The sequence below is a fragment of the Streptomyces sp. NPDC110618 genome (genome assembly GCF_055657065.1).
The window spans coordinates 230,686-280,103 of record NZ_JBVKBN010000009.1; the positions used below are offsets into that span (position 1 = coordinate 230,686).

The 49,418-nt window shown below is 72.1% G+C and carries 44 protein-coding genes and 1 pseudogene (1 of these 45 running past the window's edge); 23 read left to right on the plus strand and 22 right to left on the minus strand.

Annotation, left to right across the window (positions count from 1 at the left end; genetic code table 11):
* A protein-coding gene (locus tag ACZ7L7_RS18220; RefSeq protein WP_453605214.1) for an amidase crosses the window boundary here: on the minus strand, window positions 1-1,075 show its 5' portion. 359 nt of this gene lie to the left of the window's left edge; the window shows 1,075 of its 1,434 coding nt (coding positions 1-1,075); its start codon is at window positions 1,073-1,075; its stop codon lies off the left edge, out of view.
* Window positions 1,076-1,305: 230 nt separating this feature from the next.
* On the opposite strand from ACZ7L7_RS18220, the gene ACZ7L7_RS18225 reads away from it, so the two are divergent.
* Entirely contained in the window at window positions 1,306-2,676 is a 1,371-nt protein-coding gene (locus tag ACZ7L7_RS18225) for an AbfB domain-containing protein (protein ID WP_472076478.1), read from the plus strand.
* Here ACZ7L7_RS18225 and ACZ7L7_RS18230 read toward each other — a convergent pair.
* Together ACZ7L7_RS18230 and ACZ7L7_RS18235 are read right to left on the minus strand one after the other, a co-directional pair.
* Window positions 2,660-3,019 carry a hypothetical protein gene (locus ACZ7L7_RS18230; RefSeq protein WP_453605210.1) on the minus strand — a complete coding sequence of 120 codons (360 nt, stop codon included), beginning with the start codon at window positions 3,017-3,019 and terminating at the stop codon, window positions 2,660-2,662. The genes ACZ7L7_RS18225 and ACZ7L7_RS18230 overlap by 17 nt on opposite strands.
* A 142-nt stretch (window positions 3,020-3,161) precedes the next feature.
* Entirely contained in the window at window positions 3,162-4,118 is a 957-nt protein-coding gene (locus ACZ7L7_RS18235) for an AraC-like ligand-binding domain-containing protein (RefSeq protein ID WP_472076480.1), read from the minus strand.
* Between the two features lie 284 nt (window positions 4,119-4,402).
* Here ACZ7L7_RS18235 and ACZ7L7_RS18240 point away from each other — a divergent pair, with 284 nt between their 5' ends.
* The 5 genes from ACZ7L7_RS18240 to ACZ7L7_RS18260 are packed head-to-tail and all read left to right on the plus strand — an operon-like array spanning window position 4,403 to window position 8,435.
* Window positions 4,403-5,737 carry an ATP-binding protein gene (locus ACZ7L7_RS18240; RefSeq protein ID WP_285511886.1) on the plus strand — a complete coding sequence of 445 codons (1,335 nt, stop codon included), beginning with the start codon at window positions 4,403-4,405 and terminating at the stop codon, window positions 5,735-5,737.
* Window positions 5,734-6,147, plus strand: a complete 414-nt coding sequence (locus ACZ7L7_RS18245; protein ID WP_285430975.1) for a roadblock/LC7 domain-containing protein — start codon at window positions 5,734-5,736, stop codon at window positions 6,145-6,147. Before ACZ7L7_RS18240 ends, ACZ7L7_RS18245 begins: the two co-directional genes overlap by 4 nt.
* Complete coding sequence (locus ACZ7L7_RS18250; protein WP_285511887.1) at window positions 6,144-6,503, plus strand: DUF742 domain-containing protein; 360 nt, start codon at window positions 6,144-6,146, stop codon at window positions 6,501-6,503. The genes ACZ7L7_RS18245 and ACZ7L7_RS18250 overlap by 4 nt, the downstream gene beginning before the upstream one ends.
* On the plus strand, window positions 6,481-7,083 hold the full coding sequence (locus tag ACZ7L7_RS18255) for a GTP-binding protein (protein WP_285511888.1): 603 nt from the start codon (window positions 6,481-6,483) through the stop codon (window positions 7,081-7,083). The genes ACZ7L7_RS18250 and ACZ7L7_RS18255 overlap by 23 nt, the downstream gene beginning before the upstream one ends.
* Complete coding sequence (locus ACZ7L7_RS18260; protein WP_176711719.1) at window positions 7,080-8,435, plus strand: cytochrome P450; 1,356 nt, start codon at window positions 7,080-7,082, stop codon at window positions 8,433-8,435. Before ACZ7L7_RS18255 ends, ACZ7L7_RS18260 begins: the two co-directional genes overlap by 4 nt.
* Here the strand turns inward: ACZ7L7_RS18260 and ACZ7L7_RS18265 are convergent, their stop codons facing one another.
* Window positions 8,436-9,680, minus strand: a complete 1,245-nt coding sequence (locus tag ACZ7L7_RS18265; RefSeq protein WP_472076483.1) for a cytochrome P450 family protein — start codon at window positions 9,678-9,680, stop codon at window positions 8,436-8,438. It lies immediately after the preceding gene.
* 179 nt (window positions 9,681-9,859) lie between these two features.
* Here ACZ7L7_RS18265 and ACZ7L7_RS18270 point away from each other — a divergent pair, with 179 nt between their 5' ends.
* Window positions 9,860-10,258 carry a hypothetical protein gene (locus ACZ7L7_RS18270; protein WP_285511891.1) on the plus strand — a complete coding sequence of 133 codons (399 nt, stop codon included), beginning with the start codon at window positions 9,860-9,862 and terminating at the stop codon, window positions 10,256-10,258.
* A 69-nt stretch (window positions 10,259-10,327) separates the two neighbouring features.
* Here the strand turns inward: ACZ7L7_RS18270 and katG are convergent, their stop codons facing one another.
* From katG to ACZ7L7_RS18285, 3 genes are all read right to left on the minus strand, one after another.
* A complete protein-coding gene (gene katG / locus ACZ7L7_RS18275) occupies window positions 10,328-12,517 on the minus strand; it encodes a catalase/peroxidase HPI (RefSeq protein WP_472076485.1) in 2,190 nt (729 codons plus the stop codon).
* 125 nt (window positions 12,518-12,642) lie between these two features.
* Window positions 12,643-13,695, minus strand: a complete 1,053-nt coding sequence (locus tag ACZ7L7_RS18280) for an alcohol dehydrogenase catalytic domain-containing protein (protein WP_285511893.1) — start codon at window positions 13,693-13,695, stop codon at window positions 12,643-12,645.
* 25 nt (window positions 13,696-13,720) lie between these two features.
* Complete coding sequence (locus tag ACZ7L7_RS18285) at window positions 13,721-14,728, minus strand: NADP-dependent oxidoreductase (RefSeq protein WP_285511894.1); 1,008 nt, start codon at window positions 14,726-14,728, stop codon at window positions 13,721-13,723.
* Window positions 14,729-14,931: 203 nt separating this feature from the next.
* Here ACZ7L7_RS18285 and ACZ7L7_RS18290 point away from each other — a divergent pair, with 203 nt between their 5' ends.
* Window positions 14,932-15,522, plus strand: a complete 591-nt coding sequence (locus ACZ7L7_RS18290; RefSeq protein WP_285511895.1) for a TetR/AcrR family transcriptional regulator — start codon at window positions 14,932-14,934, stop codon at window positions 15,520-15,522.
* Here the strand turns inward: ACZ7L7_RS18290 and ACZ7L7_RS18295 are convergent.
* Window positions 15,512-16,138: an NAD(P)-dependent oxidoreductase gene (locus ACZ7L7_RS18295; RefSeq protein WP_285511896.1), complete on the minus strand. Its 627-nt coding sequence runs from the start codon at window positions 16,136-16,138 to the stop codon at window positions 15,512-15,514. The two genes, ACZ7L7_RS18290 and ACZ7L7_RS18295, sit on opposite strands and share 11 nt — an antisense overlap.
* Before the next feature lie 197 nt (window positions 16,139-16,335).
* Here ACZ7L7_RS18295 and ACZ7L7_RS18300 point away from each other — a divergent pair, with 197 nt between their 5' ends.
* A complete protein-coding gene (locus tag ACZ7L7_RS18300) occupies window positions 16,336-18,471 on the plus strand; it encodes a SpoIIE family protein phosphatase (protein WP_472076488.1) in 2,136 nt (711 codons plus the stop codon).
* A gap of 248 nt (window positions 18,472-18,719) precedes the next feature.
* Window positions 18,720-20,243 (plus strand): cellulase family glycosylhydrolase, encoded by a 1,524-nt coding sequence (locus ACZ7L7_RS18305; RefSeq protein ID WP_453605197.1) that lies wholly within the window; start codon window positions 18,720-18,722, stop codon window positions 20,241-20,243.
* A gap of 46 nt (window positions 20,244-20,289) precedes the next feature.
* Here ACZ7L7_RS18305 and ACZ7L7_RS18310 read toward each other — a convergent pair whose 3' ends face one another.
* The 5 genes from ACZ7L7_RS18310 to ACZ7L7_RS18330 form a co-directional block, all read right to left on the minus strand.
* The gene (locus ACZ7L7_RS18310; RefSeq protein WP_285511899.1) at window positions 20,290-20,544 is read right to left on the minus strand and encodes a hypothetical protein; all 255 of its coding nucleotides are present in this window, start codon (window positions 20,542-20,544) and stop codon (window positions 20,290-20,292) included.
* 122 nt (window positions 20,545-20,666) lie between these two features.
* Window positions 20,667-21,047 carry a hypothetical protein gene (locus ACZ7L7_RS18315; protein WP_285511900.1) on the minus strand — a complete coding sequence of 127 codons (381 nt, stop codon included), beginning with the start codon at window positions 21,045-21,047 and terminating at the stop codon, window positions 20,667-20,669.
* Window positions 21,048-21,217: 170 nt separating this feature from the next.
* Window positions 21,218-21,955 carry a VOC family protein gene (locus tag ACZ7L7_RS18320; RefSeq protein ID WP_472076491.1) on the minus strand — a complete coding sequence of 246 codons (738 nt, stop codon included), beginning with the start codon at window positions 21,953-21,955 and terminating at the stop codon, window positions 21,218-21,220.
* Window positions 21,956-21,965: 10 nt separating this feature from the next.
* Window positions 21,966-22,640: a response regulator gene (locus tag ACZ7L7_RS18325; protein ID WP_472076493.1), complete on the minus strand. Its 675-nt coding sequence runs from the start codon at window positions 22,638-22,640 to the stop codon at window positions 21,966-21,968.
* On the minus strand, window positions 22,637-23,764 hold the full coding sequence (locus tag ACZ7L7_RS18330; protein WP_471592181.1) for a sensor histidine kinase: 1,128 nt from the start codon (window positions 23,762-23,764) through the stop codon (window positions 22,637-22,639). The genes ACZ7L7_RS18325 and ACZ7L7_RS18330 overlap by 4 nt, the downstream gene beginning before the upstream one ends.
* 202 nt (window positions 23,765-23,966) lie before the next feature.
* Between ACZ7L7_RS18330 and ACZ7L7_RS18335 the strand changes: the two genes are divergently transcribed.
* The 4 genes from ACZ7L7_RS18335 (at window position 23,967) to ACZ7L7_RS18350 (ending at window position 27,852) form a co-directional block, all read left to right on the plus strand.
* Window positions 23,967-24,305: a DUF6223 family protein gene (locus ACZ7L7_RS18335; RefSeq protein ID WP_285511904.1), complete on the plus strand. Its 339-nt coding sequence runs from the start codon at window positions 23,967-23,969 to the stop codon at window positions 24,303-24,305.
* 10 nt (window positions 24,306-24,315) lie between these two features.
* Window positions 24,316-25,452: a hypothetical protein gene (locus ACZ7L7_RS18340; RefSeq protein WP_472076496.1), complete on the plus strand. Its 1,137-nt coding sequence runs from the start codon at window positions 24,316-24,318 to the stop codon at window positions 25,450-25,452.
* 44 nt (window positions 25,453-25,496) lie between these two features.
* Window positions 25,497-25,943 carry a DEAD/DEAH box helicase family protein gene (locus tag ACZ7L7_RS18345; RefSeq protein WP_472076498.1) on the plus strand — a complete coding sequence of 149 codons (447 nt, stop codon included), beginning with the start codon at window positions 25,497-25,499 and terminating at the stop codon, window positions 25,941-25,943.
* A 91-nt stretch (window positions 25,944-26,034) separates the two neighbouring features.
* A complete protein-coding gene (locus ACZ7L7_RS18350) occupies window positions 26,035-27,852 on the plus strand; it encodes a sigma-70 family RNA polymerase sigma factor (protein ID WP_285511907.1) in 1,818 nt (605 codons plus the stop codon).
* A gap of 22 nt (window positions 27,853-27,874) precedes the next feature.
* Here the strand turns inward: ACZ7L7_RS18350 and ACZ7L7_RS18355 are convergent, their stop codons facing one another.
* Both ACZ7L7_RS18355 and ACZ7L7_RS18360 read right to left on the minus strand, forming a co-directional pair.
* Complete coding sequence (locus ACZ7L7_RS18355) at window positions 27,875-28,282, minus strand: SseB family protein (RefSeq protein ID WP_285511908.1); 408 nt, start codon at window positions 28,280-28,282, stop codon at window positions 27,875-27,877.
* A 100-nt stretch (window positions 28,283-28,382) separates the two neighbouring features.
* Window positions 28,383-29,870, minus strand: coding sequence for a long-chain-fatty-acid--CoA ligase (locus tag ACZ7L7_RS18360; RefSeq protein ID WP_472076500.1), 1,488 nt, complete (start codon window positions 29,868-29,870; stop codon window positions 28,383-28,385).
* A 164-nt stretch (window positions 29,871-30,034) separates the two neighbouring features.
* Between ACZ7L7_RS18360 and ACZ7L7_RS18365 the strand changes: the two genes are divergently transcribed.
* Window positions 30,035-31,177 (plus strand): PucR family transcriptional regulator, encoded by a 1,143-nt coding sequence (locus ACZ7L7_RS18365; protein ID WP_285512091.1) that lies wholly within the window; start codon window positions 30,035-30,037, stop codon window positions 31,175-31,177.
* Window positions 31,178-31,181: 4 nt separating this feature from the next.
* Here ACZ7L7_RS18365 and urtE read toward each other — a convergent pair whose 3' ends face one another.
* Genes urtE through urtA form a run of 5 tightly spaced genes read right to left on the minus strand, consistent with a single transcriptional unit; the run spans window position 31,182 to window position 35,942 of the window.
* Entirely contained in the window at window positions 31,182-31,874 is a 693-nt protein-coding gene (gene urtE / locus ACZ7L7_RS18370; protein WP_285512092.1) for an urea ABC transporter ATP-binding subunit UrtE, read from the minus strand.
* A 5-nt stretch (window positions 31,875-31,879) separates the two neighbouring features.
* On the minus strand, window positions 31,880-32,668 hold the full coding sequence (urtD, locus tag ACZ7L7_RS18375) for an urea ABC transporter ATP-binding protein UrtD (RefSeq protein WP_453605183.1): 789 nt from the start codon (window positions 32,666-32,668) through the stop codon (window positions 31,880-31,882).
* The gene (urtC, locus tag ACZ7L7_RS18380) at window positions 32,665-33,759 is read right to left on the minus strand and encodes an urea ABC transporter permease subunit UrtC (protein WP_285511911.1); all 1,095 of its coding nucleotides are present in this window, start codon (window positions 33,757-33,759) and stop codon (window positions 32,665-32,667) included. The genes urtD and urtC overlap by 4 nt, the downstream gene beginning before the upstream one ends.
* Window positions 33,756-34,640, minus strand: a complete 885-nt coding sequence (urtB, locus tag ACZ7L7_RS18385; RefSeq protein WP_285511912.1) for an urea ABC transporter permease subunit UrtB — start codon at window positions 34,638-34,640, stop codon at window positions 33,756-33,758. Before urtB ends, urtC begins: the two co-directional genes overlap by 4 nt.
* A 48-nt stretch (window positions 34,641-34,688) precedes the next feature.
* The gene (gene urtA / locus ACZ7L7_RS18390; protein WP_285511913.1) at window positions 34,689-35,942 is read right to left on the minus strand and encodes an urea ABC transporter substrate-binding protein; all 1,254 of its coding nucleotides are present in this window, start codon (window positions 35,940-35,942) and stop codon (window positions 34,689-34,691) included.
* Between the two features lie 357 nt (window positions 35,943-36,299).
* Here urtA and ACZ7L7_RS18395 point away from each other — a divergent pair, with 357 nt between their 5' ends.
* Entirely contained in the window at window positions 36,300-36,740 is a 441-nt protein-coding gene (locus ACZ7L7_RS18395) for a MarR family winged helix-turn-helix transcriptional regulator (protein WP_285511914.1), read from the plus strand.
* Here the strand turns inward: ACZ7L7_RS18395 and ACZ7L7_RS18400 are convergent.
* On the minus strand, window positions 36,724-37,806 hold the full coding sequence (locus ACZ7L7_RS18400) for a substrate-binding domain-containing protein (protein ID WP_472076504.1): 1,083 nt from the start codon (window positions 37,804-37,806) through the stop codon (window positions 36,724-36,726). The genes ACZ7L7_RS18395 and ACZ7L7_RS18400 overlap by 17 nt on opposite strands.
* 213 nt (window positions 37,807-38,019) lie before the next feature.
* Between ACZ7L7_RS18400 and ACZ7L7_RS18405 the strand changes: the two genes are divergently transcribed.
* Both ACZ7L7_RS18405 and ACZ7L7_RS18410 read left to right on the plus strand, forming a co-directional pair.
* The gene (locus ACZ7L7_RS18405; protein WP_471592186.1) at window positions 38,020-39,102 is read left to right on the plus strand and encodes a hypothetical protein; all 1,083 of its coding nucleotides are present in this window, start codon (window positions 38,020-38,022) and stop codon (window positions 39,100-39,102) included.
* Window positions 39,103-39,308: 206 nt separating this feature from the next.
* Entirely contained in the window at window positions 39,309-42,683 is a 3,375-nt protein-coding gene (locus ACZ7L7_RS18410; RefSeq protein WP_285511917.1) for a pyruvate carboxylase, read from the plus strand.
* A gap of 6 nt (window positions 42,684-42,689) precedes the next feature.
* Here ACZ7L7_RS18410 and ACZ7L7_RS18415 read toward each other — a convergent pair whose 3' ends face one another.
* Window positions 42,690-43,355: a class I SAM-dependent methyltransferase gene (locus tag ACZ7L7_RS18415; protein ID WP_453605176.1), complete on the minus strand. Its 666-nt coding sequence runs from the start codon at window positions 43,353-43,355 to the stop codon at window positions 42,690-42,692.
* A 113-nt stretch (window positions 43,356-43,468) separates the two neighbouring features.
* On the opposite strand from ACZ7L7_RS18415, the gene pgm reads away from it, so the two are divergent.
* The 5 genes and pseudogenes from pgm to ACZ7L7_RS18440 all read left to right on the plus strand — a co-directional run bounded on the left by pgm (window position 43,469) and on the right by ACZ7L7_RS18440 (window position 49,036).
* Window positions 43,469-45,109: a phosphoglucomutase (alpha-D-glucose-1,6-bisphosphate-dependent) gene (gene pgm / locus ACZ7L7_RS18420; protein WP_471428892.1), complete on the plus strand. Its 1,641-nt coding sequence runs from the start codon at window positions 43,469-43,471 to the stop codon at window positions 45,107-45,109.
* Between the two features lies 1 nt (window position 45,110).
* Window positions 45,111-45,674: a hypothetical protein gene (locus ACZ7L7_RS18425; protein WP_453605172.1), complete on the plus strand. Its 564-nt coding sequence runs from the start codon at window positions 45,111-45,113 to the stop codon at window positions 45,672-45,674.
* Between the two features lie 61 nt (window positions 45,675-45,735).
* Window positions 45,736-46,032: pseudogene (locus ACZ7L7_RS18430) on the plus strand (STAS domain-containing protein); the annotation flags it as partial.
* 153 nt (window positions 46,033-46,185) lie between these two features.
* Complete coding sequence (locus ACZ7L7_RS18435) at window positions 46,186-46,572, plus strand: STAS domain-containing protein (protein ID WP_453605220.1); 387 nt, start codon at window positions 46,186-46,188, stop codon at window positions 46,570-46,572.
* Entirely contained in the window at window positions 46,565-49,036 is a 2,472-nt protein-coding gene (locus ACZ7L7_RS18440) for a hypothetical protein (protein ID WP_471592189.1), read from the plus strand. The genes ACZ7L7_RS18435 and ACZ7L7_RS18440 overlap by 8 nt, the downstream gene beginning before the upstream one ends.
* Window positions 49,037-49,418: the final 382 nt, after the last annotated feature.

The following is a 49,418-nucleotide window of genomic DNA, read 5'->3' on the forward strand; positions in this document are numbered from 1 at the left end:
GGACCGCCTCCGCGCGGCGCGCCGCCTTCAGTGGTGGCCCGCCGAGGAGCTTGCCGAGCCGGGCCGCGCTGTGGGTGCGGCGGTCGAGGAGGGCCGGGAAGGGCGCGTCGGCCACCCATTCCGCGATTCCGGCGGTCGCCCGGGGCACGAAGGTCAGCCCGATCTGCCCGTACGGCGGATCGGCCTCCTCGACGTGGTGTCCCAACGCGGCGAGTTTCTCGGCGAGTTCGACGACTTTGGCGCGCACCTGGGGCTGGAGCCGGGCGGGGACCGCGGTGAACGGGGGCTTCAGGGAGAGGGCGATGCGCAGCCGTCCGGGTTCCCGGCCCACGGCGACCGAGGCGTCGACGGCCGGCGGGCGGTGCGGGTCCCGCGCGTGGTTGCCGCTCGCCGCGTCCAGCAGCAGGGCGGCGTCGGCGACGGTACGGGCCAGGGTGCCGTTGACGGTGATGCCCTGGAAGGACTCGCCGCGCGGCCAGGTGGAGATCCGCCCGCGCTGCGGCTTGATGCCGACCAGGTTGGTCCAGGCGGCCGGGATCCGTACCGACCCGGCGCCGTCCGAACCGAGGGCGGCGGGCACCAGGCCGGCGGCGACCGCGGCGGCCGAACCCCCGGAGGAGCCGCCCGGCGTGTGCCCCTGGTGCCAGGGGTTGCGGGTCGCGCCGAAGGCGGGGCCCTCGGTGAACGGCCACTGACCCAGCTCGCAGGTGTTGGTCTTGCCGACGATCACGGCTCCGGCCGCGCGCAGCCGCCGTACCGCCTCGCCGTCCTCGGCGACCGGCGGGTACTCCCCGGGGCAGCCGAAGGCGGTGGGCTCACCGGCGACGTCCATGTCGTCCTTGACGGCCACCGGCACACCGAGCAGGGGCCGCCGGGCCCCGGTGGCGAGTTCCCTGTCCGCCGCGTCCGCCTCCGCGAGCGCCGCCTCGGCCCGGACGACCCGGAAGGCGTTGAGCGTGGGCTGCGTGGCCGCGATGCGCGCCAGCGCCTGCTCCACCAGCGTCCGGGACGAGACCTCCCCGTCGGCAAGGGCACGGGCGGTCTCCGCCAGGCCTGCGGAACGGTCGAACGTCATACGGACACCTCCGGGGACGGCCTTGTCTACTGAACAGTAACCTCTGCGGCGCCCCGACGGAACGACCCTGGAGGGGCCGGGACTTGGGTGTATTGGGCACGCGTGCGCGAACCATTGACGCACCCCCGCCCCACCTCTACCTTCTGACCGACTTGCCGAACTGAGTTCGAAATCACGAACACCCTGACGCCCTGTCTTGTACGTCTCGTACGTCAGAGGAAGAGCCGCCCATGACCCCCCACCCCGCTACGTCCCGCCGTACCCTGCTCCGCGCGATGGCCGCCGCCCCCGCCGCCTCGCTCCTGCTGACCGGGACCCCCGCCCTCGCCGCCGCCCCGCCCAGCGGCTCCGCCACCCGCTACACGATCGTCCCGTTCCTCAACAGCGACGACGGCACGGTGAACGTCTACCAGTCGGACGACGCCACCGACTTCCGCCTGCTGCGGGCCTCCGCGTACACCCCGCCCGCCGGCCGCATCCGCGACGCGAGCGTCATCAAGCACACCGACGGCTACTACTACGCCACCTACACGACGCACACCTGGCAGGACCCCAGCACCACCATCGGCTTCGCCCGCAGCGCGGACCGTCTCAACTGGACCTTCCTCTACGACCACCCGGTCCCGATCGCGGGCCTGTCCCGCGCCTGGGCCCCGGAGTTCTTCGTCGACAGCGACGGCAGCGTGCACATCATCGTGTCCTGCTCGACGACGAACGACGAGTGGATCTTCACGCCGTACGCGTTGCGCGCGACGAACTCCGCCCTGACGTCGTGGAGTTCCCCGGTGCCGCTCTCCGGCATCGGCGCGAACCACATCGACACCTACCTGGTGAAGCTCGGCTCGACGTACCACGCCTTCACCAAGAACGAGACGACGAAGTACATCGAGTACGGCACGGCGTCCGGCCTGACCGGCCCGTACACGCTCTCCCGCACCGGCGACTGGGCGGGCTGGGGCAGCTACCGCGAGGGCCCGGCCCTGATCCAGCTCGACAACGGGGCCTGGCGCCTGTTCTTCGACGCCTACGGCGAGGCCCGCTACTACTGCAGCGACAGCTACGACACCTTCGCGACGTGGACGGCACCGACGGCACTCCCGTCGATCTCGGGCATGGCCCGCCACTTCACGGTGGTGAAGGAGACGGTGACGGGCGGCCCGACGGTACCGCGCGACACCACCCGCTCCTTCCGGTCGGCCAACTACCCCACCCGCTACTGGCAACAGCAGTCGACGCTGCTGAACCTCCCGGTGGTGAGCGGAACCAGCACGACCACTGAAAAGCAGGCGTCGACCTTCACCATCGCCTCCGGCCTGGCCGACCCCACCGCGGTCTCCTTCCGCGACGCGTCCGGCAACTACCTGCGCCACTACGACTTCCGGGCCCGCTTCGACCCGAACAACGGCACGTCGACGTTCGCGTCGGACGCGACGTTCATCCCCCGCACCGGCACGGCATCCGGCTCCGTGCGCTTCGAGTCGTACAACTACCCCGGCCACTACCTGCGCCACTACGGCTACCAACTCCGCGTGGACCGGGCGGACGGAACGGAGCTGTTCCGCCAGGACAGTTCGTTCGTACCAGTCACGGCGTGGGGTTGAGCCCCGCTACCGGTCCATGGCCGCCCGCCCTCTCCAAGGCCCTACGGGCGGCCAGGTACCCTGCGATCCGGAACGCCAGTTCATGGGAGTCCAACGCATGCGCCCGGACGTGCCGCAGCACGACGCGGGTGGCGACGACGACGCGGTACCCGTGCTCGGGTGACGTGAGCTGCTCCTCGATGCCGCGGGCCGCGGCGGCGACGAAGTGGGACACGTCCCCGGCGGAGGGGGGTTCCACCGACAGCCCCCGCGCCACCTCGAAGACGAACCCCTCGGCGGCGGGTTCGAAATCCACCTCGATCTCCGCGAAATGCGGCGCGCAGTTCTGCTTCTGATGCCGCACCCGGACACCCCGGATGGGAAACGGCGGAAACCGAACCGGCCCTGAGGTCATGAGGGAACGCTACCCCGCTCACCCCTGCCTCACGACAGTCCACCCGGCCCCACGGTCGGACGAGGTACCCGCCCGAGCGGACGCGGCCCGCTCAGCGGTCCCTGCGCCGCATCTCCCTGGGGCTCACCCCGAAGCGGCGGTGGAAGGCCGTGCTCATGGCGCTGGCCGAGGAGAAGCCGGAGGCGTAGGCCAGGTCGGTGATGGTCAGATGGTCGCAGTCGGGGCAGCGGAGGCGGTCGCGGACCAGGCGGAGGCGTTCCTCGCGGATCAGGTCGCGGGGCGTGGTGCCGACCTGCTGGAGGGCGAGCTGGATCTGGCGCAGGGACCAGCCGAGGGCGCAGGCCATGGACGTACCCGACAGGGCGGGGTCGGCGGCGTGGGCGCGGACGTAGCGGCGGACCATCGCCTCGACCTCCGTCAGGTGGCCGGGGCCGGTGGGGCGGTCGTCGCCGACGGCGAGCATACGGAGCATCTCCACGACCCGGTCGCAGACGGCGTCGAACTGCGCGGCGGTCAGGTCGTCGCGCTCCTCGTGCAGGCTGCGCACGACGGTGTGCAGGACCCGGCCCAGGCCCTTGGTCAGGTCGAGGCCGGCGACCAGCGGGGCCTTGCTGTTCAGCGGGCCCTCGATCTCCTGGGCCGGTATCGACATCACGACACCGTGCAGGGAGTCGCCGTGCCTCAGCTCGAACGGCGTGCCCAGGGTGAACAGGCTGCCCGTGCCCGGACCCATGCGGACTTCCTCGTCGGCCTGGCGCAGCCGCATCTCGCCGGAGAGGGGGATCAGCAGCCGGTAGTCGGGGTCGGGGGTCTGCCGGATCAGGCCCGGAGTGCGGGCGTACTCGATCTCGCCGCTGTGCCAGGTGACGATCTGGTAGGTGGCGCTGTGCTGGCGGATCAGCTCGCCGCGGAACGACGCGGGGGAACCGAACCGGTAGTCCATCCGCGGGTGGTACGTGCCCACCCGCTCCGTCCATAACTCGGTCCGCTCACCCGCCTCGACCTCGGCGGTCCTCGTCGTCTCCACGACATAACTTCCCGCGGACACCGCTCATCCTCCGCTGCGACGTGCCCCGAACGGCGCTGCAGCCGCAGGCAACTCCCGTGTGCCCGAGGGCTGTTACTCACTGCACACTAGGCGTCGGCAATCGGTTTCCGAAACATTTCGCGCTCACATTTGGCCTCAGACCGAAGCGAATTCGGCGCGATCGTTGCCTTCCCGCACCCCGTATGCGCCCCACGGCAACTTCCCTGCGCGCCCGGGCAAGTCCCGTTTCCCGCACGGTACTACCGTCTTGCGCTCGTCGACCCACCACCTGCTGTGAGGACCTGATGACGGAACGGATACCGGAGGCCGTGCTCTGGTGCCTGGCCGTGGGCCTGATCGCCGTCGCCGTGCTGCTGCTGCGCGAACGCGGCATCAGCGCACGGCAGCGCGCCCGCACCACCGAACTGAGCGACGGCCTGCGGGCCCGTGACGAGGCGCTGCGGCACCTCGTGACGGTCCGCCTTCCCGCCGTGCAGGACACCGCCCAGCCGCGGGACACGGCCGCGCTCCCGCTCGACCACCGGCTGGCGGGCACGGAGTTCGCTGGGTGCCTGGACGCCGTCGTGGAACGCTTCACCGACACCGTCGAGCACGCCCGCGCCCGCGCCGACCAGTCCGCGAAGGCCGCCCTGAAGGCGTCCATGCGCTCCATCCAGGCCCTCGCCAACGAACAGCAGGTGTCCATCGCCGACATGCAGGACCGCCACGACAACCCCGACGTGCTGCGCGACCTGCTCGAAATCGACCACGCCAACGCCCAGTTCGGCCGCCGGGCGCAGGCCGTCGCCGTCCTGTGCGGCTCCTGGCCGGGCCGCCAGCGCGCCACCTCCGCGCTGACCGAGGTGGTACGCGGCGCCACCTCCCGCATCCGCGACTACCGTCGCGTCCGCATCAACGGCGAGGTCGATCTCGCCGTGCGCAGCCGGGCCGTGGAACCGGTCGTCCTCGCCGTCGCCGAACTCCTCGACAACGCGGCCCGCCACTCCCAGCCGGGCACCACGGTCGAGGTCACCGTGCAGAGCGTGCACAACGGCGCCTGCGTCGTGATCGACGACGCCGGCGTCGGCATGGACGGCAGGGCCGCCGAGCACGCCGCCGGACTCCTCACCGGCAGCCGCCCGGTGGACATCACCCGGCTCGGCGACCCGCCCCGCTTCGGCTTCGCCGTCATCGGGGTCCTCGCCGGGCGCTACGGGTTCAACGTCTCGGTGGACACGCTCTCGCCCTACGGTGGTGTACGCGCCGTGGTGTTCCTGCCCGCCGCGCTGCTCACCCACCGGGAAGCCGTACCCGCGCCCGAACCCGCCCCCGTACCGTCCGCGCGACCCACCACCGAACCCGACGCGCCGCCCGAGCCCGAGCCCGCCCCTGCCTCCGCCCCCGCCCCCGCCCGCGAGCCCGAACCCGAGCACGAACCCGTGGCGACCACCCCCGGCGGACTGCCCCGCCGCCGGCGCCGCTCCGCCCGTCCGGCGACCGCCGCGGCCCCACCGGCCGTCGAGGTCGGCGGACGCTCCGCGGACGAGAACGCCCGCCGCATGGCCGCCTTCGCCCGCGGCACCCGCTCCGGCCGCGGCGCCCGGAACCCACTTGACGACGAAGGGAACACCCAGGAATGACCGGGCCGACCGACAACACGCTGGGCTGGATGCTGGACGACGTACTGCAGGTCCCGCACGCGCGGCACGCCATCCTGCTCTCCGCCGACGGCATGCTCCGCGCCCACTCCGAGGACATCGGCCGCGACGACGCCGAACGGCTGGCCGCCGGCCTGTCCGGCGTCCAGTCGATCAGCCGGAGCACGGCCGAGTTCTGCGGCAGCCCGCACACCCCGTGGCGGCAGACCCTGATCGAGTTCGCGCACGGCTACGTCTTCCTGGTCGCCGCCGGGGAGGGCGCCTACCTCGCGGTCTCCACCGGTGAGGACGTCGACATGGAGGCCGTCACCTACCGCATGCACAAACTCGTCGACCGGCTGGGCAAGGAGCTGACCAGTCCCGCCCGGCGGGACGCCGGCAGCCCGGCATGACTCCCAAGCGCCGAGCATCCGACCGGCTGGTGCGGTCGTACGTCGTCACGGACGGCCGCGCCCACCCCACCCGCAACACGCTGGACCTGGTCACCCTGCTGATCGCGGTCGACGACCCGCCGCTCGCCGGCCTCAACCCGGAGAAGCGGCGGGTGGTGGAGGTGTGCCGGCCCGGCGCCCTGTCCCTCGCGGAGGTGGCCGGCCATCTGTCGCTGCCGGTCGCCGTGACCAAGGTGCTGGTCGCCGACCTCATGGACAGCGGCCACATCGTCACCCGCGCCCCGATCCCCGCCGCCCGCCCGGCCGACGCCCGCATCCTCCAGGAGGTGCTCGATGCACTCCGCGCCCGCCTCTGACGCCGTCTACCTCGGGCCCCATGTGCAAACGGCGGTCAAACTGCTCGTCGTCGGCCACTTCGCGGTCGGCAAGACCACGTTCGTCGGCACGCTCTCCGAGATCCGGCCGCTGCGCACCGAGGAGGTCATGACCGAGGCCGGCGCCCTCGTCGACGACCTCGCCGGCATCCGGGACAAGACCACCACCACCGTCGCCCTCGACTTCGGCAGGCTCACCCTCAACGAGCGTATGGTGCTCTACCTCTTCGGCACCCCCGGCCAACAGCGCTTCACCCCGCTGTGGCAGGACATGACCCGCGGTGCCCTCGGCGCGCTGGTCCTCGCCGACACCCGACGCCTCGGCCAGTCCTTCGAGGTGATGGGCGTGCTGGAGGAACACGGACTGCCCTACGCGGTCGCCGTCAACCAGTTCCCCGGCGCCGCCGCGCACCCCCTCGACGACGTACGCGAAGCCCTCGACCTGCTGCCCGAAACGCCCCTCGTCCGCTGCGACGCCCGCGACCCGGTCTCCTCCACGCGGGCCCTGATCAGCCTCGTCGAGTACCTCCTGAACCGCACCGGCCACCTGGAGCACGCGTGACCTCCGCAACCCCCGCACCGTCCGCCCCGCCGCCGGGCTGCCCGGCACACGAGTCCCTGCACGGACCGGAGTTCGCCGCCGACCCGGCCGCCGTCTACCGGCGGTTGCGCGCCGTTGGCCCGATAGCGCCGGTCGAACTGGCGCCCGGCGTGCCCGCCTCGCTGGTCGTCGGCTACGACGCCGCCCTGCACGTGCTGCGCGGCACCGAGACCTTCTCCAAGGACCCACGCCGCTGGAAGGACCTCGCCGACGGCACCGTCCCCATGGACAGCCCCGTCGTGCCGATGATGATGTACCGGCCGAACGCGCTGTGGAGCGACGGCGCCGAGCACCGCAGACTGCGCGGCGCGATCACCGACAGCCTGGCGCGGGTCGACGCGGCCACCCTGCGCGGCTATGTCGAGGCGAGCGCGGACACCCTCATCGACCGCATCGCCCCGGCCGGACAGGCCGATCTGCTCGGCGAGTACGCCCAGGTCCTGCCGCTGCTGGTGTTCAACCGCCTGTTCGGCTGCCCCGCCGACTACGGGGAGCGGCTGGTGCGCGGCATGTCCGGGATCTTCGACGGCGTGGACGCCGAACAGGCCAATGAACTGCTCGCCACGACCCTGCTCGACCTCGTCGCGCTCAAGCGCCGCAGGCCCGGAGCGGACGTGACCTCCTGGCTGATGGCCCACTCCGCAGAGCTGACCGACGAGGAGATGGTGCACACCCTGGTGCTGCTCATGGGCGCGGGCACCGAACCGCAGCAGAACCTGATCGCCAACAGCCTGCGCCTGCTGCTCTCCGACGACCGGTTCGCGGGCGACCTGTCCGGCGGCAGCCTGCCCGTGGAGGACGCCCTCGACGAGGTGCTGTGGACGGACCCGCCCATCGCCAACTACGCCGTGCACTACCCGGTGCACGACGTCGTGTACGAGGGAGTCCTGCTGCGGGCCGGGCATCCGCTCGTGGTCAGTCTCGCCGCCGCCAACACCGACCCGGCCCTGACGACCGATCAACGCGCTGGTAACCGGGCCCACTTGGCGTGGAGCGCGGGCCCGCACAACTGCCCGGCGCAGAGCCCGGCCCGGCTGATCGCGGCGGTCGCCGTGGAGAAGCTGCTCGACCGGCTGCCGGAGGTCGAACTCTCGGTACCGGTCGAGGAGTTGACCTGGCGGCCCGGTCCGTTCCACCGTGCGCTGGCGGAGCTGCCGGTGACCTTCCCGTCGGCCGCCGTCACCCCGCGCGGCGAGGGCGCGGCGCCCGTGACGGACACCGCGCCGACACCCCCGCCGTCCGGGGAGACCGGGACGGACCGCGTACGGCGGGGCTGGGGCGGCCGGCTGCTGGCCTGGTGGCGCGGGGAGTGATCAGGACACGTGGACCGGGAGGGAGCGGTGGCCGTTGGAGATGAAGGACTCCACCGGCTCCAACTCCCCCTCGGACACGGCCAGTCGCAGGTGCGGGAAGCGACCGAAGAGCGCCCGGAGCGCGATGTTCGCCTCCAGCCTGCCCAGCGGGGCGCCCAGACAGAAGTGCACCCCGTGACCGAAGGCGAGGTGCTCCTTGTCGACGCGGGTGACATCGAAGCGGTCGGCGTCCGCACCGTACTTGTCCGGGTGGCGCCCGGCGGCGGCGTACGCGGCGAGGATCGCCTCGCCCTTGGCGATCACCATGCCGTCCGGGCCGCCGAACTCGCTCATCTTCAGGTCCTCGACCGCGTACCGCAGCGGCAGGCTGGCCACGGGCGCCTCCACCCGCAGCGCCTCCTCGACCACGTCCTCCCAGTCGGTCCGGCCGTCGCGGACCCGGGCGAGCTGGTCCGGATGGGTCAGCAGGAGGTGGATGGCGTTGTCGATCAGGTTGACGGTGGTCTCGTGCCCGGCGCTCACCATCAGCACCAGGGTGTCCAGCAACTCCTGCTCGCTCAGCCGCCGGTCGCCGTCGTCGTCGCGGGCCGCGATGAGCGCCGAGGTCAGGTCGTCGCCCGGCGACCGCCGCTTGAGAGCGACGAGTTCGCCGAGCGCCGCGTACAACCGGGCGTAGTTGTCGGTGACTTCCTCGGGGGTCGCGGAGGTGCGGAACACGCCGTCCACGACGGCCCGCAGCTCCGCGCCCTGCTCCTCGGGCAGGCCGAAGAGTTCGCTGATCACGCCGATCGGCAGCGGGTAGCAGAACTCCTCGCGCAGATCGACGACTCGGCCGTCCCGCCCGGCCTCCGCGATCCGGTCGAGCAGACCGGTGGTGATCTCCTCGATCCGGGGCCGCAGCGCCGCGGTGCGCCGGGCGGTGAAGGCCTTGGAGACCAGGGAGCGAAGCCGTTTGTGCTCGCCCCCGTAGGCGGTGAACATGTTCTGCACCGCCACCCAGGTGAACAGTGGCCACTCCGGGGCGATTTCGCCGTTGATCCAGCGCGGCCAGTGCCGGCGCGGGTCCTTGGAGACACGGGGGTCGGTCAGCAGGCGCTTGAGCAGTTCGGGGCTGCTCACGGCCCACGCCGGGACTCCGTCGGGGAGTTCGACCAGGGTCACCGGGCCGCGCTCGCGAATCCGGGCGGCCTCGCCGTGGATGTCACGGCCGGTCGGGTCGATCACTAAGGGGCGGGGTTGTCCCACGCAAGCCTCCTCGGCGCTACAGGCATACGACCGGCAACGGTATGTCGGCGTATCGCACCGGGGGAGGGCGCGCGGCGGGCGCTGCGCACCGGAGCAAGTTCTCTGCGTCCGGCGGCAAGTCGCGGGTGTGTTCCGCGTTCTACGGTTCGAGGTGTCGGATCGGAGAGCCGGTGAGGGTGATGGCAGTCGAGAGGACCTCGTGGTGGATGCCTCCGGGCAGCGTCGAGGTGCGGACGGTGGCCGCGGGTGGTTGGTGGGACGCCGTACGCGCGCCCCTGGACCTCGGAGTGCAGGCGCTGTGGCATCTCGGTGACGATTCCGGAGCCGTGATCAGGGACGGTTTCGGGGGGCGCCTGTACTGGATGGTCCCCCCTGGCTCGGCGGCCGGCTGGGACATGCCACTGGTGCGCGTACTGGGCCGGGGCAGCCATGTCGTGGTCCCGCCGGTCCACCGGGTCATGGGTCCCGGCCTGTGCTGGCAGATCCCGCCGACGCGGGAGCGCGAGTGGACCGACCCGTCCCGTCTGCGCGCCGCCCTGCGCACGGCGCTGCTCAGCGAGGCGTCCCGCACCGCCTGAGAACCGTACGAGACTTCCGCCCCGGCCGCACCTGAACCCGGCCGGGACGGAACGGTCCCGCGCGCGGGCTCAGTCGAGGTCGAACCGGTCGAGGTTCATGACCTTGTCCCATGCCTTCACGAAGTCCCGTACGAGCTTGTCCTGCCCGTCCGCGCAGGCGTACACCTCGGCGACGGCGCGCAGTTGGGAGTCGGCACCGAAGACCAGGTCGACGGCGGTGGCCGTCCACTTCACCTGGCCCGTGGCGCGGTCCCGGCCCTCGTAGACGTTCTCGTCCGTCGTCGAGACCTTCCACTCCGTGCCCATGTCGAGCAGGTTCACGAAGAAGTCGTTGGTCAGCGTCCCGGGCCGGTCCGTGAACACCCCGTGCCGGATCCCCTTGTAGCCGGTGTCCAGGGCGCGCATGCCGCCGATCAGCGCCGTCATCTCGGGCGCGGTCAGGGTCAGCAGGTTGGCGCGGTCCAGCAGCAGCGTCTCCGGGGACAGCTTCTCGCCGGACTTCAGGTAGTTGCGGAACCCGTCGGCCTGCGGCTCCAGCACGGAGAACGACTCCACGTCCGTCTGTTCCTGGGAGGCGTCCGTACGGCCCGGCGCGAACGGCACCGTGACCGGGTGCCCGGCGTCCTTCGCGGCCTTCTCGACGGCCGCGCATCCGCCCAGCACGATCAGGTCGGCGAGGGAGACCTTCTTGCCGCCGGTCTGCGCGGAGTTGAACTCCTGCTGGATCCGTTCCAGGGCCTGGACGGTCCCGGTCACCTCGGGCAGGTTGTTGACCTCCCAGTCCTTCTGCGGCGCCAGCCGGATGCGGGCGCCGTTCGCGCCGCCGCGCTTGTCGGTGCCGCGGAAGCTGGCCGCCGCGGCCCAGGCGGTGGTGACCAGGTCCGGGACGGACGGGCCCGAGTCGAGGATCTGCGCCTTGAGCGCGGCGATGTCGTCGGCCCCGACCAGCTCGTGGTCGACGGGGGGCACGGGGTCCTGCCACAGCTGCGGCTCGGGGATCCAGGGGCCGAGGTAGCGGGAGACGGGGCCCATGTCGCGGTGGAGCAGCTTGTACCAGGCCTTGGCGAACGCGTCCGCGAGCCGGTCCGGGTTCTCGTGGAAGCTCTTGGTGATCGGGCCGTAGACCGGGTCCAGCTTCAGCGCGAGGTCCGTCGTCAGCATCATCGGGGCGTGCCGCTTCGACGGATCGTGCGCGTCGGGCACGGTGCCCTGGGCTTCCGGATCGGTGGGCTTCCACTGGTGGGCGCCGGCCGGACTGGTCGTCAGCTCCCAGTCGTACCTGTACAGGTTGTCCAGGAAGCCGTTGTCCCACTGGACCGGGTTGTTCGTCCACGCGCCTTCGAGGCCGCTGGTGAGCGCGTCGCCGCCGACGCCGCTGCCGCAGGTGTTGCGCCAGCCGAGCCCCTGCTGCTCGATCGGGGCGGCCTCGGGCTCCGGGCCGATGCAGCTGGGGTCGACGGCGCCATGACACTTGCCGAAGGTGTGACCGCCGACGATGAGGGCGACCGTCTCCTCGTCGTTCATCGCCATTCGGCCGAACGTCTCGCGGATGTCGCGGGCGGCGGCCAGCGGGTCCGGATTGCCGTTCGGGCCTTCCGGATTGACGTAGATCAGGCCCATCTGAACGGCGCCGAAAGGACCGGTGAGTTCCCGGTCGCCGCTGTACCGCTCGTCCCCGAGCCAGGTGTCCTCGGGGCCCCAGAAAATCTCCTCGGGCTCCCAGATGTCCGCACGCCCGAAACCGAAACCGAACGTCTTGAAACCCATGGATTCCATGGCGCAGTTTCCGGCGAAAACAAGAAGATCCGCCCAGGAGATCTTCTTCCCGTACTTCTGCTTGACCGGCCACAGCAACCGGCGCGCCTTGTCCAGGCTCGCGTTGTCCGGCCAGCTGTTCAGCGGCGCGAATCGCTGCGCGCCGCTGCCGCCGCCACCCCGGCCGTCCGCGATGCGGTACGTTCCCGCGGCGTGCCAGCTCATGCGGATGAAAAGGGGGCCGTAGTGGCCGTAGTCGGCCGGCCACCACTCCTGTGAGCTGGTCATCACCTCGAAGACGTCCCGCTTGAGAGCCTCGACGTCGAGGGTCGCGAACTCCTTCGCGTAGTCGAAGTCCTCGTCCATCGGATTGGAGCGGGAGGAATGCTGGTGCAGAATCTGGAGGTCGAGCTGATTGGGCCACCAGTCGCGGTTCGTCCGGGGCCGAGTCGGTGTGGGACTCGGCGAGGAAATCGCGGGGTTCTCGCTTTCACTTCCGGGCATGCCAGTCCTTCTTCCTGTCGGTCGGCGTACGTATGCTCGCGCACGCCGGACCGCATGGCCACGAAACACGCAGAGCGGGTCCGTATGACAAACGCGGAAAAGGAAGTGGCTTTCCGGAAGGGCTGTCAGGCGGTGGGGTCGAGCAGGATTTTCCGCACCCCGTCCGAGCGCTCCGCGAACAACGCGTACGCCTTCGGGCCCTCCGACAGGGGGAAACGGTGGGAGACCACGACGTCCGGCCGGATCCGGCCGGCCTGGGTGAGGGCGATCAGGGGCGGGAGCTCGTAGTGGATCGAGCACAGGCCGATCGCGAACTCCAGTTCCTTGATCTGGGCCAGACCCATGTGGAACGGGAACGCCTTGTTGTGGCTGACGCCGATCACGCTGACCCGTCCGGCCTGCCGGACCGCCTTCAGGGCCAGCTCGATCGTCGCGTCCGAGCCCACCGCCTCCACCACCGCGTCCGGGCCGCGTCCACCGGTCAGCTCGCGGATGCCGGCCCTGACGTCCTCGTCCTCGACCGGCTCGACGCCCAGCCCGGCGGCGAACGCACGGCGCTCCGCGACCAGGTCCACCCCGAGTACCCGGGCGGCACCCATCGCGAAGGCGGACTGGGCCGCCATCAGACCGACCGGGCCGAGGCCGATGACCAGGACGGTCTCGCCGGGCCGGATGCGGGCTCGGCGGCAGCCGTACCAGGCGGTGGGGGCGTTGTCGGTGAGGACGACGGCGGCCTCGTCGGAGATGCCCTCGGGCAGGCCGACCAGGTTGACGTCGGCGTGCGGCACCGCGAGGGCCTGGGCCTGGCTGCCGGGGAGCCGCGGGCTGACGCCGTAGCAGAGGTCCGTGGGCGAGGTGGCGTTCTCGCAGCGGCCGGTGAGTCCGGCCGCGCAGGAGCGGCACTCGGTGCAGCCGGCCGACGCGGGCACCAGTACCCGGTCGCCGGGCTTGAAGCGGGTGACCTGCTCGCCGGTGTCGACGACCACGCCGACGCACTCGTGTCCCGGGGTGTAGCCGAGTTCCGGGCTGAACGGGTTGCCGTGGTAGATGTGCAGGTCGCTGCCGCAGATACCGGCGGTGGTCACCCGGACGACCGCGTCGGTGGGGCGGGTCACGGCGGGGTCGGGGACCTCGCCGTAGCGGATGTCGTGACGGCCGTGGTACGTCAGTGCCTTCATCGGTTCGCCGTGTCTCCCGTACCCGTCAGTCCGCGATCTTCAGGACGAGCTTGCCGCGGTTCTCGCCGCGGAACAGACGCATCAGGGTGTCCGGGAAGTCGTCGACCGAGCCGGAGACCACGTCCTCAAGGGACTTGAGCCTGCCCTCCGCCCGCCACGCCGCCATCGCCTTGATGCCCTCGCCGTAGCGGTCGGCGTAGTCGAAGACGACCATGCCGGTCATGGTGGCCCGGTTGACCAGCAGGGAGAGGTAGTTGGCCGGTCCCTGCGGCTTGGTGCTGTTGTACTGGGATATCGCCCCGCAGACCACGATCCGCGCTCCGCGCGCCAGGCGCAGCAGCACCGCGTCCAGGATCTCGCCGCCGACGTTGTCGAAGTACACGTCCACGCCGTTCGGGGCGTGCTCGCGCAGGGCCTTGCGGACGTCCTCGCTCTGGTAGTCGACGGCGGCGTCGAACCCGAACTCCTCCACGACCATGCGGCACTTGTCCGCGCCGCCCGCGATGCCGACGACCCGGCAGCCGAGGATCTTGGCGATCTGGCCGACCACACTGCCGACCGCCCCGGCCGCACCCGACACCACGACCGTCTGCCCCGGCTCGGGGCGGCCGATGTCGATCAGGCCGAAATAGGCCGTCAGCCCGGACATGCCGAGCGTGCCGAGATACGTCGGCAGGGGAGCCGCCGCGGGGTCGACCTTGGTGACCCCGAGCCCGTTGGAGACGCAGTACTCCTGCACGCCGAACGACCCCGACACATGGTGACCGACGGCGAAGCCGGGGTGCTTGGAGGCGATGACGCGGCCGATGGCGCCGGCGCGCATGACCTCGCCGATCTCCACCGGGCGGATGTAGGAGCGGCCCGCGTTCATCCAGCCGCGCATCGCCGGGTCGATGGACAGACAGAGCACCCGCACCAGGAACTCCCCGTCGCCGGGTTCGCCGACCGGTTCCTCGACGTGCTGCCAGTCGGTGGGCCGCGGCTCTCCCACGGGGCGTGCGGCCAGGCGGACCTGGCGGTTGGTCGTGCTCATCGTCGGCGGCTCCTCGGACGGTCGCGGGGGCTGGCGGCACGGCATACCAGCTGGTCGGTATGGGGGGTGAGCGTACGGTGCCGGGGCGGGTGAGGCAAGGGGTTCCGGTCCCGGGGTGCGCTGGGCCGAAGTGAATCGGCCACGGCCGGCGGCGCTATGGTGGGCCTATGCGGACTGTTGTCCGGTAAGTGGGAGGAGTGGGAGTGCGGTCGAGCAACGACGGACCCCAGCGCTCGGACGCACAGCGCAACCGGGAGCGCATCCTGGAGGTGGCGCTGGCCGAACTGTCCCGCGACGTCGATGTCCCGCTGAGCCGGATCGCCAGGAAGGCGGGCGTGGGACAGGGCACCTTCTACCGCAACTTCCCCAACCGTGAGGCGCTCGTCCTGGAGGTCCACGGCCACGAGGTGCGCGTACTGACCGACGCCGCGGCGGACCTGCTCAGGACCCGGGAGCCCGACCGGGCCCTCAGGGAGTGGATGGACCGGCTCGCCCGCTTCGCCGTCGCCAAGGCGGGCCTGTCGGACGCGATGCGCCGGATCGTCGGTACGGCGGACGGCCCGGCCCAGCCCGGATACGCGCGGGTGATCGAGGCGATCGAAACCCTGCTGGCGGCCAACCACGAGGCCGCGACCATCCGGCCGGGGCTGACCACCGACGACTTCCTGCTGGCGATCGCCGGTGTCTGGCAGCTCGCCGACCGGGACGACTGGCAGGCGCGGAGCACCAGACTGCTGGACCTCGTCATGGACGGGCTGCGCGCCGGGGCGCCCGCGCGTGCGGTCAGTCCGTGATGACCGCGTCCCGGCGGCTCCACTCCGAGCCGTGCGCCGCCTTCACCATGAAGTCGGCGACATCCGCGCGGCTGACCGCGGGTGCCCCCTTCATCGGCAGCCGCTCCCCGGCGCGGTACCTGCCCTTGGCCGGGCCCTTGGTCAGCATCGTCGGGTAGACCAGTGTCCAGTCCAGGTCGCTGGCGCGGAGGGTGCGCTCGGACAGTTCCTTGTCGGCGTAGATCTTCCGGAGGAAGGTGCGGTACGTCGCCTTCTGGAAGGCGTTGGCCGAGTGGTAGGTGTCGCCGACCCCGAACGACGACATCCACACCACCCGGGACACGCCCACCTCCGCCGCCGCGTCGACGAGCGCCGTCGCAGCCCGGGAGAACAGGTCGGTGGCGCGTATGGACGAACCCCGGCCGAGCGCCGATATGACGGCGTCTTGCCCGGTCATCGCCTTCGCCAGGTCCGTGCGCGAGGTGGCGTCCCCGCGGATCACGGTGATCCGGTCGGCGCGGTCGGCCATCGCCTCCGGCCTGCGCGCCAGGACGGTGACCGTGTCGCCGGCCGCGAGGGCCAGGTCGACGACGTGCCGACCGGTGGGTCCGGTCGCGCCCAGGATGAGCAGATTCATGGCCCGGAACCTTTCGCCGCCGCCGTCCCCGCGGGACGGCGCCAAAGAGGAAAGCGGACAACTGTCCGCCTGCCTGGAACGTACCGGACGGCTGTCCGGTTAGCAAGGCCGGCCTCACCCGTGCCGGGCTCCGGCGGCGGTGTCATGCTGGAGGAGACGGCCCCCAGTGGCCGTCGGCGCCCTTTGGTGAGGCAGCGATGAACTCCAGCGACCACGGCCGGGCACCCGACCCGTCCGCCTACCCCGCCTCCTGGGCGGATCGCGCCGACGGGAGCGGCGAGTGGGAGATCGGCCACTCCCTGGTCGGACACTTCCTGGCGCGGTCCCCCATCGGCATGGCCGTCATGGACACCGATCTGCGCTACGTCTGGATCAACGAGGCCCTGGAGCAACTCGGCGGTGTGGACCGCGAGGAGCGGCTGGGCAAGCGGCTGAGCGATGTGCTGCCCAAACTCGACGCGGCGTCCATCGAGTCCGTCATGCGGGAGGTGCTGGAGAGCGGACGGCCCGCCGTGGACGTCGAGTACCACGGGCGCACCAGCGCCGACCCGGACCGCGAACACGCCTACTCGACCTCGTTCTTCCGGCTGGAGGACGACTCCGGGACCGTGCGCGGCGTCTGCTACATGGTCCTCGACGTCACCGACCGCTGGCGCGCCCGGGAACGCCTCAGCCTGCTGAGCAGGGCCGGGGCGTGGACTGCCCGGACGCTGGATGTCTTCCGTCTCTCGGAGGGGCTCGCCGCGGTCTGCGTCCCCGACCTCGCCGACCTGATCACCGTCGACCTCCTCGACGCCGTCCTCCAGGGCGAGACCTTCTACGGCTCGCTGCCCGGCCAGCAGCGGCTGCGGCGGGTCGCCCTGCTGAGCGCCGACGGCGCGGCGCCGAACGGGCTCGCCGCGGTGGGGCACCTGGTGCGGTTCGCCGCGGACTCGCCCGGCGCGCGCTGCCTGGCCGGCGGCGCCCCGCACCGGCGGATCCTGACCGCGCGCGAGTGCGAGGGGTGGATCGCCGCCGACGCGCTGCAGGGCCCGCCCGCGCCGAGTCTCGGGCCGTGCGCGGTGATGCTGGTCCCCATCAGGACGCACGGCAGCGTGGTGGGGATGACCACCCTGCTGCGGCGGCCCCCGCGCGAGGCGTTCGACGAGGACGACCTGCTCGTGGCCGACGAGATCGTCGGACGGGCCGCGCTCGGCGTCGAGAACGCCCGCCAGTACACCAAGGAGCGCAACACCGCGCTGGCGTTGCAGCGCTTCCTGCTGCCGCGGCGGATCGCGGCGCAGCCGACGGTCGAGGTGGCCACCCGCTATCTCCCCTCGGGCGGTGGCGTGGGCGGCGACTGGTTCGACGTGATCCCGCTGTCCGGGGCGCGGGTCGCCCTGGTGATCGGCGACGTGGTCGGCCACGGCATCAACGCGGCGGCCTCGATGGGGCGGCTGCGCACCGCCGTGCGCACCCTCGCCGATCTGGACCTGCCGCCCGAGGAGATCCTGGCCCATCTCGACGACCTGATGCTCGGGCTGATCGCCGAGGACGGTCCCGACGACGCCGGGCGGGTGCCGTCGGAGCTGGGCGCCACCTGTCTGTACGCGGTCTACGACCCGGTGGCCCGTACCTGTGTCATGGCGCGGGCCGGGCATCCGCCGCCGGCCGTCGTCGACCCCGGGGGGACGGTGGAGTTCCCGGAGCTGCCCGCGGGGCCGCCGCTGGGGCTCGGCGGCCTGCCGTTCGAATCCGCGGAGGTCGAACTGGCCGAGGGAAGCCTGCTCGCCCTCTACACCGACGGCCTGTTCGAGATCCGCGGCCAGGACCCGGACATCGCTTTGAACCGGCTCCGCGCGGCACTCACCGCGGTGGACCGGCCGCTGGACGACATGTGCGGGGAGGCACTGGACACGCTGGAACCGGAACGGCGGGACGACGACGTGGCGTTGCTCATCGCCCGTACCCACGGCCTGGGTGCGGACCGGGTCGCCGTGCTGGACGTGCCCTCCGACCCGGCGGCCGTGTCCAGCGCCCGCGCCTTCGCGCAACGGTGCCTGGACGGCTGGGGGCTCGGTGACCTCGGGTTCACCGCGGAACTCCTGGTCAGTGAGCTGGTCACCAACGCCATCCGGCACGCCTCCGGCCCCATCCGGCTCCGGCTGATCCGTGAGTCCGTCCTGACCTGCGAGGTCTTCGACGCGAGCAACGTCTCCCCACGCCTGCGGCACGCCCGCACCCTGGACGAGGGCGGCCGCGGCCTGTTCCTGGTCGCTCAGCTGTCCCGCCGCTGGGGCACCCGCTACACGGCGGACGGCAAGATGATCTGGGCGGAGCTGGAGCTGCGGTAGGAGGCCGGCGTCCCGGCCCGGACTTCGCCCCTCCGGCGCGCACCGGGCCGTACTGCCCGAGGCATCCCGCGCCGCGGGATCCGGTCCGTACCAAGTCTTGACCGTGGTCGGTCAGGTCTCTACTCTCCCGAGCAGTATAAGGAAACTTTCCTAACAGTCATCAGCCGTTTGCCACGGCTTCACGCACCACGGCGGATCCCCATCGCCGACAGCATCACCCCCAGTTGAGACCCCACCAGGAGGGCGCCATGCGCACACCCCTGTCAACTCTGCTCGCCGGCACACTGCTTGCCGCGCTGGGCTTCGGCCTCGTCCCGTCCACCGCCCTCGCCGCCACCGAGCCGGCCCCCGCGGCGAGCACGAGCGTCGCCGCCTACCAGGCATGGCAGCCGAACACCTCGTACACCGTGGGCACCCGGGTGTCCTACGGCGGCAAGGACTACGAGTGCCTGCAGAGCCACACCTCGCTGACCGGCTGGGAACCCCCCAACACCCCCGCCCTGTGGAAGCCGGTCGGCGACAGCGGCGGCGGCACCGACACCACCGCCCCCTCGGCCCCGGGCAACCTGCGCGCCACCGGCACCACGTCCTCCACCGTGTCCCTGGCCTGGAACGCCGCCACCGACAATGTGGGCGTGACGGGATACGTGATCTATCGCGACGGCACCCAGGTCGCGACGGCGAGCGGCACCTCGTCCACCGTCGGCGGACTCGCGGCGAGCACGACGTACGGATTCACCGTCCGCGCCCGTGACGCGGCCGGCAACCTCTCACCGGCGTCCAACACGGTCAGCGCCACCACCCAGAACGGCGGCGGCCCCCAGCCGGGCACCACCCCCGCCGCGATCAACGGCCGCCTCAAGGTGTGCGGACTGAAGCTGTGCAACCAGTACGGCCGCCCGATCCAGCTCCGCGGCATGAGCAGCCACGGCCTCCAGTGGTACAGCCACTGCCTGACCAACGCCTCCCTCGACGCCCTCGCGGGCGACTGGAACGCCGACGTGCTGCGTATCTCCCTCTACGTCCAGGAAGGCGGCTACGAGACCAACCCGAGGATGTTCACCGACCGCGTGCACCAGCTCATCGAGATGGCCACCGCCCGCGGCATGTACGCCCTCGTCGACTGGCACCAGCTCACCCCCGGCGACCCCAACCACAACCTCGCCGCCGCCAAGACCTTCTTCACCGAGATCGCCCAGCGCCACCGCGACAAGACCAACCTGCTCTACGACATCGCCAACGAGCCCAACAACGTCAGCTGGTCGCGGGTGAAGTCCTACGCGGAACAGCTCATCCCCGTCATCCGCGCCCAGGACCCGACCACCCCGATCCTCGTCGGCACCCACGGCTGGGGCTCCCTCGGCATCTCCGACGGCCGCGACGAGACCGACATCATCAACAACCCGGTCCAGGCCTCCAACATCATGTACACGTTCCACTTCTACGCGGCCTCGCACGGCCAGGAGTACCTGAGCGCCCTCGACCGCGCCTCGGACCGCATCCCGATCTTCGTCACCGAGTTCGGCACCCAGGAGGCCTCCGGCGACGGCCCCAACAACTTCGGCCGCGCCCAGCAGTACCTCGACCTGCTCGGCGCCAAGAAGATCAGCTGGGTCAACTGGAACTTCTCCGACGACGAACGCTCCGGTGCCGTCTTCAAGGGCGGCACCTGCAACGGCAACGGCCCCTGGGCGGGCACCGGTTCCCTGAAGCCGGCCGGCGTCTGGATCCGCGACCGCATCCGCACACCGGACAACTTCCCCACGTCCTGACCGCGCAGCCGCTCCCCGCTCGACAAGCGCGGGGAGCGGCACGGGATCAGTCGCCGGAGTACCCGAAGATCCCCAGGTGACTCGCCTTGTCCTCGGAGTAGAGCGTCACGTAGCAGGCGGTCCACCGCATCCGGCACTCATTGGGCAGACTCCGCTGGAACTCCTCGTGATTCATCTCGTTGGCCGCGTCGATCAGCTCCCGGAACCGCTCGACCGTGGTCACGAGGTAGTCGTCCTGGCGCAGGTCCTCCAGACTCGCGTACTCGTTCCCGTACTCCTCCTGGAACTCCCGGGCCTGCAAGGCCCCGAGCGCTGCCTCGACGTCCCCCTCGTACGCGGTGACGTAGCTCCACCCACTGGCGCCCGTGACGCACCCCCTCGCACATCAATTGAGGGCCGAACAGTACCTGCGGGCACTGACAGTCAGTCCTCGCAGGGCCGCAGGCCGTCCGCCCAGCGGGCGTAGCTGCGTTGGTCGGGCAGGGCGATGAGGGACAGGTCCATGCCGTCGCGCTTCTCGCCGGGGAGCAGCAGGGGCTCGATCACGTACCGCGTGGGCCAGCCCGGGCGGCGTTCGATCGCGAGGAGCCGGCCCACGCTGTGCGGGTCGAAGTCGCCGGTGCTGAAGGGCGCGAACTCCATGACCAGGTCGCCGGGCTGGGGGTGGTCCATACGGTCGCGGAGCTGCGCCACGACCGGGGCCGGGCTGCCCAGGTGGCTGGCGGCCCACAGGGCGCGCCCCACCTGGGCGATGTGTTCCACCAGTTGCTCGGCGGTGGGCTGGTCCGGCGACGGCGTGCTCACGCCCCTCCTCCTCATGCGTAGGCCCCACGACGCGAACAGCAGGACCGGGCGGACCAGCTGGTGGGGGAGGGCGGCGGGTCGTTGGCAGCCTACACAGCGTGTGCACGTTCATGTGCGGGGCGTCCACTGTTCGTGATCTTCCCGCAATCCTCGCCGGGGTGGGTGAGGCGTCAGCGAGGCGTCAGGAGGCAGAACTCGTTGCCCTCCGGGTCGGCCAGCACCGTCCAGTGCAGCTCGGACTGGTCGATACCGGGGTCGGTGGCACCCAGGGCGCGCAGCCGGTCCGCCTCGGCGGCCATGTCGTCGCCGGGATAGGGGGCGACATCGAGGTGGACGCGGTTCCAGACCGTCTTCGGGTCGGGATTGCGTACGAACTCCAGGTACGGGCCGACGCCCTTGGACGAACGCAGGGTCGCGTGGTCGTCCGCCGCCACGTGCACCGTCCAGTCCATGGCCGCGCCCCAGAACCGGGCCATTTCCCGAGGATCGGCGCAGTCGACCACCACCGTGGCGATCGGCCCGGTGTCCAGATACATCTCCCGGGGCTCCAGGACGCAGAACTCATTGCCCTCCGGGTCGGCCATGACCGTGAAGGGAACATCGCCCTGGCCGATGTCGACGGGCGTCGCGCCGAGCCCCTTCAACCGCTCCACCAGTTCCGCCTGCTGGGCGGCCGAGGTGGTGGCCAGGTCCAGGTGCACCCGGTTCTTGACCGTCTTGGGCTCAGGGCGGGCGATCAGATCGATGCAGACCGCCGACGGGTCGGGGTAGGAGAAGCCCACGGGTTCCAGGTTGGTCACCCCGGGCGCCTCGCTGTCGATGCCCCAGCCCAGTGCCTCCGCCCAGAAGCGGCCGAGCGCGGAGTCGTCCAGCGCCTTCATATTGATCTGCACGAGTCGTGTGGCCATGCCGGTGATCCTACGGGCGGGCCTCCCCGGCACGCGGGGTGACCAGGCCGGATTCGTAGGCGAGGACCACGAGTTGGGCCCGGTCGCGGGCGTGCAGTTTCGTCATCGCCCGGTTGATGTGGGTTTTCGCGGTCATGGGGCTGATGACCATGCACGCGGCGATCTGGTCGTTGGACAGGCCGCGGGCGGCCAGTGCCACCGCCTCGCGTTCGCGGTCGGTCAGCTCCGTCAGGACGGTGTCCGCGGCGGTGGGAGCGGGCTCGGTGACGTAGCGGTGGATCAGCTTGCGGGTGAGGGCCGGGGCGAGCAGGGCGTCCCCGCGGGCGGCGACCCGTACGGAGTGCAGCAGGTCCTCCGGGAGGATGTCCTTCACCAGGAACCCGGCCGCGCCCGCGCGCAGCGCCTCGAACACGTACTCGTCCATGCCGTAGTTGGTCAGCATGACCACGTGCACGCCCGACAGGGACGGGTCGGCGGCGATACGGCGGGTCGCCTCGATGCCGTCCATCACCGGCATCCGGATGTCGAGGAGCGCGACGTCGGGCAGATGCTCCCGGGCGAGCGCCAGGGCCGTCTCCCCGTCGGCGCCCTCGGCCACCACCTCAATGTCGGGCTCCAGGTCGAGCAGGGCGCGGAAGCCGCTGCGGATGAGGGGCTGGTCGTCGATCAGCAGGACTCGGATCATGACGCTCGTTCCACGGGGAGTTCGGCCAGGACGGTGAAGCCGTGATCGGGACGCGGCTCCGCCCGGAGCCGGCCGCCGAGGGCGGTGACGCGTTCGCGCATGCCGAGCAGGCCCAGGCCGGGCACGGGGGCGTCGGCGGGGGTGGCCTTGCCGTCGTCGTCCACCTGGACGGACAGCCGGTCGGGTCCGTAGGCGATACGGACCGTGGCGGTCGTGGCCGCGGCGTGCCGGGCCGTGTTCGTCAGTGCCTCCTGCACGATCCGGTAGGCGGTACGGCCCACCGCCGCCGGGACGTCGTGGCGCCGCCCCTCGACCGTCAGCGTCGCGTCCAGGTCCATCGAGCGGGCCCGCTCCACCAGCTTCGGGATGTCGTCCAGGCCCCGCGGCGGTGCCGTGTCGTCGTCGCGCAGGGCCTCCAGGGTCGCCCGCAGCTCCCGGGTCGCCTCCCGCCCGGCCGCCTGGATGGCCAGCAGCGTCCCGGGCACCTCCTCGCCGCGCCGGCGGGCCATGTGGACGGCGACCTCGGACTGCACCTTGATGACCGAGATCTGGTGGGTGAGGGAGTCGTGCAGCTCCCGCGCGATGTGCAGCCGCTCCTCGTCGGCGCGGCGCCGCGCGGTCTCCTCCCTGGTGCGCTCGGCCTCCTCCGCCCGCCGCTCGGCCTGCCGCAGCGCCTCCCCGGCGGCGAACGCCGCGATCAGCCAGGCGATCTCCAACACGTCCCGGGCCGCCCCGAACGCCTCCCGCGCCGGCCCGTCCCGGAACACCAGCGCCGTGACCTGGAGGACGGCGAGCAGCGCCACGGACACCGCCACCGTCAGTGCCCGGTGCCCGGCCCGCACCGCGCCGTACACCGCGACCAGGTACGGCACCGAGAGCACCGTGAACCCGGCCGCCTCGTACCCCACCGTGCACATTGCGGTGACCGCCAGTACGACGCGCGGTGCCCTGCGCCGCGCGAGGAGCGCCACACCGGCCCCCGCCAGCAGCACCGCGCCCAGCACCTCACGCGCGCCGTCCGGATGCTGCCCCGACAGCCCGCCGCCCAGCGACAGGGCCGCCACACCCACGGCGATCGCCCAGTCCACGGCACCGGCCGGGACACGAAGTCGCCCTGCGTCCATGTCCGCACCCTAGCCGCGGGCGCGCGCGAGCGAGTCCCGCGCGCGAAGGAGCCGTCGCCTACCGCGTCCGTGGTAGCCATCCCCTTCCTGCCGCGTCCGCGGCAGCCGGAAGTGACCGCGCCTGCCGGACGACCGGCGCGCGCCGGGACGGCACGCTCAAGGAACGACAGCGAACACGTCATGTACGAAGGAGAAGACCGCCATGAGCGCAGCAGACGTCCTGACAGTGGCCGCCGAGGGCGGCATCATCGGCGACGGACGTACCGGGGCCAACCTGGCCCTCGCAGTGGGGTTCGCCGGGATCGTCCTCGGCTGGTCGGCCCTGGCCCGTCTCGCCGGGCGCATCCGCGTCGGCAACCCGCGTACGGGCGCCCTGTCGGCCCTCGTGGCCGGCCTGGCCGGCACCTTCCTCGGGCTGCTGCACCTGGCCACCTCCGACGGCGGACCCGGTACCGGAAACGGCATGGTGGGCGCGATCGTGGCCGTCCCGCTGGGCCTGGCCGCCATGGAACTCGGCCGCCGCGTCCTCGTCCGGTCCTAGACTCACCCGGGTGACCGATCAGCCCGTATTCGTCCTCAGTGGTGAGCTCCAGGCCCTGGAACCGGCCGGGTTCGCGACCGAGGCGGAGTTCCAGGAGCTGCTCGCCCGCCATCCGCGCGTACTGGACTTCGGCTCGCTCGCCGACGGCCGTCCGCTGCGACTGACGCTGGTGGCCCGCGAGATGGGCGTGCCGACCGGCCCGGACGGCGGTTCGGTGTACGCGCTGGACCATCTCTTCGTCGACGCCGACGGCGTACCGACCCTGGTGGAGGTCAAGCGCGCCTCCGACACCCGGATCCGGCGCGAGGTCGTCGGCCAGATGCTGGACTACGCGGCGAACGCCGCCCGTTACTGGCCGGCCGCGCTGCTGCGGCGCTCCTTCGAGGACACCTGCGCCAAGGACGGCCGCCCGCTGGAGGAGGCCTACCGGGACCTCCTCGGCGAGGGTCCGGTGGACGAGTTCTGGGCGACCGTCGAGGAGCGGCTGGCCGTCGGGCAGATGCGGCTGCTGTTCGTCGCCGACCGCTTCCCGCTGGAGCTGCGGGCGATCGTCGAGTTCCTCAACCGCCAGATGCGGCAGACCGATGTGTACGCCGTCGAGTTGACCCAGTACCGCGGCGACGGGAATCTCCGGGTCCTCGTCCCGCGCGTGCACGGCGAGGTCGCCACGGCGGCCAAGTCGCCCTCGTCCGACCGCGCCGCGCGCCGGACGAAACGGGAGGAGATGGACGCGGCGATCCGGACCCGCTTCGATCCGGAGGTACGGCGCACCGCCACCGCCCTCCTCGAACACGCGGCGTCCCACGGCCGCCTGGAGGCCGGTACGGCCAGGTACGCGAGCATGCGCCTGTACTACCCCGTGTCCGGCCGCACGGTGCCGGTCGCGACCCTCTCCCTCCACGACGACCCGGCGAAGGACGACATCTCCTTCGCCTTCGGCTCCCTCGCCCATCACCTCGGCCGCGAGCGCGCGGAGCAGTTCGCGGCGGCTCTGCCGTCCGTGCCCGGGCTGAAGGAGCGGCTGGCGGCCCTCCCGGCGAAGAACTACAACGCCTGGCCGCACGCCACCCTGCCCGCCGTCGCCGCCGAACCCGGTGCGCTGGAAGGCATTCTGGCCGCGATCCAGGGACTCGTCGACGGTCCCTGAGCCGTCCGGTGACCGGGGCGGGCGGCCGCGTAGCCTCTTCGGCCATGGGGATACAGATCGACGTAGCGGTGGATTACCCGGTCAACGACGAGGTGGAGCGGGTCCTCGGGCTCGCCGAGGCGGTCGGTGAGCCGGTGACGGTCACCTTCCGGTGGGAGGGGCGGGAGCCGGAGCACGTGGTGCTGGTGCCCGCGGCGACGCTGGCGCTGTGGGAGCACTGGGCGCCCGGCGTGTTCCCCGGCCCTCAGGCGCCGACGCGGGAGCGTGCTCACCCCGAGCGGTTCGGCCCGTTCACGCTCTTCCGCCGCCGTACGGGATGGCGTACCGCGGTCGCCCGTGACGGGGTCGTCGTCGCCGAGCTGCTGCCTCCCGACGAAGCGCACTGGCTCCGGGAACAGGCCCGTGGTGTCCGCCAGGCCTACATGGACCCCAAGCAGAAGGCGGCCTTCGAGGAGTTCCTGGCCCGCCAGGAATCCCTCGACGCCGAGTGAGTGTGAGGTTTCCGTTATCCGGCCCCCGGCTCTGGGTCTCCCCTTGTACCGGGCGAATAATGCGTGGACCGGAAAGGGATGGGAAACAGGCATGGCAGCAATGGGAGAGCACGAGTACGCCGTGGTCGAGGCGGCTCAGCGTGGTGCCCTGTGGGCCCAGGACGAGCTGGTCGGCGCGTACCTTCCGCTCGTGTACAACATCGTCGGACGGGCGCTGAACGGTCACGCCGACGTCGACGATGTCGTGCAGGAGACCATGCTCCGTGCCCTGCGCGGCCTCGGTTCGCTGCACCACCCCGGCAACTTCCGGTCCTGGCTGGTCGCCATCACCATGAACCAGATCCGCACCTACCAGCACCGCAAGCAGGCGGCTCCGGCGGGCTCGGAGCTGCGGGAGGCCCATGACGTGGCCGACCCGGGCGCGGACTTCGTGGACCTCACGATCGTGCGGCTCGGTCTGGAGGGCCAGCGCCGGGAGGTCGCGGAGGCCACGCGCTGGCTGGACGACGACGACCGGGTGCTGCTGTCGCTGTGGTGGCTGGAGGCGGTCGGTGAGCTGACCCGGGCGGAGGTGTCCGCGGCCCTGGAGGTGTCGCCGCAGCACACGGCCGTACGAGTGCAGCGGATGAAGGCGCAGCTGGAGACCGCACGGCTGGTGGTGCGCGCCCTGTCCGCGCTGCCACTGTGCGACCGCCTCGACCAGATGATCGGTACCTGGGACGGCCGCCCGTCACCCCTGTGGCGCAAGCGCATCGCCCGGCATGCCCGTGAGTGCGTGCGCTGCTCCGGCCACCAGGCGGACCTGTTCCCGGCCGAGGGGCTGCTGGTGGGGCTGGGTCTGGTGCCGGTGGCGGCCGCCCTGACGGGGCTGGCGGGGCTGACGGCGTTCGGGGGCGCGGAGCACGTGGCCCATGCGGAGGGGTACGGCGCGGCCGACATGGGGGCCTACTCCGGAACCGGCCCCGGACCGGACATGGCCGCCTTCGGCGGAGCCGACCCCACGGCGGACACCGCGGCCTTCGCCATGCCCGCGTACCCCGATCACACTCCCGACCACGCCTTCGACCACGCCCCGGCCGCCGCTGAGCACGCCGCCGCGCACCCCCACCCGGCAGCGGCAGCCGACGCGGGCGAGCCCACCACCGTCCTCGCCCCGGTGCGCGGCGCGCACGCCCGCGGGCGGCACGGGCGCCCGGGACGAATACCGCAGCGGCGCCGGATCACCGGCGTCGCCGCCGCCGTAGCCGTACTGATCACCGGAGGCACCGTCGCGACGCTGTCGCTGAAGCCGGACGGGGACGGCGACAAGGTGCAGTCCGCTCCCGACGCGCCGACCGACGAGCCCCTGGCGACCTCCTCCGCGCCGAGCACTCCCTCGGCGTCGGCGTCCCCCTCGCCCACCAAGTCCGCCTCCCCCTCGCCCAAGCCGAGCACCAAGTCGCCGAAGCCCACCCCCACACCGTCGAGGACGACCACCGAGCCGAAGACGACGACGCAGGCACCCGCCCCGGCGAACCCCGCTCCCGCCGCCCCGCGCGCGGGCAGCCCGGCCGCCCAGGTGCTGGCCCTCGTCAACGAGGAGCGCCAGGCGGCCGGTTGCGGCCCGCTCAAGCAGGACGCCCGTCTCGCCCGCGCCGCCCAGCTGCACAGCGAGGACATGTCGGCCAACAACTACTTCGACCACACCAGCCTGGACGGCCGCAGCTTCGTCGACCGCGCCGGCGCCCAGGGCTACCCCTCGCCCGGCGCCGAGAACATCGCTCAGGGCCAGAGCAGCGCCGAGTCCGTGATGGAGTCCTGGATGAACTCGCCGGGCCACCGCGCGAACATCCTCAACTGCGACCTGACCACCATGGGCGTCGGCGTCACCGAGGACGACTGGACCTGGACCCAGGTCTTCGGGTTCTGAAGGTTGTGACCCCCGCGCACCCTCACACCAGGCACCGGCCCAGCAGCCAGCGGGCCCGGTGCGCGGAGAGGGTCAGTTCGTCCTCGTGCCCGGCGTCGATCACCAGGACCACATCGTCGCTCGGCCAGCGCCCGGCCAGGTCCCGCAGGGTCACCGGGCGGTAGCAGGGGACCAGGGGGAAGGCGTCGAGCAGCCGTTCCTCCGAGGTGAAGACCATGACCGCGGGCGCGCCCTGGACGCTCTCGACCACCGGCAGCACAAGGCGCACCAGTTCGGTGCGGTCGCGCAGGTACCGGATGCCGCCGATCGCGGGGATCAGCACATCGCATCCGGCCAGGGCCTCCAGCGCGGGCAGGTCCGCGGAGGAGGACAAGTCATGCAGAGCGCTTCGGGCCACCGAGGCGAAGACCTCTGCCGGAATCTCAGTCATAGCGCCGCACCTTCACAGGCAGTGCCGCCGCCCGGATGTCGGGTGATGCGGCACCGCCTACCCAGGTTCGGCCGCTTCATGCGGCGGCCCGGGGGCCGGATCAGCCCGTCGGCGCGCTGATCTCCCGCTTGAGGATCTTGCCGCTGGGGCCGGTCGGGAGGGAGTCGACGAGCCAGACCTGGCGCGGGTACTTGTACGCGGCGACCCGTTCCTTGACGAACTCCCGCAGTTCGTCGGGCGTGGCCTGCGCCTTCGGGCGCAGCACCACCGCGGCGGCGATCTCCTCGCCCAGGTGCGCGTCCGGCACGCCCACCACCGCGGCCAGCGCCACGGCGGGGTGCTCGTGCAGGACCTCCTCGATCTCGCGCGGGTAGACGTTGTAGCCGCCGCGGATGATCATGTCCTTCTTGCGGTCCACGATGTAGAGGTAGCCGTCCTCGTCCCGGCGGGCGAGGTCGCCGCTGCGCAGCCAGCCGTCCTGGATGGTGGCCGCGGTGTCCTCGGGGCGGTTCCAGTAGCCCTTCATCACGTTCGGCCCGCGCACGGCCAGTTCACCGATCTCGCCGGGCGCCACGTCCTGTCCCTTCTCGTCGAGCAGCCGCACCTCCACGTCCTTGATCGGGGTGCCGATCGAGCCGGGCTTGCGCGGCCGGTCGGGGTGGTTGAACGTGACCACCGGGCTGGTCTCGGACATGCCGAAGCCCTCAAGGATCATGCAGCCGAACCGCCGCTCGAAGCCGTGCAGCACCTCCACCGGCAGCGAGGCACCGCCCGAGACGCACATCCGCAGGGTGGAGACATCGGCGTCGGAGGGGTGCTGGAGCAGCGCCGCGTACATCGTCGGCACGCCCTCGAAGACCGTCGCCCGGTCGCGGGCGATGGCGTCCAGCACGGTCTGCGGGTCGAACCGGGGGACCAGGACGAGCGTGGCGCCCGCGCGGATGCTGACGCTCATCGTGCAGATCTGCCCGAAGATGTGGAACAGCGGCAGGCACCCCACGACCACGTCGTCCGCCGTCATCCGCTGCACATGGACGGTGTTGACCTCGGTGTTGTGCCGCAGCCCGGAGTGGGTGAGCGTGGCGCCCTTGGGGCGGCCGGTGGTGCCGGAGGTGTAGAGCAGGACGGCCGCGTCCTCGTCGTCCGTGTCGTGCACCTCGGCCGACGGCTCGTGCCCGGCGAGCAGCTCCGCGAAGGCGGCGGGCTCCACGGCGACGTGCCGTACCCCGGCCTCGGCGGCGCCCTGCGCGCCCTCGCCCGGCGCCTGGAACCACTCCAGCAGCAGCGCGGCGCCGGAGTCCCGCAGGTGGTACAGGGTCTCCCGGGTCTTCAGCAGCGGGTTCAGCGGTACGACGACGCCACCGGCGCGCAGCACGCCGTAGTAGAGGACGACGAACTCGGGCACGTTCGGCAGCATCAGTGCGACCCGGTCACCGGGCCGGACGCCCTCGGCGCGCAGCAGGGCGGCGGCGCGGGCGCTGCGCTCGTCGAGTTCCGCGTAGCTCGTGACCTGCTCGCCCAGTCGCAGCGCGGGCCGGTCCGGCTGCCGCCGTGCCGTCTCCACCAGGAACCGCGCCAGATTGGCCATGACCGCCTCCACGAACGTCGCCGTCGAAATCCGCTGTTCACGCTGACGACATGGTGCAGATATCGACGGTGACGACCTATGTGTCCCCGGACAGCGTCCGCGCCCGCGCATCGTCCCCAGGAACAAAACGGGGGCGTTACGCTGCGGGAATGAACATATCCGGGGTGGTCTCGGCCCTGCACGCGCGGCTGCCGGAACTGGGCGAGCGGATGGCCGAGCGCATACGGTCCGACGTCGACGCCTACAAGAACGAGTCACTGATCCCCTACGACTCGCTGCGCCGCTCCTGCACCGCCAACGCCGACCTGCTGCTCCAGCAGTTCGGGCGACCCGACCCGCAGGCCCCGGGCCCGGCGCGGGAGACCGGCCGGCTGCGCGCCGAGCAGGGCGTGCCGCTGGCGGACACCCTGCACGCCTACCGGATCGGCTTCGAACTGCTGTGGTCGGAGGTGCTCGCCGAGGCCCGCACCCACCCCGAGGTCACCGACGCCCAGTTGGTGTCCCGGTCCGCCGAGCTGTGGACCCTGTTCGGCCACTACGCCGAGGCGGTCGCCGCGGCCTACCGGGAGACGACCGCCGAACTGACCGCACAGCGCCAGGCCCGCCGCTCCGCCCTGGTGGAGGCCCTGTTCACCGGTGCCATCGCCGAGCGCACGCTCTGGGAGACCGCCCGCGAACTGGGACTGCCCGACCGCGGTCCCTACCTGGTGGCGGCGGCCTCCGCCGACGCCCCCGGCGAGCAGCCGCTGGCGGGTACGGAGTCGGCGCTGCGCCAGGCCGGCATCCCCTGCGCCTGGCGGCTGCTGCCCGACCAGCAGCTCGGCCTCGCCGCGCTCTCCACGCCGACGGCCGAGGCCACCTGCCTGCGGGTGATGCGCCGCTCCGGCGCCCGCGTAGGTGTCAGCCCCTCCTTCGACGACCTGCGTGACACCCCGCGGGCCCTGCGCTTCGCCCGGCTCGCCCTGTCCGGCCTCCAGGGCGCCGGGCCCGGCGTCGCCCGGTTCGACGACGACCCGCTGGCCATGGTCGTGGCCGCCGCCCCGGCCGAGGCGGCGCACCTGGTCGACGTGGTCCTGCGGCCGCTGCTCGACCTCCCGGCCGCCGAACGCGCCCGCCTGCTGGAGACCCTGGAGCACTGGTACGCCGCCAAGGGCTCCGCCACGGAGGCGGCACGCGGCCTGTTCGTCCACCCCAACACCGTCCGCTACCGGCTGCGCCGCGTGGAGGAACTGACCGAGCGCTCCCTGTCCGACCCGCGCGCGGTCGCCGACATCGGCGCGGCGCTGCTGGCGGCCCGCCGCCGCTGAACCGTCACACGCTGAGCGCCTCCCGCACCGCCCCCTCCGCCTGGGCACCGCCCTCGCCGGAGGAGGTCACCCGGCCCGCCTCCAGGATGCAGTAGCGCTGGGCGGCACGCATGGCGAAGCCCACGTGCTGCTCGACGAGCAGGACGGACAGCCCGCCGCGGCGCGACAGCACGAGGATCGTCTCCTCGATCTCCGCGACGACGGAGGGCTGGATGCCCTCGGTCGGCTCGTCCAGCAGAAGCAGCCTCGGTGAGGTGATCAGGGCCCGGGCGATGGCCAGTTGCTGGCGCTGGCCCCCGGAGAGCAGGCCCGCGCGACGGCCGGACAGCTCCCGCAGGGCCGGGAAAAGGTCCAGCACCTCGGCGACAGCCGCCCTGCCGTTGCTCCGGCCGTCGGCCACCAGTTGAAGGTTCTCCGCGGTGGTCAGGTGCGGGAAGGACTGCTGCCCCTGCGGCACGTACGCCATACCCCGGGCGACCCGCTGGTGCGGGGCGAGCCGGGTGATGTCCTCCCCGTCCAGCAGCACCCGGCCGCCCTTGGGCCTGAGCAGGCCCATCGCCACCCTCAACAGGGTGCTCTTCCCGGCGCCGTTGTGACCGAGGACAGCGGCCACCCCGTCCTTCGGGACGGCGACGGTGACCTCGTGCAGGACGGGGCTGCGGTCGTATCCGGCCCGTACATCGGTGATCTCCAGCATGCCGCTCACGCCTCCTGGGCCGTCGCGACGGGCTCCGAGGGCGCCGGTTCGGCGGCCCGCCCGAGATAGACCTCCTGGACCCTGGCGTCGGCCTGGACCTCGGCGACCGTCCCCTCGCTGAGCATCCGCCCGGCGTGCAGGACGCTGACGCTGCGGGCGAAGGAGCGCATGAAGTCCATGTCGTGCTCGATGACGACGACAGTCCGCTCCTCGCTGATCCGCTGCAACAGCTCGCCCGTCGCCTGCCGTTCGTCATGGCTCATCCCGGCGACCGGCTCGTCGAGCAGCAGCAGCCGGACGTCCTGCACCAGCAGCATGCCGATCTCCAGCCACTGCTTCTGCCCGTGCGCGAGCACCCCGGCCGGACGGTCCCGGAGCGCGGTCAGGCCGATCGTCTCCAGCGCCCGCTCGACCGACTCAGGTACCTCCTTGCGGCGCCGCAGCATCGTCCACCAGCCCCGGCCGGCGCCCGCCGCGATGTCCAGGTTCTGAAGGACCGTCAAGTTCTCGAACACCGTGGCCGTCTGGAAGGTGCGGCCGATGCCCGCGCGGGCGATCGCCTGCACCGGCCGGCCCAGCAGCTCCTGGCCGCCGAAGCGAGCCGAGCCGGTGGCCTTCACCAGCCCGGTGACGGCGTCGACCAGCGTGGTCTTTCCGGCGCCGTTCGGGCCGATCAGAAAGCGCAGGTCGCCGGGGCGGATGTCCAGGTCGACGCCGTCGACGGCGGTGAACCCGTCGAACGTCACCCGCAGATCGCGGACGGTCAGTCCCTCACCCTTCAGCTCGCCCTTCATGCGGTCCCTCCTGAACCGGTGGGTCGGGTACGGCGGTTGCGCAGCACGGTCGCCAGGGAGGCCAGGCCCCCCGGCAGGAAGCCGACCGCGACGACGAACAACAGGCCCTGCAGATACGTCCACGCGGCCGGGAAGGCGTCCGAGAGCGTGCTCTGCGCCCAGGCCACCGCGATCGCGCCGAGCACCGCCCCCACCAGCGAGGCCCGCCCGCCGACGGCCGCGCCGATGACGAAGCCGATGGACGGCACGATGCCGATCAGCGCGGGCGAGATGATCCCCACGGCCGGGACGAACAGCGCCCCGGCCAGCCCCGCCATCCCGGCGGCCACGACATACGCCACCAGCTTGACGTTGGCCGGGTTGTACCCGAGGAACCGCACCCGTTCCTCGGAGTCCCGTACCGCGACGAGGAGTTCACCGAAGCGGCTCAGGAACAACTGCCGGGCCAGGGCCATCACCAGGAGCAGAGCGGCGGCGATGACGAGATACACCATCCGCTGGTTGACCGGGTCGTTGAGGTCGTAGCCGAAGAAGCCCTGGATGTCGGTGAGTCCATTGGTGCCGCCCGTCGTGGCCTGCTGGCCGACCAGCCAGATGGCGAGCGCGGCGGCCAGCGCCTGGCTCAGGATCGCGAAGTAGGCACCCTTGACCCGGCGGCGGAAGACGAAGAAGCCGAGCGCCGCGGCGACCGCCATCGGCAGCAGCACCGTCATGGCGAGCGCGAACAGCGGGCTCCTGAACGGCTCCCACCACCAGGGCAGCGCGTCCGAAGTGCCGTACAGCTGCATGAAGTCGGGGAGCGTCTCGCCGGCCGCCGTCGCGTCCGCGAGCTTGAGGTGCATCGCCATGGCGTAGCCGCCGAGGCCGAAGAAGACGCCCTGGCCGAGCACCAGCAGCCCGCCGCGCCCCCAGGCCAGGCTGACGCCGACGGCCACGATCGCGTAGCACAGGTACTTGGCCAGCAGGGAGAGCCGGAAGTCGGGCAGGACCAGGGGCGCCGCACCGAGCAGCAGCACGGCACCGAGGAGGAAGCCGCCGGGTGCCCGGAAACGGGCGAGCGGCGAGGGGGAGGTCACGGTCGTCGTCGTCATGCCAGGCTCCGGGTGCGCAGGGTGTACAGGCCCTGGGGCCGCCACTGGAGGAAGGCGACGATCGCCACGAGCACGGCGACCTTCGCGACGCTGATCGTGGTCGAGTACTCCAGCACCGCCTGGAGCACGCCGAGCACGAACGCGGTGATCACGCTGCCCTTGAGCTGCCCGATGCCGCCCACGACCACCACGAGGAAGGCGTCGACGATGTAGTTGGTGCCCATCGTCGGGCCGATCGGTCCGACCAGGGTGAGCGCGACCCCGGCCACGCCCGCCAGGCCCGAGCCGATGAAGAAGGTCGTGCGGTCGACCCGTTCGGAGGCGATGCCGGACACCTCGGCGAGGTCGCGGTTCTGCACCACGGCCCGGATCCGGCGGCCCAGCGGCGTCAGCCGCAGCACCAGCGTGAGCCCGAGCACGCACAGCAGCGCGAGTCCGAGGATGAACAGCCTGCTGTTGGCGAAGGTGACGCCGCCGACCGAGATGTTCCCGGTGAGCAGATCCGGCGCGCGGGTCTGCACGTTGGGTGCGCCGAAGATGTCGCGGGCGAGCTGCTGGAGCATCAGGGAGACACCCCAGGTCACCAGCAGGGTGTCGAGGGGACGGGTGTAGAGGCGGCGGATCAGCAGCCATTCCAGCAGCGCGCCGAGGGTTCCGGCGACGAGGAAGGCCAGCGGCAGCGCGGCCAGCAGGGAGAGGCCGGCCGCGCTGATGGACTGCTGGAGCACGTACGTGGTGTACGCGCCGGCCATGATGAACTCGCCGTGCGCCATGTTGATGACGCCCATCTGACCGAACGTCAGCGTCAGTCCGAGCGCGATGAGCAGGAGGACGGCACCGATACTGATGCCGGTGAAGCTCTGGTTGAGGATGACCGTCATGCAGCGGCTCCGGGTCGGGGACGGGGGTGCGGGTCGGAGCGCGGCGGGTCAGGACAGGCCGGACGCCCAGGAGTAGCCCTTCAAGTACGGGTCGGGCTCGATGGGCTTGCCCGAGTTCCAGACCTCCTCGATGAGGCCGTCCGCGCCGACCTTGCCTATGCGGGCCGTCTTGTGGACGTGCTGGGTGGTGCCGTCCACGGTGACCTTGCCCTCGGGCGCGTCGAAGGTGATGCCGTCGGAGGCCGCCTTGACCTTGGCGACGTCGAACGAGCCCGCCTTCTCGACCATCGCCTTCCACAGGTGCAGCGAGAGGTACGCGGCCTCCATCGGGTCGCTGGTCGGCTTGTCCTTGCCGTACTTCGCCTGGTACGCCTTCACGAAGTCGGAGTTGGCCGTCCCGGGAGTGGTCTGGTAGTAGTTCCAGGCGGTCAACTGGCCCTCCAGGTACTGCGTACCGATGCTCTTGACCTCCTCCTCGGCGATGGACACCGACAGCACCGGCATCTTCTTCGCGGTCAGGCCGGAGGACTTGTACTCCTTGAAGAAGGCCACGTTGCTGTCGCCGTTGAGGGTGTTGAACACCGCGTCGGCGCCGGAGTCCTTGACCTTGTTGACGATCGTGCTGAACTCCGTGGAGCCGAGGGGCGCGTAGTCCTCTCCGACCACCTTCATGCCGTTGGCGTCCGCGTACGCCTTGATGATCTTGTTGGCGGTGCGCGGGAAGACGTAGTCGCTGCCCACCAGGTACAGGCGGGTCAGCCCCTGCTTCTTCAGGTAGTCGAGCGCGGGCACGATCTGCTGGTTGGTGGTCGCGCCGGTGTAGAAGATGTACGGCGACTGCTCCAGGCCCTCGTACTGCACCGGGTAGAACAGCAGCGACTTGTACCGCTCGAAGACCGGCTTGACCGCCTTGCGGCTGGCGGAGGTCCAGCAGCCGAAGGTGGCGACGACCTTGTCGTCCTTGATCAGGCCCTCGGCCTTCTCCGCGAAGGTCGGCCAGTCGGAGGCACCGTCCTGGCTGACCGGCTTCAGCTTCTTGCCGAGCACACCGCCGGCCGCGTTGATCTCCTCGACGGCCAGGAGCAGCGCGTTGTGGACCGTCACCTCGCTGATGGCCATGGTGCCCGAGAGCGAGTTGAGCAGCCCGACCTTGACCGTGCTGCCCGAGGTGTCGGCCTTGGCCGCGGAGCCGGACGAGGTGTCGTCACCGGTCTTGGCGCCGCACGCGCTGAGCGCGGCGGACGCGCCGAGGGCGGTGACGCCCGTGAACAGACCGCGACGGCTGATGCTGAGCCCGGACATGCGCAACCTCCTTGCCCCGTCAGGGGCGCTGGGAAGAGTGAGGGTCTTTTCGGGGACGGGCACGTGCAGACACTCAGGGCGTGAAGGGCGCTGCGGTGGGCGCGCGCATTCCCAGCCGTACGGTGCGGTGGCGGCCTAGCTGGTGGACCGAAGTGCGGTCACAGACTGCGCCCGTGCTGTTACCCCGACGTTTCGGCACCGTTGATGAATAATTTCTGTTGGAAGTAATAGACGGCGCACGGGAGTTGGGGCGCGCGCCCCCGGTGCCGGGATGACAGCGGTCAGCGGCGCTCCGCACGCTCCGGGCGCGGATTCTTTCTGTGGAAAGCACGTGCGGGGGAAGGTAGGGTCGGCGCTGTGAGTCCCCGCGATCTCCCCCGACTGCTCAGCAGCGCGGAGCGGTTGATGACCCGTCGGCTGGCCGCCGCGCTGGAGGCCGAGAGCTGCTCCGTCGAGGAGTGGCGGGTGCTGTCGCTGCTCTCGGACGGCCGCGGACACACCATGTCCGATGTCGCCGACCGCGCGCTGATGCCCGCGCCCAGCCTCACCAAGCTGGTCGACCGCATGGTGTCCGCCACCTGGGTCTACCGCCGCAAGGACCCCGGCGACGGCCGCCGCGTCCTGGTCTACCTCTCCGCCCGAGGCCGCACCCGGCACCGCGCGGTGGCGGCCCTGGCGGAGCGGGCGCAGGACGAGGTGCTGGCCCAACTGCCGGACGTACGCGAGCTGGAGGAGGCACTGGCGCGTCTTGAGTCCGTACTGGAGGGCACCCCGGTACGGATCACAGCTGAGCGGTGATCTCGAAGTCCAGCGCGTCCGCGCGGGCGAGGTACAGCCGCTGTTCGAGATGGTTGCCGCGCAGCCGCAACGCGCCCCGGGGGCCCTCGTAGCAGACCGTGTCGTCCGGTCCCGGCGGCGCCGACACCGCCAGCGACCCGCGCCGCCGCGCGAGCGCCCCGAGCAGCATCATCCCCTCGAAGCAGGACTCGCCGAGGCTGCCCGCGACCGGCGCCTCGTCGCCGAAGCGGCGGGCGTAGCGGTGCCCGAAGGACAGGCTCTCGGAGGTCATCAGGGAGTCGAAGTAACCGGCCGCCGCCCACAGACCCTCGGCCGCGTCCGCGCCGGTCGCCAGGAGCAGGTTCTCGTCCATGTGGGTGCTCAGCCGTATGCAGCGCTGGTGCAGCCCCACCGCCGCGAACTCCCGGCCGAAACGCACCGCGTCGTCCCCGAGCAGCAGCATCAGTACCGCGTCCGCCCCGCAGGTCTCCACCCGGCGCACCACCGGCCCGAACTCCTCGGTGCCCAGCGGCACGAACACCTCGTCCACGACCCGGCCGCCGCACTCCCCGGCGACCCGGCGCGCGGTGCGGGCGGTCACCCGCGGCCAGACGTAGTCACTGCCCACCGTGCACCAGCGCCGCGCACCGGTCGCCGCGCTCAACAGCCGCATCGCCGGACCGAGTTGCCGCACATCGGTCTCGCCCGTGAGGAACACGCCGGGAGTCTGCTCACCGCCCTCGTACTGCGCGGTGTAGATGTACGGCACCCGGTGCGCGATCCGGGGTGCCAGGGCCCGGCGCACCGCCGAGTCGTGCCAGCCGACCACCGCGTCCACCGCACCCAGCGCCACCAGACCGGCCACCTCGTCCGCGACCTGCCCGGGCGCCCCGCCGCCGTCCACGACGACGAGGCGCACCTCTCGGTCCAGGACACCGCCCGCGGCGTTCAGCTCCTCCGCCGCCAGCCGCGCGGACAGTTCACAGGACAGACCGAAGATCCCGGCCGGTCCGTGCAGGGGGATGACGAGTGCGACGAGGAGGACGTCCCGTCGGTCCGAGGACAGCTGCGCTGCCGTCGTGTGCACCAGGCACCTCCGGGGGATTTCCGCGGCGGGCGTGGAGTTCGGCCCCGGCGCCCTTGCTGAGGATCTCCCGCGACGACGGAGCCTAGACCGGCGCACGATGGTTGACAATGCTCGCCGTGCCGACGTGCGGCGACGGGAACCGCGGGCCGTCCGCAGGCACTCTGAGTGGGCGGGGGCGACCCCGGGGAAGTACCGGTACGACGGGGGGTAGTGGTGAATCAGGTGCTCTACGGCGAGCGGTCGTGGAATCCGCTCGCGCGCGTCGTGGAACTGACGGACACCGGGCTGCGCAGAGGCGGCCGGATCACACCGCTGTACGAGCTGAACCTCGTGGCCATGGCCGACGCCTGTCTGCGCGGCCAGTGGCTCGGCAGCGGCGGCGCCGAGCGCGCGCTGGACAGGCTGCCGGACGGGCCGGGACTGGTGCCGGTCACCCGCGTCACCGGTACCAGCAAACCGCTGAAGGTGCGCGACGCCGCCGAGTTCGCACGCACGCTCGGGGAACTGGCGGTACGACTCAGCGGCGGTCCGGACGCGGTGGCCGCGCACGCCCGCAGGGCCGAGGCCGAGGGCGTACCGCTGTGGCTGGCCCGCCGGTTCGCCCACGGGCCGGCCGGACCCATCGCCGTCGCCGTCGACCGCCACCTGGTACGGGTGGACGTCTGGGGCCCGCACGCCCCCGCCGTGCGGATCCGCGCGCCCTACGGATTCACCGGACAGCACTCCGATCCCTCCCAGGGGCTGACGATGACCGTCGGGGAGCACTCCGCCCGGCTCGTCCTCCAGGGCCGCAAGCGCAAGTCGAAGCGGTACGTGGAGGTGACGCTGCCCGGACAGCGGTGGGTACTCAAGCGGGAGAACTCCAACGGTTCGCGGCTGCTGCGCGACGATCGTCCGGTCGCCCTCCTCGTCCGGCCCGAGGGAGCGGTGGAACCGGAGGCGGGTGCCGTGCTCCGGCCGCTGACGCCCGTGCACTACGAGAGCGGCGACCCGCTGGACGCCGTGATGGCCCAGGCCTTCGCCGTCACCTTCGGGCTCGGCGACACCACGGGCCGGGCCCGCTTCCGGGCCAGGAAGCGCCGCACGGACTTCGGCGAGCCCATCGCCGTGGACGAGTGGTGGGACCGCCCCTGGTTCAGCAACATCGGCTTCGGCAGCGACGACAACGAGTCCGGCGGCGCCGACGGCTGGGGCTCCGACGGCGGGGACGGGGGCAGTGACTCCGGCGGCTGGGGCGACGGAGGCGGCGACGGCGGGGGCGGGGGAGACGGCGGCGGTGGCGGCGGGGGCGACTGAACCCGTCCGCCGTGTGAGGTGAGGGCGACTGAACCCGTGCACCGTGTGGGGTGAGGGGGACCGAACCCGCCCTCCGCGTGCGGTGAGACCGGGCCGCCGGAGTGAAGTGCGGCGGCCCGGCGGCACTCCGTGGCCAGGTTCACATGGCCAAAGTGACATGTGGCCGACACCATGGGGGCACCTCACGCCGGGCGAAGGGATCACGTATGTTCCGCAAGGTGCTGGTCGCCAACCGTGGCGAGATCGCGATTCGGGCCTTCCGGGCGGGCTATGAGCTGGGCGCGCGCACCGTCGCCGTCTTCCCGCACGAGGACCGCAACTCGCTGCACCGCCTGAAGGCCGACGAGGCCTACGAGATCGGCCAGCCCGGACACCCGGTGCGCGCCTACCTCTCCGTGGACGAGATCGTCGCCGCGGCCCGCCGCGCCGGAGCGGACGCCGTCTACCCCGGCTACGGATTCCTCTCCGAGAACCCCGAACTCGCCCGCGCCTGCGAGGCCGCCGGCATCACCTTCGTCGGACCCGGCGCCGACATCCTGGAGCTGACCGGCAACAAGGCCCGTGCCGTGGCCGCCGCGCGCGCGGCCGGAGTCCCCGTACTCGGCTCCTCCGAACCCTCCACGGACGTGGACGAACTGGTGCGCGCCGCCGAGGACATCGGCTTCCCGGTGTTCGTCAAGGCCGTCGCGGGCGGCGGCGGACGCGGCATGCGCCGCGTGGAGGAGCCCGCCCAGCTCAGGGAGGCCATCGAGGCGGCCTCCCGCGAGGCGGCGTCCGCGTTCGGCGACCCCACCGTCTTCCTGGAGAAGGCCGTCGTCGAACCCCGCCACATCGAGGTGCAGATCCTCGCCGACAGCCACGGCGACGTCATCCACCTCTACGAGCGGGACTGCTCGGTGCAGCGCCGCCACCAGAAGGTCATCGAACTCGCGCCCGCCCCCAACCTCGACCCCGAACTGCGCGACCGGATCTGCGCCGACGCCGTCCGCTTCGCCCGCCAGATCGGCTACCGCAACGCGGGCACCGTGGAGTTCCTCCTGGACCGCGACGGCAACCACGTCTTCATCGAGATGAACCCGCGCATCCAGGTCGAGCACACGGTCACCGAGGAGGTCACCGACGTCGACCTGGTCCAGGCCCAGCTGCGCATCGCCGCCGGCGAGAGCCTGGCCGACCTCGGGCTCGCCCAGGAGACCATCACCCTGCGCGGCGCGGCCCTGCAGTGCCGTATCACCACCGAGGACCCCGCCAACGGCTTCCGCCCCGACACCGGCCGGATCAGCGCCTACCGTTCGCCCGGCGGCTCCGGCATCCGCCTCGACGGCGGCACCACCCACGCCGGTACGGAGATCAGCGCCCACTTCGACTCCATGCTGGTCAAGCTGACCTGCCGGGGCCGCGACTTCGCCGCCGCGGTGGGCCGCGCCCGGCGCGCCGTCGCCGAGTTCCGCATCCGCGGTGTCGCCACCAACATCCCCTTCCTCCAGGCGGTCCTGGACGACCCGGACTTCCAGGCGGGCCGGGTCACCACCTCCTTCATCGAGCGGCGCCCGCACCTGCTCACCGCCCGGCACAGCGCCGACCGCGGCACCAAGCTGCTGACCTACCTCGCCGACGTCACCGTCAACCGGCCGCACGGCGAACGCCCCGACCTCGCCGACCCGCTCGCCAAGCTGCCCCGGCTGCCCGAGGGTCTGCCCCCGGCCGGATCGCGCCAGCGGCTGGTCGAACTCGGCCCCGAGGGCTTCGCCCGCAGCCTGCGCGAGTCACCGACCCTCGGCGTCACCGACACCACCTTCCGCGACGCCCACCAGTCCCTGCTCGCCACCCGCGTGCGCACCAAGGACATGCTCAACGTCGCCCCCGTGGTCGCCCGCACCCTCCCGCAGCTGCTCTCCCTGGAGTGCTGGGGCGGCGCCACCTACGACGTCGCCCTGCGCTTCCTCGCCGAGGACCCCTGGGAACGGCTCGCCGCCCTGCGCGAGGCCGTCCCCAACATCTGCCTCCAGATGCTGCTCCGGGGCCGCAACACCGTCGGATACACCCCGTACCCGACCGAGGTCACCGACGCCTTCGTGCAGGAGGCCGCCGCCACCGGCATCGACATCTTCCGCATCTTCGACGCCCTCAACGATGTCGACCAGATGCGCCCCGCCATCGACGCCGTACGCGAGACCGGCACCGCCGTCGCCGAGGTGGCCCTCTGCTACACCGCCGACCTGTCCGACCCGGGCGAGCGCCTGTACACCCTCGACTACTACCTGCGCCTCGCCGAGAAGATCGTCGACGCGGGCGCCCACGTCCTCGCCGTGAAGGACATGGCCGGACTGCTGCGCGCCCCGGCCGCCGCCACCCTCGTATCGGCGCTGCGCCGGGAGTTCGACCTGCCGGTGCACCTGCACACCCACGACACGGCTGGCGGCCAGCTCGCCACCTACCTGGCCGCCATCCAGGCCGGTGCCGACGCCGTCGACGGGGCCGTGGCCTCCATGGCGGGCACCACCTCCCAGCCGCCCCTGTCGGCGATCGTCGCCGCCACCGACCACTCCGACCGCCCGACCGGACTCGACATCCAGGCCGTCGGCGACCTGGAGCCGTACTGGGAGGGCGTCCGCAAGGTGTACGCGCCCTTCGAGGCCGGACTGCCCGCGCCCACCGGCCGCGTCTACCACCACGAGATCCCCGGCGGCCAGCTCTCCAACCTGCGCACCCAGGCCATCGCGCTCGGCCTCGGCGACCGCTTCGAGGAGATCGAGGCCATGTACGCCGCCGCCGACCGCATGCTCGGCCGCCTGGTCAAGGTCACCCCGTCCTCCAAGGTCGTCGGCGACCTCGCCCTGCACCTGGTGGGCGCGGACGTCGACCCGGCCGACTTCGAACAGTCGCCCGACCGCTTCGACATCCCCGACTCCGTCATCGGCTTCCTGCGCGGCGAACTCGGCACCCCGCCCGGCGGCTGGCCCGAGCCGTTCCGCAGCAAGGCGCTGCGCGGCCGCGCCGAGGCCAAGCCGCCCGTCGAACTCACCGACACCGACCGCGACGGACTGGTCAAGGAGCGCCGCGCCACCCTCAACCGGCTGCTGTTCCCCGGCCCGACCCGCGAGTTCGAGACCCACCGCCAGACCTTCGGCGACACCAGCGTCCTGGACAGCAAGGACTTCTTCTACGGTCTGCGCCAGGCCAAGGAGTACGCCATCGACCTGGAGCCCGGGGTGCGGCTGCTGATCGAGCTGCAGGCGATCGGCGACGCGGACGAGCGGGGCATGCGGACGGTGATGTCCACCCTGAACGGGCAGTTGCGGCCCATCCAGGTCCGCGACCGGGGCGTCGCCTCGGACCTCCCGGTCACCGAGAAGGCCGACCGCTCCAACCCCGGCCATGTCGCGGCCCCGTTCGCGGGCGTGGTGACCCTGGCGGTCGCCGAGGGCGACCAGGTGAAGGCGGGCGCGACGGTGGCCACCATCGAGGCGATGAAGATGGAGGCGTCCATCACCGCCGCCAAGGACGGCACCGTCTCCCGGCTCGCCGTGAACCGCATCCAGCAGGTCGAGGGCGGTGACCTGCTGGTCGAGATCTCCTGACCGTCGTCAGCGGCGGCAGTACAGGAACAGGTGGGGCTCCGGCCCCGCCCCGGGATGGTCCGGGGTGAAGACGGTGCTGTGCCGCTCCAGCACCGTCAGCCCGGCCTCCTCCGCCAGGGCGGCGAAGGCGTCCTCGGCGAAGGAGGTCGCCCGGACCGGCTGCCCCATGAACACGATCTCCAGGTCCTCCACATCGGCGGGCACCGTGGCCAGCACCAGGTGCCCGCCGGGCCTGAGGGCGCGGGCCAGCCGCCGCAGCAGCGCGGACTGTTCCGCGCGGGACATCTGGAGCAGTGAGAAGAACACGCAGACCGCGTCGAACGACCCTTCCTCCAGCGGGAGTTCACGGATGTCGGCGTGGTGGAACTCGGCGCCGGGGACCTGGCGGGCGGCGATGTCCACCATCACGGGGGACACATCGACCCCGAGCACGGAGTGCCCGGCCTCGGCGAGTACGGCCGCGGTGGGCCGCCCGGTGCCGCTGCCCACGTCCAGGATCCGGGCACCCGGTGGCACCTGCCCGGCGAGCCACCGCAGCGCGTCCAGATGCGCGGGAGCGTGCGCGAACGCCCTTTCGTAGTCGGCGCCCAGCGCGTCGAACACCACGGCGGCGGGCGGGCGTTGGTCCTCGTACGGCACGTCGGTGTCCCTTCCTCGCTCGTCGGCCCGCATCCTCGCACCCGGCGTGTCCGGGCCACAACGGCGGCCGGGTGCGCGTCGGTATGCCCGTGACGGGGGAGAATGGGGTTCCACCGACGGTCGAACCTTGCGGAGGAGCGGGGAAGATGCAGCACGAGCGAGCGGGGCAGGTCGCCGGACCCGAGGATCTCATCGACGTGGCGCGCCTGGTCACGGCGTACTACGCGCTCCACCCCGATCCGGCCGACCCGGGTCAGCGGGTGGCCTTCGGCACCTCGGGGCACCGCGGTTCGTCCCTCGCCTCGGCCTTCAACGAGGACCACATCGCCGCCACCAGCCAGGCCATCTGCGAGTACCGCTCCGCGCAGGGCACCGACGGCCCCCTGTTCCTCGGCGCCGACACCCACGCTCTGTCCGAGCCCGCCCGGATCACCGCGCTGGAGGTGTTCGCCGCCAACGACGTCACGGTGCTGATCGACCAGACGGACGGCTACACGCCCACCCCGGCGGTCTCGCACGCGATCCTCACGTACAACCGCGGCCGCACCTCCGGCCTCGCTGACGGCGTGGTGGTCACCCCGTCCCACAACCCGCCCGCCGACGGCGGCTTCAAGTACAACCCGCCGAGCGGCGGCCCGGCCGGTTCCGACGCCACGTCCTGGATCCAGGACCGCGCCAACGAGATCATCACCGGCGGAATGAAGGACGTACGCCGCATCCCGTACACCCGCGCGCTGAAGGCCCCCGGCACCGGTCGCTACGACTTCGTGGGCACGTACGTGGCGGACCTCCCGCAGGTGCTCGACCTCGACGCGATCCGCTCGGCCGGCGTCCGCATCGGCGCGGATCCGCTGGGCGGCGCGTCGGTGGCCTACTGGGGCCGTATCGCCGAGGCGCACCGCCTCGACCTCACGGTCGTCAACCCGCTCACCGACCCCACCTGGCGGTTCATGACGCTGGACTGGGACGGCAAGATCCGCATGGACTGCTCCTCCCCGCACGCCATGGCCTCGCTCATCGAGGCCCGCGACCGCTTCGACATCGCGACGGGCAACGACGCGGACGCCGACCGCCACGGCATCGTGACGCCGGACGGCGGCCTGATGAACCCCAACCACTACCTGGCGGTGGCGATCTCGTACCTCTTCTCCCACCGGGAGGAGTGGCCGAAGGCTGCCGGAATCGGCAAGACGTTGGTGTCATCGAGCATGATCGACCGAGTGGCGGCCGACGTGGACCGCCCGCTGGTCGAAGTCCCGGTCGGCTTCAAGTGGTTCGTCGACGGCCTGTCCGACGGCAGCCTCGGCTTCGGCGGCGAGGAGTCCGCGGGCGCGTCCTTCCTGCGCCGGGACGGCTCGGTGTGGACCACCGACAAGGACGGCATCATCCTGGCGCTGCTCGCCTCCGAGATCACGGCGGTCACCGGGAAGAGCCCGTCACAGCACTACGCCGCACTGACGGACCGCTTCGGCGCCCCCGCGTACGCGCGCGTCGACGCGCCCGCCACCCGCGAGGAGAAGGCGCTGCTGGCGAAGCTGTCCCCGGCCCAGGTCACCGCCGACACCCTGGCCGGCGACCCGGTCACCTCGGTCCTGACGGAGGCCCCCGGCAACGGCGCCGCTCTCGGCGGCATCAAGGTCTCCACCGCCAACGCCTGGTTCGCGGCCCGCCCCTCCGGCACGGAGGACGTCTACAAGATCTACGGCGAGTCCTTCCTCGGCGCGGACCACCTGGCCCGGGTCCAGGAGGAGGCCCGGTCCGTGGTGCTGGCGGCGCTGGGCGGCTGACATGAGCGAGGCCGTGGTGACGGCACTCATCGCGGCCGGTGCCGCGATCGGCGGCGGGGCGCTGACCGGCTGGTTCGCCCTCGCCGCCGCGAAGCGGCAGGCCGCCGCCGCCTGGGCGGCGGGCGAACGCCAGGCCGCGGCGGCGTGGGAGGCGGGCCGCCAACAGGCCGCCGCCGCCTGGGACGCGGGCCAGATCCAGGCCACGGCCCAACTGGACGTCGCCCGCCGCACCTTGACGGAACAGAACCTGGCGTCCCAACGGGCGGTGCGCAGGGCGGCGTACGTGGCCTTCCTCAGCCGGACCGACAGTGCGCGGCTCGCGTTGGAGGCCTGGCGGAACGCGATCGGTACGGGGGACGAGACAGCGCGTCGGCGGGAGTACGACACGGCGATGGCGGAGGTGGGGGAGGCGCTGAATGTCGTACGGCTGGAGGGGCCGGAAGGGGCGGTCACGGCGGCGGAGCGGCTGAGCGGTGCGCTGTTGGCGACGACGCCCGGCGGCCAACACGCGGTTCTGCAGCGGGAGTTCCTCGACGCGGCGCGGGCCGCGCTGGCGCCTTTGTAGTCCACCCTGGGTGGATAAGATCCGCAGTGCCTGACGTGAAGGGGGCCTGGTGCAGCCGAAGGTGTCGTACGAGGACCGGTCCGACGGCATCACTGTCGTGCGGGTGGAGGGGGACGGCTCGTGGGCGCCTGAACTGCGTGAGGTGCTGGCGCGGTTGGCCGAGGAAGGGCGGCTGATCTTCGTCGTCGACCTCAGTGCGGTGGAGGACATCGACAGCACGAAGCTCGGGGCTCTGGTGGGCGGACTGAAGCGGGTGCACTTCAAGGGCGGGACGCTCGCGCTGGCGGGTGCCGGTGAGAAGATCCGCACCGTTTTGGCCAAGACCCGGCTGACCAGTGTCTTCCGTGTCCACGACGACGTCCCGAGCGCGGTGACGACGATTGCCGCCGAGTATGCGGAGGAGGGGGTCGAGCAGCGGCGCGCGGCCATCGAGGAACGCCGGGACCGCAAGCGGGGCGCGGCCCTTGAGGGGCGGGCCGCCAGCAGGCGGCAGCCGTTGGAGCAGGGCGTCATCACCCGGGGCGAGTACACCTACGAGCACGTCTCCGACGACGTCACGGTGGTGAGCGTCGCGAACGAGTACAGGGACCTGGAGATCAGCGTCTACACGGCTCCGGCTCTGCGCACCGTGCTCGTGGACCTGGTGAACCAGGGGCGGTACTTCCTGGTCGTGGACCTGGCGGGCATCGCCTTCATCGACTCGACCGGACTCGGCGTATTGGTCGGTGCCCTCAAGCGAGTGCGGGTGCACGGCGGGGAGGTGGCGGTGGCGGTCCCGACCGTGCGCATAGGGAAAGTGTTCCGGATCACCGGACTGGCCTCCGTTTTTGCCCAGTTCGACACGGTGGACGCCGCGGTCGAGTTCCTCGGCCGACAGGCGGCCAACGCCTATGCCTGACACCGAGGATCGGCGTCGTACCGCCGCCCACTGGGACCCCGTGCGCCTCGGAGTGCACCCCGCTCCCGGCCCCGACGGCACGGCCGACCTGCCGCTGACCGAGTACCTGACCCGTCCGCACGACGACACCCTGCGCCAGCGGCTGGCCCGCGCCGCGGCCTCGAACGACGCCGTGTTCGTGCTGCTGGTGGGCCGCTCCGCGAGCGGGAAGACACGCGCCGGCTACGAGGCGGTCGTCGATGTCCTGCCTGACTGGCCCGTGCTGCATCCCGCCGATGGCGAGGAGCTGCTCGCGGCGGCGATCGGCCCCCGCACAGTCCTGTGGCTGGACGAGACGCAGCGCTACCTACAGGGCGCCGCAGGCGAACGCGTCGCCCGGAGCCTGGTCCGGCTCCTCGACCGAGTCGCACCGCTCGCCATCGTGGGCACCATGTGGCCGGAGCACCTGCGGCGGCTCACGCAAGGCATCGACGACGAAACTCCGTATGTACGGAGGCTGCTGACCGGACGTCATGCGCGCATCGCGGTCCCGGACGCCCTCCCCGCCCAAGCACCCGAAGTCGCCGCCGCGGCTGCCCGGGACCCCCGCCTGGCAGCCGCCGTCCGCGCCGCGGGCCCCGGCAGCCGGGTCTTCCAACATCTCACCGGAGGACCGGAGTTGGTCCGCCGCTGGGACATGGGCCCCGACCAGTGGTTCACGGCGCCGGAACATGCCGTACTGACCGCGGCGGCGGAGGCGCGCAGGCTCGGGCACGCCAGCGCCGTACCGGCGGCGCTGCTGAAGGAGGCTGCGGCAGGATTCATGGATGCCAACTCCCGTGCCACCGCCGGCAAGGAATGGTTTCCGGAAGCGATCCGCGCCCTGACCTCCGCCGCACACGGCCCCGCGCCGCTGATCGCCGAACGGTACGAGCCGGGCGTGGGCGACCCCGACAGTTACCGCCCCGACGACTACTTGGAGCAGCACATCCGGCGTGTACGGGCCCACCGCGCACCGCCCGCCGAGTTCTGGGCCACCGCCATCTGGGCCAGAACCCCCGATGACCTCTACGCCCTGGGCCGGGCCGCCGAACAGCGCCGCCGTTACGGCTGCGCCGCGCAGTTGTACGAGCATGCCGTCATCCAGGGCCAGGCGCGTGCCCGAGCCGCCCTCGCACTGCTCCGGGAGCGGACCGACGGCCGGGCCGCCGCCGAGGAGACCGCGGCGAGCGACCCCGCCGCCTGGGCGGCGCTCGCCGTTTCGCGGGAGTCCCGGCGGGACAAGCAGGGCGCCTACGACGCCTACCAGCACGCCGCGGAGGCGGGCGATGCGTGGGCCTGGTCCGCCATGGCCCGCATCCGCGAGGAGGCCGGCGACTCTGCCGCCGCCGACGAGGTCGCGGCGCGGGCGGCTGCCGCCGGGCACGCCCTGGCCTGGCGCACCCTCGGCCGGATGCGCGCCGCCGACGGCCCCGCGGCGGCCAAGGCGTTCGAGCAGGCCGTGGGCGCGGGTGACGGCTGGGGACACCTCGGGCTGGCCCAGGTCGCCGAGCGCGCCGGTGCCCTCCCCGAGGCGGTACGGCACGCGACCCGCGCCGCCGACGCGGGCGTCACCGCCGCCTGGGCGCTGCTCGTCCGTCTGCACTGGGCCCTCGACGACACCACGGCGGCCGTGGAAGCGGCCACCGGGGGAGCGGACGCCGGAAACCCGGAGGGCTGGTCCCGGCTCGCCCAACTCCGCCATACCGATGGTGACTTGTCCGGCGCCGCCGCTGCCCACCGGGAGGCCGCGGCCCTCGGCTTCGGCGCGGCCTGGCGCGAACTCGCCCTGCTGGCAGAGGCGGACGGCGACACGGCCGCGGCGGAGGAACAGGCCGCGCAGGCAGTACGTACCGGCGATCCGGAGGCGTGGACCGCCCTGTCGGAGGACCGGGCCGCACGCGGCGACGACGAGGGCGCCGCCCGTGCCGCCGCCGAGGCGGCCCGCGCCGGAGACGTAGAGGCCTGGATCACGCTGGCCCGCAGCCGGGAACGCGCCGGGGACACCGAGGGCGCGGAACGCGCCGCCGACCTGGCCGCCGAGCGGGGTTCCCCGGCGGCCTGGGCCGCCCTGTCCCGGATGCGTGAACGCGCGGGCGACCGCGAGGGCTCCCGCCGTGCGGTCCGCCGGGCCGCCGCCCTCGGCGCCTTGGACGCCTGGACCGCCCTGGGCCGCGTCCGTGAGGCCGGCGACGACACCGCGGCCGCCGAGCGCGCCTACCTGCGCGCCTGCGAGGCCGGCGACGTGGAGGCGTACGCCGCACTGGGCGCCCTCTACCTCGACCAGGGCCGCACTGCCGAGGCCCGCGACGCCTACCGCGGGGCCGTGGACGCGGGCCTGCTCGACGCCTGGGAGGGGCTGCTGTCCGCTCTCGCGGCCCAGCCCCCGCGTGCCGCGTCGGCCCAGACGGTGGCCCGGCTGCGGCGGACGGGGCTCGACCCTTAGGGCCTGTCGTTTGGATCATCCCGGCGTCGCGGGCCCTGGCACGCACTCCCCCAGAGGGGGGACCCCCAGCCGCGTTGTCGTCGGTCGCCGACTCCCCCACGCTCGGCTTCGCTCGCGCGGGAGGGACCCCCATCGCGTCGACTCCCTCCTCCGCCTTGCAGCTGCACGCACCAGACCCCGCTCGGCTCAGTCACGACGGACCGTCGATCAGAGCCAGGCTGATCCAAACGAAAGGCCCTAGGGCGTGTTTCGAAAGTCCCGCCTGCCCTGCGGCGTCTGGCACGCACGCTCGCGGCGTTGCCGGAACGCCCGAATAGCTCCGCTATTAGGGCGCTCCGGCGCCTTGCGATCGCACGCACCAGACGCCGCAGGGCCCGCCCTT

What these genes read in the sequence shown, in the direction of transcription:
- ACZ7L7_RS18225 (WP_472076478.1), top strand. Translation starts at nt 1,306, where the DNA reads ATGACCCCCCACCCCGCTACGTCCCGCCGTACCCTGCTCCGCGCGATG.
- ACZ7L7_RS18240 (WP_285511886.1), top strand. Translation starts at nt 4,403, where the DNA reads ATGACGGAACGGATACCGGAGGCCGTGCTCTGGTGCCTGGCCGTGGGC.
- ACZ7L7_RS18245 (WP_285430975.1), top strand. Translation starts at nt 5,734, where the DNA reads ATGACCGGGCCGACCGACAACACGCTGGGCTGGATGCTGGACGACGTA.
- ACZ7L7_RS18250 (WP_285511887.1), top strand. Translation starts at nt 6,144, where the DNA reads ATGACTCCCAAGCGCCGAGCATCCGACCGGCTGGTGCGGTCGTACGTC.
- ACZ7L7_RS18255 (WP_285511888.1), top strand. Translation starts at nt 6,481, where the DNA reads ATGCACTCCGCGCCCGCCTCTGACGCCGTCTACCTCGGGCCCCATGTG.
- ACZ7L7_RS18270 (WP_285511891.1), top strand. Translation starts at nt 9,860, where the DNA reads ATGGCAGTCGAGAGGACCTCGTGGTGGATGCCTCCGGGCAGCGTCGAG.
- katG (WP_472076485.1), bottom strand. Translation starts at nt 12,517, where the DNA reads ATGCCCGGAAGTGAAAGCGAGAACCCCGCGATTTCCTCGCCGAGTCCC.
- ACZ7L7_RS18280 (WP_285511893.1), bottom strand. Translation starts at nt 13,695, where the DNA reads ATGAAGGCACTGACGTACCACGGCCGTCACGACATCCGCTACGGCGAG.
- ACZ7L7_RS18285 (WP_285511894.1), bottom strand. Translation starts at nt 14,728, where the DNA reads ATGAGCACGACCAACCGCCAGGTCCGCCTGGCCGCACGCCCCGTGGGA.
- ACZ7L7_RS18295 (WP_285511896.1), bottom strand. Translation starts at nt 16,138, where the DNA reads ATGAATCTGCTCATCCTGGGCGCGACCGGACCCACCGGTCGGCACGTC.
- ACZ7L7_RS18300 (WP_472076488.1), top strand. Translation starts at nt 16,336, where the DNA reads ATGAACTCCAGCGACCACGGCCGGGCACCCGACCCGTCCGCCTACCCC.
- ACZ7L7_RS18305 (WP_453605197.1), top strand. Translation starts at nt 18,720, where the DNA reads ATGCGCACACCCCTGTCAACTCTGCTCGCCGGCACACTGCTTGCCGCG.
- ACZ7L7_RS18320 (WP_472076491.1), bottom strand. Translation starts at nt 21,955, where the DNA reads ATGGCCACACGACTCGTGCAGATCAATATGAAGGCGCTGGACGACTCC.
- ACZ7L7_RS18325 (WP_472076493.1), bottom strand. Translation starts at nt 22,640, where the DNA reads ATGATCCGAGTCCTGCTGATCGACGACCAGCCCCTCATCCGCAGCGGC.
- ACZ7L7_RS18330 (WP_471592181.1), bottom strand. Translation starts at nt 23,764, where the DNA reads ATGGACGCAGGGCGACTTCGTGTCCCGGCCGGTGCCGTGGACTGGGCG.
- ACZ7L7_RS18335 (WP_285511904.1), top strand. Translation starts at nt 23,967, where the DNA reads ATGAGCGCAGCAGACGTCCTGACAGTGGCCGCCGAGGGCGGCATCATC.
- ACZ7L7_RS18345 (WP_472076498.1), top strand. Translation starts at nt 25,497, where the DNA reads ATGGGGATACAGATCGACGTAGCGGTGGATTACCCGGTCAACGACGAG.
- ACZ7L7_RS18350 (WP_285511907.1), top strand. Translation starts at nt 26,035, where the DNA reads ATGGCAGCAATGGGAGAGCACGAGTACGCCGTGGTCGAGGCGGCTCAG.
- ACZ7L7_RS18355 (WP_285511908.1), bottom strand. Translation starts at nt 28,282, where the DNA reads ATGACTGAGATTCCGGCAGAGGTCTTCGCCTCGGTGGCCCGAAGCGCT.
- ACZ7L7_RS18360 (WP_472076500.1), bottom strand. Translation starts at nt 29,870, where the DNA reads ATGGCCAATCTGGCGCGGTTCCTGGTGGAGACGGCACGGCGGCAGCCG.
- urtE (WP_285512092.1), bottom strand. Translation starts at nt 31,874, where the DNA reads ATGCTGGAGATCACCGATGTACGGGCCGGATACGACCGCAGCCCCGTC.
- urtD (WP_453605183.1), bottom strand. Translation starts at nt 32,668, where the DNA reads ATGAAGGGCGAGCTGAAGGGTGAGGGACTGACCGTCCGCGATCTGCGG.
- urtC (WP_285511911.1), bottom strand. Translation starts at nt 33,759, where the DNA reads ATGACGACGACGACCGTGACCTCCCCCTCGCCGCTCGCCCGTTTCCGG.
- urtB (WP_285511912.1), bottom strand. Translation starts at nt 34,640, where the DNA reads ATGACGGTCATCCTCAACCAGAGCTTCACCGGCATCAGTATCGGTGCC.
- urtA (WP_285511913.1), bottom strand. Translation starts at nt 35,942, where the DNA reads ATGTCCGGGCTCAGCATCAGCCGTCGCGGTCTGTTCACGGGCGTCACC.
- ACZ7L7_RS18410 (WP_285511917.1), top strand. Translation starts at nt 39,309, where the DNA reads ATGTTCCGCAAGGTGCTGGTCGCCAACCGTGGCGAGATCGCGATTCGG.
- ACZ7L7_RS18415 (WP_453605176.1), bottom strand. Translation starts at nt 43,355, where the DNA reads ATGCGGGCCGACGAGCGAGGAAGGGACACCGACGTGCCGTACGAGGAC.
- pgm (WP_471428892.1), top strand. Translation starts at nt 43,469, where the DNA reads ATGCAGCACGAGCGAGCGGGGCAGGTCGCCGGACCCGAGGATCTCATC.
- ACZ7L7_RS18425 (WP_453605172.1), top strand. Translation starts at nt 45,111, where the DNA reads ATGAGCGAGGCCGTGGTGACGGCACTCATCGCGGCCGGTGCCGCGATC.
- ACZ7L7_RS18440 (WP_471592189.1), top strand. Translation starts at nt 46,565, where the DNA reads ATGCCTGACACCGAGGATCGGCGTCGTACCGCCGCCCACTGGGACCCC.